Raw genomic sequence first — 57480 nt, 5'->3', positions numbered from 1 at the left:
CTCATGTGCTGGGCTGCCTGAACATAAATGTCCCTGACTCTCCGCGCCGTCATGCTCCCTGCCCTGCATGTGGGGGCAAAGATAGATTCCGGTTCGATGACAACGGGCGCGGTAGCTTCATCTGTAATCAGTGCGGCGCTGGTGATGGGCTGGATTTAATTAAACGCGTAAATAACTGCGACACAACAGAGGCGGCGCTTCTTGCCGCTGATGTTCTGGGTATTGATTACCGGACAACGGAAACACCAGAAGCCACCAGCCAGAAACGGGAACAACTGGAAACCGAGCGCCAGCGACGCGAACAGGAGCGCCTGAAAAGGGCAGAGAAGGACGAACAACAAAGACGGGATACGTTTTCCCGTCAGTTTGATGACATGCGCAGAAAGGCTGTAAACGGCAAATCTGATTATCTGGTTGCGAAAGGGGTAGGTGATTTTACATTCCCCGTGTTGCCAGATGGATCTCTGTTGCTGGCGCTGGTGGATAAATCCGGCGCAGTCACAGCAGCACAGACTATTACCTCACATGGTGAAAAAAGACTCCTGACAAGTTCAGCAAAGCGGGGGGCATATCACGCCATAAACGCACCAGAAACAACACAGAGCATCTTAATCGCAGAAGGGCTGGCAACGGCATTATCTGCCCATTTAATGCGTCCAGAGGCGCTGACAGTGGCGGCGATTGATGCCGGGAACCTGTTATATGTCGCCCAGGTACTGCGGGATAAATTTCCTTCAGCACAAATCATCATTGCTGCGGATAACGACCACAGCGAAGGAAGACAAAACACGGGGAGAATAGCAGCAGAAAAAGCAGCTTTATCTGTTTCTGGATGGGTGGCATTACCCCCGACAGATCACAAAGCAGACTGGAATGATTACCACCAAAAACACGGCATTAAATGCGCCACAGAAGCGTTCAATAAGTCAATGTACCAACCACAGGGTAATGGCGTGAAACAGGAGCCACAGACCATTGAGGGAAGCGATTTTAAGGTTATGGATACCGACCCACTGAAACCAAGAATAGAAAGCCGCGAGGATGGTATTTATTGGGTATCTCCGAGAGCTGACAGCCAGAGTGGAGAAATCATCAATAACGAAAGCTGGTTATGTTCTCCGTTAAGCGTTATCGGTACTGGCAGAGACGATAAAGACCAGTATCTCATTCTTCGCTGGCTGTCGTTTGGTTCTGAAACGCCGACAACCGCTGCCATTCCACTGGCTGATATTGGTGAACGTGAAGGATGGCGCACACTTAAAGCTGGTGGGGTAAATGTCACGACCAAAAGCAGCCTCAGAGCAATACTGGCAGACTGGCTACAACGCAGTGGCTCTCGTGAATTGTGGCGTGTTGCTCATGCCACTGGCTGGCAATGCGGAGCGTACATCATGCCTGATGGGGAAATCATCGGAACACCTGAAAATCCTGTGCTGTTCAGCGGGAGAAGCTCAGCCGCAGCCGGATATACCGTCTCAGGGAGCGCGAAAAGCTGGCGTGATAACGTGGCGCGTCTGGCCTTTGGTAACTATTCAATGATGACCGGGATCGGCGCAGCACTGGCAGCGCCATTGATTGGGCTGGTGGGCGCTGACGGGTTCGGCATTCATTTCTATGAGCAGTCGAGCGCGGGTAAGACCACCACGGCAAACGTGGCGAGCAGCTTATACGGCAACCCTGATTTACTGCGGCTGACGTGGTACGGAACCGCGCTGGGGCTGGCAAATGAGGCCGCCGCCCACAATGACGGATTAATGCCGCTTGATGAAGTTGGTCAGGGCGCTGATCCTGTCAGCGTTTCACAGTCTGCCTATGCGTTATTTAACGGTGTAGGGAAACTGCAAGGCGCTAAAGATGGTGGAAACCGGGATCTAAAACGCTGGCGTACAGTGGCAATCAGCACCGGAGAAATGGATTTAGAAACATTTATCGCTACTTCCGGGCGAAAAACCAAAGCCGGGCAACTGGTGCGACTGCTGAATATTCCGTTGAGTAAAGCAGTACGCTTTCACGATTATCAGAACGGAAAACAGCATGCAGACGCACTGAAAGACGCTTACCAGCATCACCATGGCGCAGCCGGGCGTGAGTGGATTAAATGGCTGGCAGACCACCAGCAACAGGCTATTAAAACTGTTCGTGATTGCGAAAGCAGATGGAGAAGCCTGATCCCATCCGATTATGGTGAGCAGGTTCACCGTGTAGCCGCGCGATTTGCCATTCTGGAGGCCGCATTGTTGTTAGGCGAGGTTGTAACAGGCTGGGATGCTCAGACATGCCGTGATGCGATACAGCACAGCTATAACGCATGGTTGCGCGAGTTCGGCACAGGTAACAAAGAGCATCAGCAGATTATTGAACAAACGGAGGCATTTCTTAATGCCTATGGGCTTAGCCGTTTTGCACCATTTCCATACAGCCCGGCAGATTTGCCCATCAAAGATTTAGCCGGATACCGTCAGCGTGGAGAACATGACGAAAGTCCAATGATTTTCTACACATTCCCGGCCACATTTGAAAAGGAGATCGCATGTGGTTTCAACGCAAAACAGTTTGCTGAAGTGTTGAAAAAAGCCGGGATGCTAACCCCACCAAACAGCGGTCGTGGATACCAAAGAAAATCACCACGTATTCAGGGACGACAAATAAACGTTTATGTACTCAATTACCAGCCAGGAGATTACAACTCATCTGAAGAATGAGCTTCTTCATGTGCGTAGAAAAGGCGTTGGTTCAGTTGGTTCAGTTGGTTCAATTTGTAAAGAGTATTGTTTTATAAGGATTTTATTCTTTTTATTGAACCAACACTGAACCAACAACACAGCATTTTGAACCAACACAATGTGACTGAATTGATGTGCACAATACCTGGCTGGCATTAGAGAGTGTTTTACGAAATCTGAACACCACATCAACTGGTTTCAGTGGGAGATTGATGATGAAGATAATCGCAAAGGCTTTTCATCATGTATTTGGCAAAGTATCCGATTTGCCATCTGTAATACCGATGAACAACAGAAGGGAGACGCTGCTTGATGTGGTTGTGTTCCCATACATAGACCTTTCTGAACCAATGAAAGCAACTCTTTTCAGAAAGTATCTTGGCGACTTTAAACGCCGTTTTACAGGCGTTAACGGGATGGTTGATATCTGCTCCATCAGAGATATTGTTGAACTTGCAGGGATTAATTTGTGGGGAGAAGCGGCAGCAGCATACAAATGGCTTGAACGCCTGCACTGTGTTTCATTCAGTGACATGAGTGCTGATATCGCTTTAATGGTTCCTCACAAAATCAATATGGTCTTTGCTGGTGGCAATTACACTTATCCATGGAACCAGGAACAAAGAGAGAACAGGAAAGCTCACGCCATGAAGAGTAATGCGACTCCATAAATATAGTTTTTAGAGTCCATAAAAAACTGTCAAAACCTGACATACAGAACGATGCCACCAGCTACTGAACGGTGGCATTTTTTTGTGCTATTTGTTTCATATTTTGCAATCACAATGATGAATATTGCGTTTTATGAAACTATAATGACTGTTGTTTTATACAGTTCTAAGGGGGGAGCGTTATGGCTATTTCAGTAAAGCCAGTATTGATAAGTGAGAAGCAAATGGAAGCGATAAAGAAAATTCAGGAGGAGCAGCGTAAAAAATCAGAGGTAGGAGTTGCGCCAACGATCCACGAAATTGCTCGGGGATTAATGGATAAGGCGCTGGCTTACACTTTAACTGGACGTGGGTAAATTTATGGCTACGTGGCAACAGGGTATTAATTCTGGTGGGTTTCTTGCTGGCATCGGTACGCAAAATGAGAATGCGCCAAAGGCAAGCGACATTAACGCAACGCTTGGTCTGATCCGCGAAAACAATGAACTGGCTCGATCAGGTGCAAATAACGTTGCTCTGACAGGTCTTCGTGGTCTGGCTGGAGTTGCTGATATTTATAAGCAGCAGCAACAGCAGGAACGTAAAGCGGCATTCCAGAAAGGTTATGCGGATGCTTATGCGTCCGGCGACAGGGAGCAGATGCGTAATCTTATTACAGCATTCCCCGAAGAGTTTGAGGAAGTCCGTAAAGGCATGGGGTATGTCGATGACGCCCAGCGTGATGATTATGGCAATCTGGCGCTTAAAGCACAGGTAGCCTCATCGCTTGGTCCGGGCGCATTTGGCAGGTTCATGATGGATAACGAAAAGGAGATGCGTCGTTTAGGTATACCTCCAGAAACTATTGCTGAAATGCAGGTTAATGACCCGCAGGGCTTCCAGCACTTCGCAGGTAATCTGGCGCTATTTTCTCTCGGTCATGAGAAGTATTTCGATATCAAAGGCCAAATGGAAGGTCGGGATATTGAGCGTGGCAAGTTGGCAGAGACAATCCGCAGCAATCAGGCTGGCGAAGCACTTCAGGCGAGAGGGCAGGATATTAGCCGAGCAAATGCGTTAACGTCAGCATATGCCCCAACAGCAGCAATGCAGAATTACAATCAGTACGCTCAAATGTTAAAGGCGGATCCAGAGGGGGCGGCGGCATTTGCGGCAGCGGCTGGAATTAATACAAACGCCAAAAAATTAATGAGTGTTAGAGAAAACGATGATGGCACTGTCACAAAATACTACACAGACGGAAGTGAAGAGCAGGGAAAACTAAACCAGCCAATATCTGGAGATGGGTTTCGTCCAATAGCTTTGCCAACAGCCCAAAAGATCATGGAAAAGTCGCCAGAAGGGGCTAAAAAAGCTGCTGGATTTGCATACAGAGTTAGGGATGCTCTTGATTCAATGGATACACTGAAAGGCCAGCTTAGCCCACAGCGAGTGGCGATCATTAATAATGCTTTGGGTAATGGGACGCTGGCTAACTTAACGCTCAGCCCAACAGAGCAGCAATACGTTGTTAATGCTAATGACGCAATAATGGCAATACTCCGTCAGGAAACAGGGGCAGCTATCGTACCTGCTGAAATGTCAAAATATTATCAAATGTATTTCCCTCAGCCTGGCGACTCCACAAAAACCATTGATACCAAGCGCCGGAAGATGGAAAACCAGTTCAATTCGCTGAAAGCTGCTTCTGGTCGAGCTTATGATGCTTTGCGGGTTATTTCAGCAGTTGACAGAGGAACTTCTTCTTCGTCGCAGACATTGCCGCAATCTGAGCAGGTATCACAGCCAGCAGCCAGCAGTAATTTTTCTTCACTATGGGGTGATTAATGGCTAAAGCATGGAAAGATGTTATCGCCTCTCCACAGTATCAGGCGTTAGCACCAGAACAAAAAGCGCAGGCTCAGGAGCAATACTTCAATGAAGTCGTGGCCCCGCAAGCCGGAGAAAGTGTAGAGCAGGCTAAGCAGGCTTTTTATGCTGCCTATCCACTACCATCAACGAATGAAATAGACCGATCCCAATCAGCAACTCAAAATATTCAACATACATCATCTGATAATTCTCTTGCGTCAGGGTATGCAAAGTTAGCTACTCAGCAAAGAGAGGGGCTTGAGCGTTCAGCAGAACAGGGAGCCAGTCTTGGGGCTGCTATGCGCGATGCTATAACAGGCGAAAGCCGAATGACTCCAGAGATGGAGAGACTGCAAAATGTCGACCTTGCCCCAGAGTTAACCTCACTCAGCATGGATGCTCTAAAAGCTCGATGGTCTCAACTTTTCGGCTCTGACGCATCTCAGGAAAAGATTCTTCAGAGCATGGGAGCGAAATTAAGGCAGGATGAGAAGGGTAACACTATCGTTTCCCTGCCATCCGGTGATTATGCTCTGAACAAGCCGGGTTTATCGCCGCAAGACGTGGCATCGTTTCTGGCTAATGCGCTGGCGTTTACACCAGCGGGCAGGGCTGGAACGGTGCTTGGTGCCATAGGAAAATCAGCAGCTACAGATTTAGCACTACAGGGAGCCACCAGCCTTGCTGGTGGAGAAGATATTGATCCGTTACAAACGGTAATTTCTGCTGGCATTGGTGGTATTGGTAAGGGGCTGGAAAATACAGCGAGTGCGGTTTCGAGGGCTGTTCGTGGTGATATGTCGCCTGAAGCAAAGGCTGCTGTCAACTTTGCATCGGAAAGAAATCTGCCGTTAATGACCAGTGACATGCTGAAAGATAAAACCTTTATGCAGAGTCAGGCTCAGACATTAGGCGAAAGAGTTCCTTTTTTTGGAACCGGTAAGAATCGGCTGAATCAACAACAAGCACGAGAAAATTTAGTCAGAACATTTAGCGATGGTCTGGGTGGCATTTCTGATAAACAGCTTTATGAATCTGCGACTAAAGGGCAACAAAAATTCATTGAGGCAGCAGGAAAGCGATATAACCGCATAATTGACGCTATGGGGGATACCCCTGTCGATCTCTCAAACACGGTAAAAGCTATCGACAATCAGATTGCCGTGTTAAGCCGCCCGGGCAAATCTCAGGATAGAGCCGCGGTAAAAGTCTTGCAGCAATTTAAAGACGATATCACCAGCGGACCAAATGACCTGCGTCTGGCGAGGGAAAACAGAACCGATCTTCGAAAGCGATTTATGGCGTCATCTGACACTGTTGATAAAGATACGCTCCAGAAAGCCAGCGATATTATTTACAAGGCATATACGGCGGATATGAAAAAAGCCGTAGCCAAAAATCTTGGAGCAGACGAAGCCATTAATATGGCAAGGGTTGATCGCTCATGGTCTAAATTCAATGACATGATGGGAAGAACGCGCGTTCAAAAGGCAATAGCCAGCGGCAAGGCCACGCCTGAGGATGTAACAAAACTCGTTTTTAGCCAAAGCCCATCAGAACGTTCTCAGCTTTACAGGCTTCTGGATGACAATGGTAGGCAAAACGCACGAGCAGCCATAGTTCAGAATGCTGTAGATAAGGCGACTGATCCGTCTGGAAATATCAGTGTTGAGAAGTTTATTAATGCGTTACACCGGAACAGGAAGCAATCAGCAACTTTCTTTAAAGGCGTACATGGAAAGGAATTGGACGGCGTTATTAAATACCTCAACGATACAAGACACGCGGCAAAAGCGAACGTTCAAAACTTAAATGGTCAGCAGCTTTATGGATTGTTAGTTGGTGGTGGCATCATAAACGCAGCAGTATTAGCGGGGATGCTAAAAACGGCTGCGTTTGTTGTTCCTGCTGCTGGTGCCGTAGGCGGAGCAGCGAAGGCATACGAAAGCCCTGTTATACGAAATGCCTTGTTACGTCTGGCAAATACGCCAAAAGGTAGCACAGCATATGACAGAGCGATCAGTACGGTCACACAATCACTGACCACAGCAGCACAAGCATCGCAAAAGGAAGCTCAATAACAGATGACCATGGATGGTTGGTTATAATAGTAATTAGTATTTTTTCAAATAGTTATGAACATTAACACTTGCCTTTAACATTGCCGACAAATGAGCCTGTAAATGAGCCTATATCAGATCGACTAATTGTTCGTGTATGGATCACTTTTCCGTCATTTGAGATTGCCCATGTGACAAGCGTCAGTTGACCATCTCGATAGCTTCTTCCCATCATGGCATTCGGAGATAGCGGGTAATAATCAATACCTCCACCTATACCATCTTTTGCCAAGATAAGATCCGCCTTCTCTTTACTTATTACCAAATGAAATGTATCTGGTATAGATGATAACTTATAGTTATACCCATCTGAACTTGAGGCTTCTTGTCCTTTCAGATCACCAATAATCCAGCATTCAGCGTTCGCTCCAAAAGAAGCAAATAATAAACCGGAGACAACCAATCGCTTCAATTGATTCACACCAACCCTCCCTTTAGCGTTGTTTAGAATGGCAATCATCATATATCCAAGACATGGCATTTGGTACATAGCTTGGGTCGGGATTTCAAATCCGATCCCCGTTGATGGGTCGTTACAGTACGCGCATATCCGCTTTATGTGAAACAGGAAGATTTTTCTGATATCACTGCCACAGCAAAACACCAATTTCGAGACAAGTACGCGCGCGAGGGGTATCAGTTGCAAAAAATTTTGCAACTACGTCCGACCAGTACGCACACGATGGCGGGGGATACCATGAAACTGTTCTCTACACGAGACAGAGTGGTGGTGATGTGTTGATTATCGGCGTATATGCGCACAGGACGCGCTATGACGATGTTTTATGCGGGTACACCAATCACATGTATCTGATGTGATAAATCGTGTTACATGACATCTCATGTTGTGCTGGTGGTTATCACGACGTTCTGAATCTGGCCTTTGCCTGATATTTTGCGACAAGTACGCGCGCGTAGCATCGAAATTATCGGATGACGTATGCTGCTGGCAATATGAAGACCGATAGTATTAACCGAAAAGCGATTAAGGAGTGCCAACTTTTCAGTAGAGAAACTAGCCAGCATAGGAAAATGTAGAAATTACCCAATTAATAGGTAAAAGTTATTGACACAGCCTGTAGTGGATAACGATATGAATAAAAACCACATATAGTGGTTTTTCGTGAGTGATGATAGTACCTATGTTAGTTTCCTAAGTAACTGTGCATTGACATGTGGATAACTTCGGATAGAGTTACACTCAACTGAGCCCGGCCCCCTGGCTTTATCTTGTCTTAGATGAGAAATTGTTATGGCCGGGCCTTCTTGTATCTGGAGGTAGGAAACCTTTTGTATGGCTGTTCCGGTTAAGGTTCATAAAGAATATGATGAACTTGTCGATTTATTGCTGTCTCGGGGTATGGATGTGCCAGATCGCGAACATGCTATCAAGAAAATCTCACAAGTAGGCTACTACCGATTATCAGGCTTTTGGTACCCCTGCCGAATCCCCCATATAACAACAGACAATATTAGAACCAGACTCGATCAGGTTCGTCCAGGTACTAATTTTCGCGCAGTATATGACCTCTATTTATTCGATAAAAATCTGCGTTTGCAGATGATGAATGCGTTAGAACGCATTGAGGTTTATGTTCGGTCAGTTATTGCTCATGAGCTTGGTAAGATATCTCCTTTAGCATATCTTGATGACTCGCTAATAAATCCAAAACACTTTAGACCACGTTCCCATGGTCGCCCAAGCGCCAGAGAAGAATGGATAAATAAACATAATGCCGAGATTGCTAAAAGTCGCGAAGACTTTATCAAATGGCATGAAAACAAGTACGAAGGTCTTCCTTTCTGGGTGGTTATTGAAGTGTGGGACTTCGGCTTAATGTCAAAGTATTATGCGATGCTAAAAGACAGCTATCGCAACAGGATACTATCTAGGCTAGGGATAGCGGCAGGCAATGGAGCTATCTTCCAAAACTGGCTTAGCGCAATGAATGTGCTAAGGAATCGGTGCGCTCACCATTCACGCATCTGGAACAAGGTCAACGAACCAAGATTAATGCCTTTGCCAAATGAGCCGTACTTTGAACAATTAAATATGAATGATGATGCGTACGAAAGAATGTACGGAATGATCGCTGTGTTATGGTTTTTAGTGAAAAAAATTGGACCGGGATCTGACTGGATAAAAAAAGTTGCCAACCTTGTAGATAACAAGCCTAACTTACCAGGATGTAACCTGACAGCCATGGGATTACCTGATAATAACGGTTTCCCAAGGCATTTATTTGATATTGAATAAATTATAGCGATGGCGCTGAATGTAGCGCCACTGATAACTTTTCAGCATTGCTTCCCTGACGCTTCCACGCGCTGTAAATATCTTTATCCCATGCCTTACCAGCTTTTGTTTGATAGCCTGCTTCATTGATCCGTTCAGCTATCACGCGCCCATTATCAAATCCCTGTCGGATGGTATCGGCAATGATCTTTATAACTGCCGTTTCGTTATATGGCTTTGGTGGGATGTTCGGCTTTCCGGCAATAAGCGACGCAGCGGCTTTTTCCATGCGCTCCACCAGCCCAAGCATTCGTGAATCAATAGACTTTTCCGGCTGTCCCAGCTTCATGCGAATCGCATCAACAAGCCAGGAGGTTTTATCCCCTCCAGAAGCGAGAACAGACCGATTAAACTCATCCTGCAATTCAGATGGGATGCGGAACGCGACCAGATTAGATTTGCTCATTGCAAAGACCATATCAGTGAGTAATATCCATACAGTATACCACTGTATAACACTGTTATACGCTCAAATATCAGCCAGAAAATAACGGACCAATCACAAAGCTATCGCTGTGTTGTTGGTTCAGAGCTGGGCTGTGTTGGTTCAAAATGAGTTGATGTTGGTTCAATATTTCAGAAAAAACACAATAAAAACAACGATCTTTACAAATTGAACCAACTGAACCAACTGAACCAACACCTTTTTGCTTATCTATATAATCTGAGAGGCAGAAATGATAAGGGACAGGAAAGCTGAAGAGCTGGAGTCAAAAGGGCTATACCGGAGAGCTGCCGCACGATGGGCAGAAGTCATGATGCTGGCAGATGGCGATAAAGAACGTGAACATGCAGCAAACAGACGCTCTGAATGTATCCGTAAGGCGGCACGCCCACCAGCAACTACAGACAGATTCGGAGATTTAAGACAGGCAGTTAAGCGGACTCATTCGGTTCTTGGTATGGATGAGGAAGCGAGAGGGTACTTCAGGCGTTATCGCGATAGAGATTGCCAGAGACAGTAATGCTCTCTCTGTTTTGGCAAATTACCCCTCACTTTGAAGGGATCGGAGCTATAAAAATGGTTTTAGGTACATTCCTCAAATTGAGGATTGTGGAAAAACCAATGGGTTAGGCTTTTCCCCCAATGGGGGTTTTCGAAAGAATCAATGGGTTAGGTCATCGTGCAAATTTGCACTCTGCCAGCCAACGCAATTTTTCGTTGGCGGAAATATCAGGTATTTACTGAACGAACGGTCTGCCCGTCTGTTCAGTTACCAGTTTCACATGGCTGTTTTATGTGAGGCCGGAAGGTTTTTCGGACATCACTATTGGGTACAGCAATTTCGCAAGCAATACGCACGCGTAACAAATATGCCTAGCATCTTAGCTATGTGCTGACAAATTTGCGATACTTCCCATCCTGTATTGTGTTTGTCACCAGTGCCTTAGAGTTTCATAATTCATAACTGCTATGGCGATCTCCAGCTTAGTCGTTTCAAGTATTTCTTCACATAAGACCAGATCATGAATGATGTTTTTGAGTAGCTCCTTATCGATTGCTCCATCAGCCACCCAAACTGCGATGTTTTCCATTTCTCGCACAAAAAGTTGTACACAATGGCCAAAGCCATTTATCTCAAGAAAGTATGTTGAAAGGGCGATGCTTGATCTTTTATTTCCGTCACTAAAAGCATGGAATTTATTGATTGCAAAGAACAAGTGACTTAGTTTGTCTACAAATCCTGGGTAATACCAATCGTTTTGGATATGCTCAAGGGCACTCGCCAGTACCCCTTGGTCTCTGATTCCGTGTAAGCCGCCCGTTTTCTCAATGATCCAATCATGAACTCTAATGGCGTGTTCAATATCAAAATAATTGAATTGTATATCGTCCATTTATACCCCTATCGGTCTTTTAGTCTTTTGAACACTTCTAGGGTTTCTGGGTCGTTCAGGCGCTCTTCAAGTGATTTACTTTTCTCACCCAAGAAACGTTCAAAGTCCCCTTCAGGTACAGCTCTTACGTAAGCTTCAAGTTTTTCATGCAGCGCATCTCTGAAACAGAGATCCCTACTTGCCATTTTGGTTCTGGCATCTAGCATCATAGGCTTAAACAATGGATGAGATTCAAATTGTTTAAAAATAGCTTCTGCTTCCTGTTGTGTCAGTTTTCTGCCTAAACGAGAGAATTCTTGTTTTAATTCATGTGCAATACCTGATTCGAAACCTGCAATAAGAGTTAGAACTTCGGAGTACATTGTGTCCCGGATTTTCTCTTTTTGAGCAAGATTCAATACCTTGCGGTACTCGGCCGCGTCTTCGTGGAAAATACTTTGATACACAAGGTTGGTAAACCTTGCATACTTCCAATTATTCCCTTCGACGCATTCATCTAAGGCATCAGTGAATTGCTTGCGATAGCTTTCTTCTTGAAAAGAAGCCAATAGGTAATTCTCATCACGTTGGTTGATGTACTTGGTATGTCCACCAGCCCTTTCGGCTAAAGTATCAATGACAATATCAAGCAGGCGCGTACGTATAATCTTGGCTTGCTCACTTTCGACCAGTAGCATGGCGAAGTTCAGGACAGCTCGGTAATTAAACACTCCAATAGTAGGAGCCTTGTTACCCTCATTGATGAAGGAGACATGCTCTAACCCTTTGAATTCTTTTAGCTCTCTCCCTTTTATAAGTCGATAACCATTGCTCTTGAGTTCATTGCTATGATTGGCGATATACCGTTCCACAGTGGCATCGCTTATACCAAAAATTTCCATAAGTTGACTTTTTGTAAAAAGTCGTTCTCCATTGAACTCAACTCCACCAAGAGCAAGATGTTTTTCAGCTTGTCGGAGTGCATAGGAGTTGTTCAGAATATTTTGTCTGTCATGAGCGGAGGTTGTTAAATCTTTAGCCATGTTAACACCTATAAAGACGCAATAATGCGTATACGATAACATTGTTAATGCCAGCATGGGTAAGTGAACTTTTAGTCTAATTAATGCTGGTTTGGGAGGCGGTCTAAAAACCGAATCCGGTACTATAACTATCTGCATACCGACAATTTCTTACTGAGCAAACAGTGCTCGATAAATGCTCAATGATTGATAGCACCAGAAAAAACCGTGTACATAAGGGTGTACATAATCAAAAATCGCATTAGGAAGAAACCAGCCATAATGCGGCATTGAAGCCAATACTCTACAAACAGATTCAACATCGAGTAAGCGACATATCTCCGTAGGCCGTTGTTAATTACAGCGGCGCTACGCATATAGTTTCGTCCTCATATTTATTTACTCCATACTTTTTCTAATGCATTTTACTTATCACAAAATCAGAAAAATGCATTCTCACTACAGAAAATAGCAATTTCACATAACTACAAATTATCAATCCATTCTCTCCTTAAAAAATCTCAATCGTGACAATGCACACAAATCGCTACCCTGCCAGGCAGATTTTTAGGGAGAAAACCATGCTGTTACACATTTTGTATTTGGTTGGCATTACTGCCGAAGCCATGACAGGGGCGCTGGCGGCCGGACGGCGGCGCATGGATACATTTGGCGTAATTATCATTGCGACCGCCACCGCAATTGGCGGAGGGTCAGTGCGCGATATTCTGCTGGGCCACTATCCGCTTGGCTGGGTCAAACACCCGGAGTATGTGATTATCGTCGCCACCGCCGCCGTGTTCACCACTATCGTTGCTCCCGTGATGCCTTACCTGCGTAAAGTCTTTCTAGTGCTCGATGCACTCGGACTGGTGGTTTTTTCTATCATTGGCGCACAGGTTGCACTGGATATGGGGCACGGCCCAATTATTGCCGTTGTCGCGGCAGTAACCACCGGCGTGTTTGGCGGCGTTTTACGCGATATGTTCTGTAAACGCATCCCACTGGTCTTTCAGAAAGAGCTGTACGCCGGGGTTTCCTTTGCTTCCGCCGTGCTGTATATCGCGCTGCAACACTATGTTTCCAACCATGATGTGGTGATTATTTCCACCCTGGTATTCGGCTTTTTCGCTCGCTTGCTGGCGCTGCGTCTTAAACTGGGATTACCGGTTTTTTATTACAGCCACGAAGGTCACTAAGGCACAAAACCTGTGATCTGCTGGGCAGCCAGCCAGTTGCCCAGCATCTTGATTTGCGCATTATCCTTCCATTCCATAACCTGACTTGCACGACGCAGCCCTGTCCCCGGTAGTTGCTGCCAATACTGTTCGCTTCTCTGCAAAAGTTGCGCCCAGGAGCTGAAGTCGTTGGCATTAAGCGCCGTTTGGGTTAACGGTATTCCCATTGCCATCACCCAGCGAGTAAAAGGCTGCTGACGTGCCAGGTTAAACTGATGCCATAACTGCTCACCTTTACTCTTCGCGATCCCCGGCGTGTGCTGCAATTGCTCTGGCGTTAATGAAAGCCAGGAAAAAATATGCTCAAAGCGATGCGTCTGATGTAGCGAGCGCCAGCCAGATACACCGATGCCCTCCAGCCCCAAAACCTGTTTTGATCCCAGCCAAACTAATCGCGATATGAATTGTTCCTGACAAACATCAGAAGCAAAGTAGCAGGTCAACGCGTTAAAACGGTTTTCTGGCGGCGTCGGTTTTGTGCGTTCAGCACCGCGCCAGACCACTTCATCAATGCGTGGAATACCCTGACCGGCAAGACTCACAAGGATTTGATCGCCAGGTGCAATGTCCCACTCCTGCCAACGTCTGACGGAACCAATGTTCACCCGCTGGACTTTTTTATCATCCAGCATGACAGGCGCGAGTGACGCCACCACCGAGATTTTTCCGCTCTTACCGACAGCAAACTGTATCGCGTTTACTTCAGTAACCTGGGCCACAGGCTGATATTTCCACGCTATCAGCCAGTCCGCCTGGCCCGGTAGCCAATGACGGGATTCGGCTTCCTTAGCCGCTCGCACCACCACGCCATCGGTGACGAAGGGCAATTTCGCTTTCCACCACTCATTACGTGCTCGCTCAACCTCGTCTGCGCTTTTCACCGCAAGGGTATACTTCTGCGTCAAAGTAAAGCCCGCAGTAGCAAGCTGCTGTAATCGCTCGGCCATCAACTGTGGTCCATCCGGCCACGCCCAGATAAACACGCCCAGTGAATGCAGCGTGTCGCTATTGTCCTGGCGCATCAAAATGCCAGCGACCTTTGAACGGGCATTCATTCCTCCCATTTGTTGTTGGATATGCCCCTCTCGCTGGAGAAATATCTCACCCTGCAGGGTGCTGTTGGCCAAAGCTCCGCTAACAGATTGCGGTACAGAAGGAATCAAGCGTATTTTCTGCGTCCAGTCCTCACCTTTAAGCCCATTGCCACGACTGATCGCTTTAATCAGTTTTCCATCACGGTAGACCAGTGTTACCGCAACGCCATCAACTTTTGGCTGTACCCAAAGATCGCTGTGCTCATGCATCCACAGACGTAGCGCATTTTTATCCGCTAACTTACGTACCCCCGTATGCGCAACCGGATGGATAACCGTGCCACTCAACGGCGGCGGCATAGCGTCACCCGTTGTCTCTTCGCCAAAACAGCGTTGCCACTGTGCAAGGCGGGCGCTTAACTGATCGTAAACCCCATCTTCCACGTCACTTTTCCCTTTTTTCCAGTAATCATCGTCCCACTGTTTTACTTGCTGTTGTAGGCGGGAGATTTCTTCATGCGCTCTGGCTGGCGACCAGGCCGGGCAGACCGCCTTCGCTGATGATTGCCAGCATAAAATACTCATTAACACTGCAATCCATACTTTCATCGTCACCTCCGCTGTAGTCAGGCGGCCAGATATACAACGAGATGAACGCAAAACCGAGGGACAAAAATAAAGTGTGAGATGACGCTTCCAGAGAATCGTCTTTGTTGCAGTAAATGACCGGGAATTGCGGAAACAGGTACGCAAAACGCAACAACTTTGCGCAAAAAGTGTGAGCAAGGGCTACGTCACATGGCCGCGCCGTGTATAATAAGCCCGTATGTAGGCTTTATTTCGCTTAATCACATACGAAAGATACTCATGGCTCAAGGCACGCTTTATATTGTTTCTGCCCCCAGTGGCGCGGGTAAATCCAGCCTGATTCAGGCTTTATTAAAAACCCAACCGTTGTACGACACTCAGGTTTCTGTTTCACACACCACGCGCGCACCGCGTCCGGGTGAAGTCCATGGTGAACACTACTTCTTTGTTAATCATGATGAATTTAAAGAGATGATTAGCAGAGATGCATTCCTTGAGCACGCGGAAGTGTTCGGTAATTACTATGGCACTTCACGCGAAGCCATTGAGCAAGTACTGGCGAGCGGCGTGGATGTTTTTCTGGATATTGACTGGCAGGGCGCACAGCAAATTCGCCAGAAAATGCCGCATGCGCGGAGTATCTTTATTCTACCGCCGTCAAAAATTGAGTTAGACCGCCGTTTACGGGGTCGAGGTCAGGACAGCGAAGAGGTCATTGCAAAGCGAATGGCGCAAGCAGTTGCAGAAATGAGCCATTACGCCGAATATGATTATTTAATAGTGAATGATGATTTCGACACCGCTCTGGGTGATCTAAAGACTATCATTCGCGCCGAACGCTTGCGCATGAGCCGCCAAAAGCAGCGTCATGACGCTTTAATCAGCAAATTGTTGGCAGACTGAACCTTCTTTCAGTATCATGCCCAGTCATTTCTTCACCTGTGGAGCTTTTTAAGTATGGCACGCGTAACTGTTCAGGACGCTGTAGAGAAAATTGGTAACCGTTTTGACTTGGTACTGGTCGCCGCGCGTCGCGCTCGTCAGATGCAGGTAGGCGGAAAGGATCCGCTGGTACCGGAAGAAAACGATAAAACCACAGTAATCGCGTTGCGCGAAATCGAAGAAGGTCTGATCAACAACCAGATCCTCGACGTGCGCGAACGCCAGGAACAGCAAGAGCAGGAAGCCGCTGAATTACAAGCCGTTACCGCTATTGCTGAAGGTCGTCGTTAATCACAAAGCGGGTCGCCCTTGTATCTGTTTGAAAGCCTGAATCAACTGATTCAAAACTACCTGCCGGAAGACCAAATCAAACGTCTGCGGCAGGCGTATCTCGTTGCACGTGATGCTCACGAGGGGCAAACACGTTCAAGCGGTGAACCCTATATCACGCACCCGGTAGCGGTTGCCTGCATTCTGGCCGAGATGAAACTCGACTATGAAACGCTAATGGCAGCGCTGCTGCATGACGTGATTGAAGATACTCCCGCCACCTACCAGGACATGGAACAGCTTTTTGGTAAAAGCGTCGCCGAACTGGTAGAGGGAGTATCAAAGCTTGATAAGCTCAAGTTCCGCGATAAGAAAGAGGCTCAAGCCGAAAACTTTCGCAAGATGATTATGGCGATGGTGCAGGATATCCGCGTCATTCTCATCAAACTCGCAGACCGTACCCACAACATGCGCACGCTGGGCTCACTACGCCCGGACAAACGTCGCCGCATCGCCCGTGAAACTCTCGAAATCTACAGCCCGCTAGCGCACCGTTTAGGTATCCACCACATTAAAACCGAACTCGAAGAGCTGGGTTTTGAGGCGCTGTATCCCAACCGTTATCGCGTAATCAAAGAAGTGGTGAAAGCCGCGCGCGGCAACCGTAAAGAGATGATCCAAAAAATCCTCTCGGAAATCGAAGGGCGTTTGCAGGAAGCGGGAATACCGTGCCGCGTCAGTGGTCGCGAAAAGCATCTTTATTCGATCTACTGCAAAATGGTGCTCAAAGAGCAGCGTTTTCACTCGATCATGGACATCTACGCCTTCCGCGTGATCGTCAATGATTCCGACACCTGTTATCGCGTGCTCGGCCAGATGCACAGCCTGTACAAGCCGCGTCCGGGTCGTGTGAAAGACTATATCGCCATTCCCAAAGCGAACGGCTATCAGTCTTTGCACACCTCGATGATTGGCCCGCACGGTGTGCCGGTTGAGGTCCAGATCCGCACCGAAGATATGGATCAGATGGCGGAAATGGGTGTTGCCGCGCACTGGGCTTATAAAGAGCACGGCGAAACCAGCACGACTGCACAAATCCGCGCCCAGCGCTGGATGCAAAGCCTGCTGGAGCTGCAACAGAGCGCCGGTAGCTCGTTTGAATTTATCGAGAGCGTTAAATCCGATCTCTTCCCGGATGAGATTTACGTTTTCACACCGGAAGGGCGCATTGTCGAACTGCCTGCCGGTGCAACGCCCGTCGACTTCGCTTATGCGGTGCATACCGATATCGGTCATGCCTGCGTGGGCGCGCGCGTCGACCGTCAGCCTTACCCGCTGTCGCAGCCGCTCTCCAGCGGCCAGACCGTTGAAATCATTACCGCACCTGGCGCTCGCCCGAATGCCGCATGGCTGAATTTTGTCGTCAGCTCGAAAGCGCGCGCCAAAATTCGTCAGTTGCTGAAAAACCTCAAGCGTGATGATTCTGTAAGCCTGGGCCGCCGCCTGCTCAACCATGCGTTGGGTGGTAGCCGTAAGCTCAATGAAATCCCGCAGGAAAATATTCAGCGTGAACTGGACCGCATGAAGCTGGCTACGCTTGACGATCTGCTGGCGGAAATTGGTCTTGGCAACGCGATGAGCGTGGTGGTCGCGAAGAATCTGCAACATGGGGACGCTTCCATTCCACCGGCGACCCAAAGTCACGGACATCTGCCAATTAAAGGTGCCGATGGTGTGCTGATCACCTTTGCGAAATGCTGCCGCCCAATTCCTGGCGACCCGATTATCGCTCACGTCAGCCCCGGTAAAGGTCTGGTGATCCACCATGAATCCTGTCGTAACATCCGTGGCTACCAGAAAGAGCCAGAGAAATTTATGGCTGTGGAATGGGATAAAGAGACGGCGCAAGAGTTCATCACCGAAATCAAGGTGGAGATGTTCAATCATCAGGGCGCATTAGCTAACCTGACGGCAGCGATCAATACGACCAACTCCAATATTCAAAGTTTGAATACAGAAGAAAAGGATGGTCGCGTCTACAGCGCCTTTATTCGTCTGACCGCCCGTGACCGTGTGCATCTGGCGAATATCATGCGCAAAATCCGCGTGATGCCAGACGTGATTAAAGTCACCCGAAACCGAAATTAATGTTTTATGAACCCAACACGTTATGCACGTATCTGCGAAGTGCTCGCCAGGCGGCAGCCTGATCTGACCGTCTGCATGGAGCAGGTCCACAAACCCCATAACGTTTCTGCGATTATTCGTACTGCAGATGCCGTTGGCGTACATGAAGTTCACGCCGTCTGGCCTGGCAGCCGGATGCGCACTATGGCTTCGGCTGCGGCTGGCAGCAACAGTTGGGTACAGGTGAAAACGCACCGTACCATTGGCGATGCTGTCGCCCATCTGAAAGGCCAGGGCATGCAGATTCTGGCAACCCATCTTTCTGATAACGCTGTCGATTTCCGCGAAATTGATTACACCCGCCCGACCTGTATTTTGATGGGTCAGGAGAAAACGGGCATCACTCAGGAAGCACTAGCCCTGGCGGATCAGGACATCATCATTCCGATGATCGGCATGGTGCAGTCGCTGAATGTTTCCGTTGCCTCAGCCCTCATTCTTTACGAAGCCCAGCGCCAGCGGCAAAACGCAGGCATGTATCTGCGTGAAAACAGTATGTTGCCGGAAGCAGAGCAACAACGCCTGTTGTTTGAAGGCGGCTATCCGGTGCTGGCGAAAGTCGCGAAACGCAAAGGTCTGCCCTACCCTCATGTCAATCAGCAAGGCGAGATTGAAGCTGATGCCGACTGGTGGGCCACTATGCAGGCCGCAGGGTAAGCACCATGAAAGGTCGCCTGTTAGATGCTGTCCCACTCAGTTCCCTAACGGGCGTTGGTGCAGCGCAAAGTAACAAGCTGGCGAAAATCAATCTGCATACCGTGCAGGATTTACTCTTACACCTTCCCCTGCGCTACGAAGATCGCACCCATCTCTACCCCATCGGTGAGCTACTGCCGGGCGTTTATGCCACGGTGGAAGGCGAAGTGCTGAACTGCAATATCTCCTTCGGCGGTCGGCGAATGATGACCTGCCAGATTAGCGACGGTTCCGGCATTCTCACCATGCGCTTTTTCAACTTCAACGCAGCAATGAAAAATAGCCTGGCGACGGGCCGCCGCGTGCTGGCCTATGGCGAAGCAAAGCGCGGCAAATATGGTGCGGAGATGATCCACCCGGAATACCGCGTGCAGGGCGATCTCAGTACGCCAGAGTTGCAGGAAACGCTCACGCCGGTTTACCCAACCACCGAAGGCGTAAAGCAGGCGACGCTTCGAAAACTGACCGATCAGGCGTTGGATCTGCTCGACACCTGCGCCATTGAAGAACTCCTGCCGCCGGAACTGTCACAAGGAATGATGACGTTACCGGAAGCGTTGCGCACTCTGCATCGCCCACCGCCAACGCTGCAACTTAGCGATCTGGAAACCGGGCAGCATCCGGCGAAACGTCGTCTGATTCTGGAAGAACTGCTGGCGCACAACCTTAGCATGCTGGCGTTACGCGCCGGAGCGCAACGTTTCCATGCCCAGCCGCTTAGCGCCAGTGACGCGCTGAAAAATAAACTCCTCGCCGCCTTACCGTTCAAGCCAACGGGCGCACAGGCACGCGTAGTGGCGGAGATTGAGCGCGATATGGCGCTCGATGTACCGATGATGCGCCTGGTACAGGGCGATGTAGGCTCCGGTAAAACGCTGGTTGCCGCCCTCGCCGCGCTGCGTGCGATTGCTCACGGTAAACAGGTGGCATTGATGGCGCCAACCGAGTTACTTGCCGAGCAGCACGCCAATAACTTCCGCAACTGGTTTGAACCGCTCGGTATCGAAGTGGGCTGGCTCGCCGGTAAGCAGAAAGGTAAAGCGCGACTGGCTCAGCAAGAAGCCATCGCCAGCGGTCAGGTGCAGATGATTGTTGGCACTCATGCCATTTTCCAGGAACAGGTGCAGTTTAACGGCCTGGCGCTGGTGATTATCGACGAACAACATCGCTTTGGCGTGCATCAGCGTCTGGCATTGTGGGAGAAAGGCCAGCAACAGGGCTTCCATCCACATCAGTTGATCATGACCGCCACGCCGATCCCCCGCACGCTGGCAATGACCGCGTATGCCGATCTCGACACCTCGGTCATTGATGAACTGCCGCCAGGACGTACCCCAGTGACGACAGTGGCAATTCCTGATACGCGCCGTAACGATATTATCGACCGCGTGCGCCACGCCTGCATAACGGAAGGCCGTCAGGCGTACTGGGTTTGTACGTTGATTGAAGAATCGGAATTACTGGAAGCGCAGGCGGCGGAAGCCACGTGGGAAGAGTTGAAACTGGCGCTACCAGAGTTGAATGTCGGTCTGGTGCACGGGCGGATGAAACCTGCCGAGAAACAGGCGGTGATGGCATCGTTTAAACAAGGTGAGCTACACCTGCTGGTTGCCACCACTGTTATTGAAGTCGGCGTTGATGTGCCTAACGCCAGTCTGATGATTATCGAAAACCCGGAGCGTCTGGGTCTGGCGCAGTTACACCAGCTTCGCGGGCGTGTAGGTCGTGGCGCGGTGGCTTCTCACTGTGTCCTGCTCTACAAAACACCGCTCTCCAAAACGGCGCAAATCCGCCTGCAAGTGCTGCGTGACAGTAACGACGGTTTTGTGATTGCGCAGAAAGATTTGGAGATACGCGGACCGGGTGAACTGTTAGGCACACGTCAGACGGGTAATGCCGAATTTAAAGTGGCAGATTTACTGCGCGACCAGGCGATGATCCCGGAAGTTCAGCGCCTGGCGCGACATATTCACGAACGTTACCCACAGCAGGCAAGAGCCCTGATAGAACGCTGGATGCCAGAGACTGAACGTTACTCGAATGCGTAAAAGGCGGCGGTGAGAAGACCGCCGTTTCAGGTTGATCTATCTTCCTGCCGGATGCGGCGTGAACGCCTTATCTGCCCTACAAAAACCTACAAATTCAATAAATTGCGAATCAATACGCAGGCTTGATAAGCGAAGCGTATCAGGCATTTGTCTTTGTTGCGGCGGCACTTCTACCGCCGCTTCATCGATTAACCCGCAAAAATCGGCAACATTAAATACAGCTTAATCACCAGGGCGTTAACGATATCGATAAAGAACGCACCGACCATCGGCACCACCAGGAAGGCCATATGTGAAGGGCCAAAGCGTTCAGTAATCGCCTGCATGTTGGCGATTGCCGTTGGTGTCGCGCCAAGACCAAAGCCACAGTGACCCGCAGCCAGCACCGCCGCATCGTAGTTTTTGCCCATCATGCGCCAGGTGACGAAGATGGCATACAACGCCATGAAGATGGTCTGTACCACCAGAATCGCCAGCATCGGCAGCGCCAGCGAAGCCAGTTCCCACAGCTTCAGGCCCATCAGAGCCATCGCCAGGAACAACGACAGGCTAACGTTACCCAGCACCGATACCGCACGTTCAAAGACGCGATAAAAGCCCATCATTGACAGACCGTTGCTCAGAATCACGCCTACAAACAGCACACAAACGAAGGTTGGTAATTCAAAAGCAGTGCCAGCCAAAAGTTGCGCAACGATTTTCCCTACCGTCAGACAGATAGCAATCAGCGCAATAGTTTCAATCAGCACCAGCGAGGTGATCATGCGCCCCACATCAGGCTTTTCGAACGCGGTCGGTACTTCCTGGTCATCCGGAATACCGTCCGGCGTGGTGGAGTGTTTCACCAGATAACGCGCCACTGGGCCACCAATCAGACCGCCCAACACCAGACCGAACGTCGCACAGGCCATCGCTACTTCCGTCGCGTTGGTGAAGCCATAACGTTCAATAAACAATTTACTCCACGCCGCGCCAGTCCCATGACCGCCAGAAAGCGTAATAGACCCTGCTAACAGCCCCATCAGCGGATCAAGACCTAACAGACTGGCCATACCAATACCGATGGCGTTTTGCATCACCAACAGACCAACAACCACAATCAGGAAAATCCCCACCACACGGCCACCGGCACGTAAGCTGGCAATGTTGGCGTTCAAGCCGATGGTGGCAAAGAAAGCCAGCATCAACGGATCGCGCAGGGACATATCAAAGTTGACTTCCCAGCCCATACTTTTTTTCAGCACCAACAGCGCCAGCGCCACCAGCAGCCCTCCAGCAACCGGTTCAGGTATGGTGTATTTCTTCAAAAAGGAGACGGAATGGACCAACTTTCGCCCGAGCAGCAACGTTAGCGTTGCGGCAACAAGCGTTGCTAAAGTATCGAGATGAAACATAGTTACTCCTTTGTGTCCGCACCACTCTTTCATACTCGTCATACATCATCGCGCATTTGCAGTAAGGCGAAATATGACGAGTATCGAGTCATGCTTTCCTGGTTCGAATTCTCAGCTGAAAATAGAAAAATGGCATGGATTTTAAGCAGAAAACAACCAAAAGTTATATAAAAAAGTGCATTTATCGCATTTAAATATTTAGAAGAATGGCTGGCAAACGTTTGCTTTTGCCTTTCGGTCAGCTAAAATGCCCGCTTTGCTACCACGGGATTGTTTTCGATGTCTGTTTCCACCCTCGAGTCAGAAAATGCGCAACCGGTTGCGCAGACTCAAAACAGCGAACTGATTTATCGTCTTGAAGATCGTCCACCGCTTGCTCAAACTCTGTTTGCCGCCTGTCAGCACCTGCTGGCGATGTTTGTCGCGGTGATCACCCCTGCGCTTCTCATCTGCCAGGCACTAGGTTTACCGGCACAGGACACACAACACATTATTAGTATGTCGCTGTTTGCCTCCGGTGTGGCATCGATTATTCAGATTAAAGCCTGGGGGCCGGTAGGTTCCGGGTTGTTGTCGATTCAGGGGACCAGTTTCAACTTCGTTGCCCCGCTGATTATGGGCGGCACGGCGCTGAAGACCGGTGGTGCTGATGTTCCCACCATGATGGCGGCACTGTTTGGTACCCTGATGTTGGCAAGTTGCACGGAGATGGTGATCTCCCGCGTACTGCATCTGGCGCGCCGCATTATTACGCCGCTGGTTTCTGGCGTCGTGGTGATGATTATCGGCCTGTCGCTAATTCAGGTTGGGTTAACGTCCATTGGTGGCGGCTATGCGGCGATGAGCGATAACACCTTTGGCGCACCGAAAAACCTGCTGCTGGCGGGCGTGGTCTTAGCCTTAATCATCCTGCTTAACCGCCAACGTAACCCTTACTTACGCGTGGCCTCGCTGGTGATTGCGATGGCGGCCGGATATGCGCTGGCGTGGTTTATGGGTATGTTGCCAGAAAGCAACGAACCGATGACGCAAGAACTGATTATGGTACCAACGCCGCTCTATTACGGTCTTGGTATTGAATGGAGCCTACTGCTGCCGCTGATGCTGGTCTTTATGATCACATCGCTGGAAACCATTGGCGATATCACCGCGACCTCTGACGTTTCCGAACAGCCGGTTTCCGGCCCGCTGTACATGAAACGTCTGAAAGGCGGCGTGCTGGCAAACGGCCTGAACTCGTTTGTCTCGGCAGTATTTAACACCTTCCCGAACTCCTGCTTCGGACAGAACAACGGTGTAATTCAGTTAACGGGTGTTGCCAGCCGTTATGTCGGTTTTGTGGTGGCGCTGATGTTGATCGTGCTGGGCCTGTTCCCGGCAGTGAGTGGTTTCGTGCAACACATCCCAGAGCCAGTTCTGGGCGGCGCTACGCTTGTGATGTTTGGCACCATCGCCGCATCCGGTGTACGCATCGTTTCCCGCGAGCCATTGAACCGTCGGGCAATTCTGATTATTGCACTGTCGCTGGCCGTCGGTCTGGGCGTTTCTCAGCAGCCGCTGATTTTGCAATTTGCCCCTGACTGGCTGAAAAACCTGCTCTCTTCAGGTATTGCCGCTGGCGGTATTACTGCCATTGTGCTGAACCTGATTTTCCCGCCGGAAAAACCGTAATTCACTTAGCGGCGGTAAGTTTCTTTACCGCCGCAGCGACTCTCTTTCACCATTCCCGCCTTGAGGAATGCGCGTAAATCGTGCATAACTCCCTTATGTGTATTTCGCGGGATGGAAGACTATGAAATTTATTGGGAAGCTGCTTCTCTACATTTTCGTCGCGCTACTCGTAGTGATAACTGGCCTCTATTTTCTTCTGCAAACCCGTTGGGGTGCGGAGCATATCAGCGCATGGATTTCCGAAAATAGCGACTACCATTTGGTCTTCGGGGCAATGGATCACCGCTTTTCCGCGCCGTCTCATATCATACTGGAGAACGTCACGTTTGGTCGTGATGGACAGCCCGCGACCCTGGTGGCAAAAAGTGTTGATATCGCATTGAGTAGTCGGCAACTGACCGAACCGCGCCATGTCGATACCATTCTGCTGGAAAACGGGACACTGAATCTCACCGACCAGACCGCCCCGCTACCGTTCAAAGCCGATCGCCTGCAACTGCGCGATATGGCATTTAATAGCCCAAATAGCGAGTGGAAATTAAGTGCTCAGCGGGTAAATGGCGGCGTCATTCCGTGGTCGCCAGAAGCCGGTAAAGTGTTGGGAACGAAAGCGCAGATTCAATTCAGTGCTGGCTCCCTGTCGCTCAATGATGTTCCTGCCACCAATGTGTTGGTTGAAGGCAGTATTGATAACGATCGCGTTACGCTGACCAATCTGGGTGCCGATATCGCGCGCGGTACATTAACCGGAAACGCGCAGCGTAACGCCGACGGTAGCTGGCAGGTGGAAAACCTGCGCATGGCGGATATCCGTCTGCAAAGCGAAAAATCGCTGACTGATTTCTTTGCGCCATTGCGCTCTGTGCCTTCGTTACAGATTGGTCGCCTGGAAGTGATAGATGCTCGCCTGCAAGGCCCGGACTGGGCGGTGACCGATCTCGATCTCAGCTTACGCAACATGACCTTCAGTAAAGATGACTGGCAGACACAGGAAGGAAAGCTGTCGATGAATGCCAGCGAGTTTATTTATGGTTCGCTGCATTTGTTTGACCCGATTATTAACGCAGAATTTTCCCCGCAGGGCGTGGCGCTGCGCCAGTTTACCAGCCGTTGGGAAGGTGGCATGGTGAGAACGTCAGGAAACTGGCAACGCGACGGGAAAACGCTGATCCTCGATGATGCGGCAATTGTCGGGCTGGAATATACCCTGCCAAAAAACTGGCAACAGTTATGGATGGAAACAACACCCGGCTGGTTAAACAGTCTGCAACTGAAGAGATTTAGCGCCAGCCGCAACCTGATCATTGATATCGACCCGGCCTTCCCGTGGCAACTCACCGCGCTCGATGGCTATGGCGCGAATCTGACACTGGTTGCCAATCACCAATGGGGCGTCTGGAGTGGCACAGCGAATCTGAATGCCGCCGCCGCGACGTTCAATCGTGTTGATGTTCGCCGTCCGTCGCTGGCACTGGCCGCCAACAGCAGCACGGTGAATATCAGCGAACTTAGCGCGTTTACCGAGAAAGGCATTCTGGAAGCCACTGCCAGTGTTTCACAAACGCCGCAGCGCCAGACTCATATCAGCCTGAACGGACGCGGTGTGCCGGTGAATATTTTGCAACCGTGGGGATGGCCTGAATTACCATTGACTGGCGACGGCAATATTCAGCTTACCGCCAGCGGCGATATTCAGGCCGATGCACCGCTAAAACCCACGGTTAACGGGCAACTCCATGCCGTGAACGTTGAAAAACAGCAAGTGACCCAAACCATGAATGCTGGCGTCGTTTCCAGTGGCGAAGTTACGTCAACGGAGCCAGTGCAGTAAAAATCAATCTCACCGGGTACGACACAGCCGTACCCGGCATTTTTTCAATAAATAACAAACAGTAGAGTATCCAATTGCCATGTTCGTTCCCGCTCATTGCACGGCGTAAACCATCCTTAAGAATACGGATATTGCTATTTTTTGTTATCAACTTACGTTTCTTTTTTCTGGGAGCGCGGTTGTGCCAAAGCGTAACTTATGGATTTGCTGAGAGTTTCTGTGAAGAGGATCATGGCAAGGCGAAACGAAGCGGAAAAAAGTGTGATGGGGGATGTGATAAGGCGAGGAAGTAGCTATAATGCGCCCCGCCTCCATGTAGCAATCGAGGCGCGGAAGATCGTCGTCTCCGGTGAGGCGGCTGGACTTCAAATCCAGTTGGGGCCGCCAGCGGTCCCGGGCAGGTTCGACTCCTGTGATCTTCCGCCAAAATGCCTCTTCTGACGTTCACCAATCCCTTGTAATACCGTTTAAAGCAGATAATTTCTTCTGTTCATGATTCAACCTGCTTTACCGAAGTTGTTCTTAATATTTATTACAGCGGAAGCGACATGTCTGATAAACGCTTAACCCACTTCCCGACAGGCGAATTTAACGAATCAACAGCAGGCAGGAGAGATCGTCCCCGGCATTGATCATGTCGATCGCTTCATTCATTCGCTGGTTTATCGTTGACGAATGCAAGGTTGACTCGGCAAGGCTCGCCACAATTTTCAGTACCGTTGCCTCATCCAGAGTTGCTTCCAGCGATGTCAGACTCAACAAATGCTTAATATAGAAATAGTCGAGAATTAAACGGTAAACCTGGCGCATGACCGTTGAGAAATCAGCATCCGGAAAATGGCAGTGGTAAATTTTGTAGGTCAGTAAATTGCGCAATACATGCGGGGCGCTAAGGATAGAATCCTGGCAAAGCTGCTGCCACTGTTTATTCAGGACAGCAAACTTATCAGCCAGAGCCTGCTTATCCGGGCTGTTTGCCACGTCTAAATACACCGCCATCTTACGATGCAAGTCAGTAATAATACGATCCCTGCTGCTCTTATTCGCGACAAGCGACCCCAATACCGTCAGCGCACGCACCTTCAATCCCACCGACTCCGTAGGCGTTGATTGACTCATCAGGCTAATACCTGCCGCCAGCTCGCTTAATAGCTCCTGATGGTACTGTTCAGCCTGCGCAAAATGGTTGTGCAGATCGAACTCAATGCGCTGCAGATAAACCATAAACTGTGCCAGCGCCATCAGGTTTTCTTCAACGTTCAACGATGGCGCCTGTAGAAGGTGCCAGGCAAAGAGATGCACAATCTGGTGGATCTGATTAACCGGCTGGCTGGCGGTGCAGGTGTTTTTCGCCTTCGCCAACAGATCATCCTGTTCGTGCACTAACATGCTGTCGGCATCAAACAATACCAGTCGGGCTACTTCTGGACATGAGAGCAGCATCGAATGGCGAGTTGTATCCGCGTAGTGTTTTTTGCTACGTGGATAAGTAGAACAGGTTTCTGAAAGTGCTTTTTCTCCCAGATCGCGATGGACCAGGCAGAGTTTATTTTCATCGAGAAACGGACACTGACCCTGCGCGTCCAGTTTGATTATCGAATAGCGGCTTTTACCATTTCGCACCCGTAATAAATTCTCTTTCGCCAACTGGGCAATTTTCGGGTGTTGTTCGTTGAGGTAAGTATGATGGGTTTTCTTGTCGATGTGTATCTGCCATCCCTGACAGCAGGAAATCAGGCAGCTGGGGCCGACGCAAGCAAACTTCTTCACAAACTCGGGGGTTACTACTTTATGGATTTGCATAACATTCTTCGCGTTTAAAAAGCGAACAGTAGCACGCTGTCAGAACAAAATGATAACGTCATAACCTGACGGTTTAACAAGTATTTCACTCGTTTCATAAATGCTCGCCCCCATCAAATGACGGGTTTACCGGAAGGGGTCATTCTCACCATTTTTGCTATCATGCCTGCATACATAAACGACAAAACAGTATGCAGAGGGAAAAATGGGTTCCACCAGAAAGGGGATGATGAACGTTCTGATTGCCGCCGTATTATGGGGAAGTTCAGGCGTTTGCGCGCAATACATCATGGAACAAAGTCAGATGTCATCGCAGTTTCTGACCATGACGCGGCTGATATTTGCCGGATTTATTCTGCTGACGCTCTCTTTTGTCCACGGCGATAAAGTCTTCTCAATCATTAAGAATCATAAAGATGCCATCAGCCTGCTTATTTTTTCCATTGTTGGCGCTCTGACCGTCCAGCTAACTTTCTTACTGACGATTGAAAAATCCAATGCAGCTACAGCAACGGTGCTGCAATTTTTATCACCAACGATTATTGTGGCCTGGTTCTCACTGGTACGAAAATCGCGCCCCGGTATTCTGGTATTTACCGCGATTTTGACCTCCCTGATAGGCACATTTTTGCTGGTCACCCACGGTAATCCAACATCGTTGTCGATCTCTCCTGCTGCGCTGTTCTGGGGAGTTGCTTCAGCCTTTGCTGCCGCATTCTATACGACATACCCCTCAACGCTCATTGCCCGTTACGGCACGCTGCCCGTCGTCGGCTGGAGTATGCTCATTGGTGGGATGGTCCTGCTGCCCTTTTATGCCGGGCAAGGAACAAATTTCGTGGTTAATGGCAGCCTGATCCTGGCTTTTTTCTATCTGGTGGTAATTGGAACTTCGCTGACCTTTAGTCTGTATCTGAAAGGTGCACAGTTAATTGGCGGGCCGAAAGCCAGTATTTTGAGTTGCGCAGAACCATTAAGTAGCGCGCTGCTCTCTTTGCTGTTGCTGGGGATCACCTTCACATTACCAGATTGGCTGGGAACGCTACTGATTCTGTCATCGGTGATTTTGATTTCAATGGATTCCCGCCGCCGCGCCAGAAAAATGTAATCGTCCGGCGCGGTACGGTTGATCATTACCAGCCAGGCACCGCGCCACCGTTAAAGAGGGTTTCTGCCGCTTTAGCAACTTCTGGTGACTGATAAGATTGCAGAAACTCCTTCACGTTTTCTGCATCCTTATTATCTTCCCGCGCCACCAGAATGTTCACATATGGTGAATTTTTATCTTCAATAAATACGCTGTCGTTAACCGGAGAAAGTCCTGTTTGCTGGATGTAAGTGGTGCTGATAATCGCTACATCCACTTTCGGGTCGTCCAGTACACGTGGCAACTGTGCCCCTTCCAGCTCCATTATCTGCAAATGGCGTGGATTCTCAGTAATATCCAACGCCGTTGGCAGTAAACCTTTCCCCTCTTTTAAGGTAATAAGTTTCTCTTTTTGCAACAGTAACAGCGCACGCCCCAGATTGGTCGGATCATTCGGAATCGCTACAGTCGCTCCTTCTTTTAGCTGATCGACTGTTTTAATTTTTTTCGAATAGCCAGCCATGGGGAAGACAAAGGTATTTCCTACCGCCACCAGTTTGTAACCATGCGCCTGATTATCCTGTTCAAGGAAAGGACGATGCTGGAAGACATTGGCATCCAGTTCACCCTGATTAGTTGCATCGTTCGGCAACAACGAACCACTAAATCCAACCAATTCAACTTCAAGACCATACTTCTCTTTGGCCACTTTTTTAGCGACTTCTGCCACATCCTGTTCGGCACCGTTAATGACGCCAACTTTAATGTGTTTTGCATCGCTGTTTTGCTGGTCGCAGCCTGCCAGCAGGATCCCCGCCAGAAATAATGCTGCCCCTGTCCGTAGATGATGTGTTGTCAGTTTCATTTTTTTATCCTTTTATTAATGATTACCTGACTATAGCGGTAAGGTCGCTGCGGTTTAAAAAACGAAACGCTATCGATAAGAATAAAAAGGAATAAAAGTGGAATATAAGGTCTGGCACTTCTTACTGACCGCGTAAGCGCGTTTCGTACAGCATGATGAGAGCGATAAAAGCAAACTACACTTATGCTTCATTCGATACACATTTGTAAAAGGTTGAATCCATGAAACCAACGACGCTACTGCTTATTTTCACTTTTTTCGCTATGCCAGGCATCGTATACGCCGAGTCGCCTTTTAGCTCACTGCAGTCCGCAAAAGAGAAAAATACGGTATTAGAGGATTTGCGGAAAATTTGCACCCCAAAGGCATCGTTGTCAGATGAAGCGTGGGAAAAGTTAATGTTGTCAGATGAAAACAATAAACAACACATACGCGAGGCCATCGTGGCGATGGAACGTAATAATCAGAGCAATTATTGGGAAGCGTTGGGTAAGGTAGAATGCCCGGATATGTAAGTACGGCAACAACCACTGACCAACGCTTCTTTACCTGATATCAGGATTTCTTCATTTTCACCTTTGCCGTAACCAACAATGCAGTCAGCAACATCAATGTGCCGGACAACATCAGCGGCGAAGTCAGACCAATGTTATCCAACGCATAACCGCCGATTGCCGCACCGCAGGTATTGGCAAGCTGAATAACGGCCACCTGAATAGACCCAGCCTTTTCTGCCTGATCGGCCAATGAGCGAGTGATCCACGTTGACCAGCCAACGGGAATTAAAGCAAAGGTCAGCCCCCAGATAATCGCCACACCGGTAGCAACAATTTTATCGCTTCCCCACAGCGTCAGTACCAGCGCGCTCAGGGCGAGCACAAACGGTGCGCCCGCTAAGGCCAGTTTCACCGAACGTTTGAGAATGAACGACGAAAGCGATGTCCCAACAAAACTGGCGATACCAAAACTCAACAGCACCAGCGTTAAGCCATCAACGCCGAATCCCGCCAGATTCATATACACTGGGCGAATATAAGTGAAAAAAGCAAACTGCCCGGCAAAGGACATAAAGATGGCGATCATCCCGGCCATCACCCCCGGACGCTGCAACAGGCGAAAGGTATTTTGTTTCTGATGTGACGGTTCGCCAGGCAGCGAAGGCAATGATTTGATAATCCAGATAATACACAGCACGCCCATCACCGCCGCCGCATTAAAGACATTGCGCCAACCGATAAGCTCGCCTAAAAAACTGCCCAATGGCGCGGCAATTACCAGCGCAATGGACACCGCGCCGAAGATCACCGACAACGCCTTCGGCACTGTACGAGGCGGTACCAGGCGCATGGTCAACGACGCCGACATCGCCCAGAATCCACCCAGTGCCAACCCCAGACAGGCGCGACCGATTAACAGCAGACTGAATGAGTTGGCAAAGGAAACCAGTAAGCAGGAAAGCGTCAGCAAAACAGCGAACAGAATGACAACGTAGCGGCGGTCAGTGGCCTGAATAGTCTGGGTAATAAACAAACTGGCAAACATCGCCACAAAAGCGGTTACGGTCACCGATTGCCCGGCAACCCCTTCCGAAATGCCTAAATCGTGCGCCATCGGCGTCAACAAACTGACGGGCAAAAACTCAACGATAATCAGACAGGCGACGCAAAACGCCACCGAGAAAACGGCTGACCAGTTCGGTCGGGTAATGGCGTCCGCGCCGCGGTTTTCTGCAATAAATTCACTCATGGTGTTACCCGTGGCATGTTTCAGGGGAAAAGCCGATCAGTTTAACATTGAAATGTGTGACACATTTAACGTTTTTGCAACTTTTACAGTGTTGTGGGAAAAATTCGAGGCTGCTCGAGGAAATAAAAATCATAGGGCAAGGTGATATGCATTGACGCGATTTCGTTGGAAACAAGGGATAAAGTATCGCACTTAGTGATATGCTTTAATAACAGGACATCAACGATATGCGTGTGTTTAAAACCAAATGGTTTGCAAGGGAAGCCAAGTCTCATACAATAACAGATGAAGAGTTATGTCGGGCCATTTTAGAAACAGATCAGGGTAAAGCTGATGCGCTTGGTGGTGGCGTTTTTAAAAAGCGCCTTCACCAAAATCGTGAGCGTGCGATTATTCTGGCGAAAGGGGGTAGCAATTGGTTTTACACGTTTTTATATGCAAAACAGGATATGTCGAACATCAGTAGTCAGGAACTGTCTGGATTTCGTGAACTCGCAAAGCATTATGCCTTCCTGACGAAAGCCCAACTGACAGCAATGATTAACAGTAAAGAACTGACAGAGATCTGCTATGACTGCAAAAACTAAATTCAAAAGCCCTGCATTTGAGGCCATTCACAGCGCGGCTGCTGGATTGTCCAGCGTTGATGCCATTTCTGCCGAAACAATGCGTACTTTTGACAAAGCCTGCCTGACCAGCGTACCAGACTTACAACCTGTTGAGATAAAAGCACTACGGGAAAAATTAAAAGTGAGTCAACCCGTCTTCGCTCACTATCTCAATACCAGCGTTTCAACTGTACAAAAATGGGAAAGTGGCGCTAAACGCCCCAGCGGCATGTCATTAAAACTACTTAGTATTGTGCAAAAACACGGGCTAGAGGTGCTGCTGTAAATAGAACGTAGAGAATGCGTCCGTCTACTGTCAGATCCGATAGCGGATGCGGCGTGAACGCCTTATCCGTACTCGGTCTGTAGGCCTGATAAGACGCGCCAGCGCCGCATCAGGCAAGCGGTTTTAATGCAGCCAGTAAACGCCCTCAGCAGGCTGAAAAAATGCGTTGTAGCGCATCTGGAATGCATGAATCTCCTGCATTTCAGGCTCTATTTCGCGCAGAAAACCCAGCGCCAGCCTGACCTGAGCATCGGTAATCGGCGCGGCAAGGCGGGCTTTTTGTAAAATCCGATGCCATTGCAGCAGGTTCTGCTCGCTACCATCGACAATGACAACCTGCCAGATAAGCAACACCTGCGCGGCATTTTGCAGGTGCGACTCATCCGGGCGATGCAGATAACGTAAAAATTCGTCACCGGCTGACTTTCCCATTTGATCGACCATTGACTCAACGGGTACAACATCAATATTCAGCCGATCGCTGAGGCGGCGAATCGCTTTTCTGGCCCCGGATGTCAGCACCCGAAAACCAACCACAAACACCACCGCCAGCGTAGCGAGCATTATCCAGATCATGAGTTCTCCTGCGTAACCGGCACTCATGATATCTGGAAACGCTTATCAGATACTAATCCACCAGGATGATTTTCAGCGCAAACAATGCCGCTACAACCACCACACACAGATTCAGATCGCGCCAGCGCCCGGTGCACACTTTCATGATGCAGTAAGACATAAAGCCGAGCGCAATCCCTTCAGTGATCGAGAACGTAAAGGGCATCATCACTGTGGTGATAAATGCGGGTACCGATTCGGTAAAATCATCCCAGTTAACGCGTGCCAGGCTCGATGTCATCAATACGCCAACGAAGATTAAGGCCCCGGCGGTGGCGTAAGGTGGAACCATCGCCACCAGCGGTGAGAAGAACATAACCAGCAGGAACATAACGCCAACAACAACCGCAGTCAGCCCCGTGCGACCGCCGACCGCCACGCCAGAAGTACTTTCAATATAGGCGGTAACAGAGGAAGTTCCGATAAACGCGCCAGCCACCGAACTCACGCTATCAACATATAGCGCCTTATTCATGTTAGGGAATTTACCGTTACTATCTATTAAGCCAGCTTTATCAGTTACACCAATTAATGTTCCTGATGAATCAAATAGGTTGATCAACATAAAGGAGAAAATGATACCGGCAAGCTCAAGCGATAATGCCCCGCTCAAATCAACCTCGCCAATAACACCGCTAATATCAGGTGGAATAGAATAGATTCCGCTGAAATGAACATCTCCGAAAAATAATCCACAGCAGGAAGTGACGACGATAGAAACCAACACCGCCGCATGAAAATTACGCGATGACAACACGGTTATAATAAAAAACCCTAAAATACCTAACAACACGCCGTGGGAACTTAAATCACCAATCATCACCAGCGTGTCTTTATTGGCGACAATAACACCGGTATTTTTTAATCCCATTAAGGCAATAAATAGCCCGATACCACTGGTGATACCAATACGTAAACTTAACGGAATGTTAGAGATCATCCAGTAACGGATACGAAAAAGAGTCAGCAAAAATAGCCCTATTGCCCCCCAGAATATCGCCCCCATTCCGGTCTGCCAGGAGATGCCCATCGCCCCTACAACCACGAACGCAAAGAAGGCGTTCAGCCCCATTGCCGGAGCCAGCGCCACGGGCAAGTTAGCAAATATCCCCATCGCAATACTACCGATGCCGGCAATCAAACAGGTGGTGACAAACACCACTTTCGGGTCCATTTGTGCCGCACCGAGTATTTGTGGGTTAACAAAAACGATGTACACCATAGTTAAAAAAGTGGTCATCCCCGCAATCAATTCTGTGCGGACGGTAGTCCCATGTTGTGGCAGTTTAAATAATCGAGAAAGCGTCCCTGATTCATTACTCACGTAATCGGTATTATCATTATTCATTTTCTTGTCCATTGGAGGAGATTTAATCCTTTGCTTTTGTAAAACAAATGACAACAACGGTTCAGTGATAATTATCACATTTCAATTGCACATTAATGGATATTCTTTAATAATCACGCGATGTTTCTTTATGATAAATAATAATCAAATTGATAAAATCAAAATGAGAAAAATATGAATAATCCTATTAACCATAAATTTCATCACATTAGTCGAGCTGAATACCAGGATTTGCTGGCTGTTTCCCGTGGCGACGCTGTTGCCGATTATATTATTGATAATGTCGTTATTCTGGATCTGATCAATGGCGGAGAAATTCCCGGCCCGATTGTGATTAAAGGACGTTACATTGCCGGTGTTGGCGAAGAATATGCCGACGCTCAGGCTTTGCGGCGGATTGATGCCCGCGGCGCAACGGCGGTTCCGGGGTTTATTGATGCTCACCTGCATATTGAATCCAGCATGATGACGCCGGTCACTTTTGAAACAGCTACCCTGCCACGCGGCCTCACAACTGTAATTTGCGACCCTCATGAAATCGTCAACGTGATGGGCGAAGCCGGATTCGCCTGGTTTGCCCGCTGTGCCGAACAGGCAAAGCAAAACCAGTATTTGCAGGTCAGCTCTTGCGTACCCGCTCTGGAAGGCTGCGATGTTAATGGTGCCAGTTTTACGCTCGAACAGATGCTCGCCTGGCGCGACCATCCGCAGGTTACTGGTCTGGCCGAAATGATGGACTATCCTGGCGTAATTAGCGGACAAAATGCGCCGCTCGATAAACTGGACGCCTTTCGCCATCTGACTCTGGATGGTCACTGCCCCGGTCTAAGCGGTAAAGAACTTAACGCCTATATTGCCGCGGGTATTGAAAACTGCCACGAAAGTTATCAGCTGGAAGAAGGACGCCGAAAATTACAACTCGGCATGTCGTTGATGATCCGCGAAGGGTCCGCTGCCCGCAATCTCAACGCGCTGGCTCCGTTGATCAACGAATTTAACAGCCCACAATGCATGCTTTGTACTGATGACCGTAACCCGTGGGAAATCGCTCACGAAGGGCATATCGACGCCTTAATTCGCCGCCTGATTGAACAACACAATGTGCCGTTGCATGTGGCATATCGCGTAGCCAGCTGGTCGACGGCGCGCCATTTTGGTCTGAATCATCTCGGTTTACTGGCTCCCGGCAAGCAGGCCGACATTGTCCTGTTAAGTGACGCCCGTAAAGTCACTGTGCAACAGGTACTGGTGAAAGGCGAACCGATTGACGCACAAACCTTGCAGGCAGAAGAGTCGGCGAGACTGGCACAATCCGCCCCGCCATATGGCAATACCATTGCCCGCCAGCCAGTTTCCGCCAGCGACTTTGCCCTGCAATTTACCCCCGGAAAACGCTATCGCGTCATTGATGTCATCCATAACGAACTGATCACGCACTCCCGCTCCAGCGTCTACAGCGAAAATGGTTTTGATCGCGATGATGTGTGCTTTATTGCCGTACTTGAGCGTTACGGGCAACGTCTGGCTCCGGCCTGTGGTTTGCTTGGCGGCTTTGGCCTGAATGAAGGCGCGCTGGCGGCGACAGTCAGCCATGACAGCCATAATATTGTGGTGATCGGTCGTAGCGCAGAAGAGATGGCGCTGGCGGTCAATCAGGTGATTCAGGATGGCGGCGGGCTGTGCGTGGTACGTAACGGCCAGGTACAAAGTCATCTACCGTTGCCCATTGCCGGGCTAATGAGCACCGACACGGCGCAGTCGCTGGCAGAGCAAATTGACGCGTTAAAAGTCGCCGCCCGTGAATGTGGCCCGTTACCGGATGAACCGTTTATTCAGATGGCGTTTCTTTCCCTGCCGGTGATCCCCGCATTGAAACTGACCAGTCAGGGGCTGTTTGATGGCGAGAAGTTTGCCTTCACCACCCTGGAAGTCACGGAATAATAAAAAAAAGCCCGGCGTCATGCCGGGCAAAAGTCACCAGTTACGTTTATGCCACTGTCAACTGCTGAATTTTTTTCTCGCGGCGGATTTTTCGTTCTTCCATCACCGCGACTATCGCCATCAGGCAGATACAGCCAATAGCGGCGATATCCAGTGCGGCGAAGGTGCCTGCCCAGCCGGTGAGGCCGAACACTGGCGTACCATCGGCAATCATTCCCAGACCTAATTTGGCAAAGCTGTCATCAATCAGGTAGGCGAAAGTGCCTTTAATCCCATCGGCAGCGCCGATCGCTTTTTTCGGTACGAAGCCAACAGCCGCTACGCCAATCAACAGTTGCGGACCAAATACCAGGAAACCTAATGCAAAGAGAGAAGCCAGATAGATATATTGGTTGCTGGCGTGTTGATACACACCCAGCGTGGCGATAATCAGCGCCAGTGCAACACACGCCACCAGGCCACGGCGCCCGTTCGCCAGGTCAGAGAGCCAGCCCCACAGCAGCGTGCCAACCAGAGCACCGGCTTCAAACAGCGTAAAGCCCTGAATCGCCACCGATTTAGAAAGTTTCAGTTCCTGAAAAGCGTACACGGTTGACCACTGGTCGATACCAATGCGTACCACGTACAGGAAGATGTTGGCGAAGCACAGCAGCCAGATCACTTTGTTTTTCAAAACATATTCGACAAAGATCTGCCACTTGGTCATGTCGGTGGATTCCGTCTCTTTGTCCTCTTCGCTGATCTCTTCACCGAATAGTTCTTCAGCTTTGCCAAGACCATACGCTTCAGGGGAGTCGCTGCCGTAACGCAGACCGATAAAACCGACAATCAACGCGATAATCGACGGGAAGATAAACATGCCGATCACGTGACCGTCGAACAGGTAATTTGCGCCGAATAGCGCCACACCCGCCGCCCCCGCGCCGCCGAGGTTGTGGGAAATGTTCCAGAAACCGAGGAAGGTCCCGCGCTTACGACGCGGCGTCCATTTGGTAATCGTGGAGTAACTGCATGAACCGCCAGTGCTCTGGAAAAAACCGCTTAAGGCGTAGAAGGCAATCATCAGGAACAGGCTAACCGAGCCGCTGCCCATGCTGGCGCTGAAGCCCAGCATACAAATAGCAGACAGGATCAGCATGAACGGCAGGAATTGTTTGGTATTTTTGCCGTCGGCGTAGTAGGAAACCAGCGTTTTACCCACGCCGTAAGTGATGGAGAAGCCCAGGCCAATCATCCCCAGCTGCGTCATGCTCAACCCGTAGGTCGAGATCATGTCGTTCTGTGCGATGTTAAAGTTCTTGCGAATCAGGTACATCGTCAGGTAGCCAATAAAGACCACCAGATAGGATTGCATGAACGGTTTGAACCACATTTTGCGCCGCACTTCGAGCGGAAGATCCAGGGTCGGCTTGCGAACCTGGTTTAAGAAAGCCAGCATGGGTTACTCCTGATTTCCCTTCATACTTCAGGCCACAGGTGCCTTAGCTGCTCGCGTTCCTGCAACTTGAATTATTTTGGGAAAGAATTAACGAATGATGGCATTGTAAAAACCTGCAGCAAATCAGGCTTGAGATAGCGTCCAGGCAAAACCAGGAAAATTTCTTAGTTTTGCCGGATATGAGGTAGAAAAGTGAGATGCATCACGCTTCGCGTGGTGCCTGGGCGTTCAAAAAGGGCAGTAACAACAGTGCCGAAACCCCGGCAGCAATGGCGATAACCACGAAAAAACCACTCCAGTGCCAGGTATCCAGCACTTTCGCCAGCGGCCAACCGGCAAGCGACGCCCCCAGATAAGCAAACAAGCCGACAAACCCCGTCGCCGCACCTGCCGCCTCTTTGTGAGAACACTCTGCCGCCGCCATACCAATTAACATCTGCGGGCCAAAGACAAAAAAACCAATGGTGAAGAAGCAGGTTGCCTGCATCACGTAGCTGGCAAATGGCATCAACCACAGCGAGCCAACGGAGAGCAAAATCCCCGCAGCAAAAATCAAATTCATCGGCCCACGGTTGCCGTTAAACAGTTTGTCCGAGCCCCAACCGGCTACCAGCGCACCGATAAACCCGCCCAGTTCAAACATCGTTACTGCCGTATTCGCCGTGACCAGATTGACGCCCAGCGTCTCGGACATATACAGGTTGCCCCAGTCGTTGATCGCCGCACGAACCACATAGACCAGCACATAACAGAACGAAAGCAGCCAGATATACGGATTCAACAACACATATTTGGTGAGGATCTCTTTACGCGTCAGCCCCGCCCCTTCTTGTTGTTGGGCCATTTCCAGCGCATCGTGCCGCCATTCTCCGACCGCCGGTAAACCTAACGCCTGCGGGCGATCGCGCAGCCGCCAACAAAGAAAAATCCCCACGACTATCGCCATACAACCGGCAATCATCATCCCGGCACGCCAGCCGTAATGCAGCGCGCTCGCTGCCATCACAATGGGAATGAGCGCACCGCCGACGTTATGCGCCGTGTTCCATAATGCCCACCAACCGCCGCGCTCGGTACGAGAATACCAGGCGGTTAGCAGACGCGCGCACACCGGCGAACCCCAGCCCTGGAAAAAGGCGTTCAGCACCCACAGCACGGCAAACGCCCACAACGAGGTGGAGAAGCCAAACAGAATGTTGATGATGCCCGTGGCGATAAGCCCAATCCCCATAAAATAACGGGCATTAGAGCGGTCACTGACAATGCCGGAGACAAATTTCGATACGCCGTAGGTAATGTAAAACAGCGTTGCTAACAGGCCGATATCGCTACGGCTGAGCACGCCGTTGGCAAGGATTTCTGGTACGGCGGCGTTAAAACTTTTACGCGTGAAGTAAAACAGCGCATAGCCCAGCCAGATGGTCAGCAAAATATGCCGACGCCAGTAGCGGTAGCGAGCATCAATTTCACTTTTATCGCTGATCAGCGGTGCGTCGGCAGGTGCTTTCAGAAACGGCAACATCATCAAGCCTTAAACATAACGTTGAGGTAGAGAAACGCTGACACGCGTGCCGTGCAGGCAGGAAATGGTCAATGTGCCGCCCAGCGCCGTTACGCGCTCGCGCATTCCGGTCAAGCCAAAACCTTGCTGCCCGGAACCTGGCGGCAGACCACTACCATCGTCTTCAATCACCAGCATTAAACGCTCATCCTGCTGCCAGCCTTGCAGGATAACCGCACTGGCATCTGCATGTTTCACAATGTTGTTCAGCCCCTCCTGGCAGATACGAAATAGGGTTACGCGCTGGTTTTCACTTAGCGCTGATTCATCTATCCGCCATTCGAGATGACTGACAATGCCGCGCCCTTCCAGCTCCATTTCCCGCATCAATGAACGGATGGCCTGCTCCAGGGTCAGATCATCCAACTGGCGCGGACGTAACCGCCCTAACAAGCGGCGAACCGCGTCGTAAACGCCCAGCGACAGTTGTTCGATGAGCTGTCCGCTCTGTTTCACACTGGCGTTATCCGCCGCCAGTCGCTGGACAATGCCAGCCTGAGTACGAATGGCGGTGATGGTCTGGCCGATATCATCGTGCAGTTCACGCGCTACGTCGCGACGCACACTCTCTTCGGTTTCAAGCAACCGCTCGGCAAGATGTTGATTACGCGCCAGTTCCTTTTGCAGCGACTGGTTAAGTTCACGCAACCGCTGGATGCCTGCGCCCAGTAACAGGCCAGTGAGGCTTTGCACCAGCAGCGAAAGCAATAAATCGACCGGATGATCGCGCCAGGTCTGACTGGCGATCAGCGCGATGGCGTTCATCAGCGTCGCAATCAGCGCCCCTTGCCAGCCATAGTGCCAGGCCAGGGCGATAATCGGCAGCGCCAGACAAAACGGGGTAAAGCGCGAAAGTTCGTTCGGCAGCCCCAGTTGCAACCACAGGCTGATAACAAACAACAGCAAATACCAGACCAGATGCCGCCCACGCCAGTTGATCGGCTGGGAAACCAGCGATGGCCCCAGCGGCAGCCAGGTGTTATTCGCCAGATAGTGCCAGAACACCAGGCAAATGGGGGCCAGCGTCAGGCCGCCGGTTAAGGTCATCAGTAGGGCGTTCCAGGGCTCGTTTCCGTACCCATGCCAAAGCCAGGGTGATGACTGTAATAACGCCGCCGCCGTCAGTGCCGCGCCCTGTAACAGCAACGTGCGCCAGTCGCGCTGGTGGCGATAACGGGAAATCAACGCCACAGGAAGTAACGTCAGCAAACTACCGATCATCAATAACGGATCATGCGTTAACCCAACCGCCTGCGTCAGCCAGTAAATCAGCAGCCATTCTGCGCCCATCAGCACCAGCCAGTATCTGCGCGGGCATTGCAACATCAGCCCCAGTCGCAGACCGAACGGAAACAGCAATACCGCCAGATCCGGTCGTACAACCAGGTGCAGGCTGATACTCCACAGGCAAAACCATGCGGCAGAGAAGATAAAAAAGCAGGAAACTACAGTATTTAAGCGGGAGAAAAATGTCTTCATCACCAGCCATCAAACATGCGCCGCGCCAGTTCAACGTCGTTGCTGACGCCCAGTTTTTCCATCAGATTGGCACGATGTACATGCACAGTTTTTGGCGACAACCCCAGTTCGGCGGCAATCTCTTTCACCGCCATCCCTTGCGCCAGTTTTTCTGCCACCTGGCGTTCGCGTTTGGTTAGCGGGTCCTGACGGCCCGATGCCAGTTTAATCGCGATATCCGGCGTCAGATAACAGCCGCCAGTTGCAACCGTATGCACGGCAGCGATCAGCTCGTCCGGGCTACAGCGTTTAGAGAGAAAGCCGCGCGCCCCCGCGTTAAGCGCCTGTTCAACCAGCGCCGGACTGTCGTGAACGGAGAGCATAATTGTCGCCATACCTTTCGGTAACTGGCTTAGCAGCTCCAGACCGGAGATATCGGGCATGGAGATATCGCAAATACACACCTGCACACCGCGCCCCGGCAGCCCCGCCAGCGCCTCGCGACCGGAACCAAACTCGGCAACTACCTGCAAATCAGGTTCCAGCCCCAGCAGCTGCGCAAAGCCGGAGCGGACGATAAGGTGATCGTCTATAAGAGCAACGGTTATCATGGTCTTGTCCTGGCGGGTAAAAAAACGCGCTTACCTTAACGATAAGCGCGCCACTGTTCAAGCCTTGAGCGGTTACTGAAAAAATACGGCTATCTTGTTAAACATTGTCGGGTCGGACTGATTACGCTGCACTTTCACCACATCCTCCAGTTTGTCTATCTGGCTTATCATTTGTTCCAGTCGCTGATCGTCATTGACCAGTAGCCAGATGTGGCTTTTGTCGCTGTTCTGAATCGGCAGACAAAGAATGCCTTCGACGTTAAAAGCACGACGGGCAAAAAGCCCACAAACGTGGGTCATTACTCCGGGATGGTTGCGAACGGTGAGTTCCAGAATCACGTTGTCATGAGTTGTGTTTTGCATGGCTTATTCCCCCACCATTTCAGTATTTGCCGCGCCTGGCGGCACCATTGGGTACACTTTTTCTTCAGCATCAATGCGTACGTGGATCAGCGCCGGACCAGGGCGATTGATAATTTCCTGTAATGCCGCCAGCGGATCGGTTTCATTATTCAAATCACAGGTTTCGAGGCCGAACCCGGCAGCGATTTGCATAAAATTGATTTTTCCCGGATAGGTGGCCGCAAAAACGCCCTGCGTGTAGAACAGACTCTGTTGCTGATGCACCAGTCCCAGTGCTTCGTTATTCATCAGGATGATTTTGACATCCAGCTGGTTTTCACTGGCGGTCGCCATCTCCTGAATATTCATCATCAGGCTACCGTCGCCGGAGAAACACAACACTTTGCGATCTGGGTTAGCCAGCGCCGCACCTATCGCTGCGGGTAAACCGAAGCCCATCGTTCCCAGCCCACCAGAAGTCAGCCACTGACGTGGTCGATTGAGCGGATAAGCCTGCGCCGTCCACATCTGATGCTGACCCACGTCGGTGGTGATAATCGCGTTGTCATCGACACAGGCGGCAACGGCATTAATCAGCCCGTAATGTGTTAATGGATCGCACGCTTTCGGGATAGGACACGGGAACTCGCGCTGTAAATCCGCCACCAGTTGGTGCCACTCTGCACGCGGCTGGGCTTCCACCTGCGGGATCAGCTGCGCCAGCACATCATCAACATCCGCCTGAATCGCCACGTGCGGTTGCTTAACTTTACCCAGCTCCGCGCGGTCGATATCCACATGAATAATTTTGGCGTTCGGGCAGAACTCTTCCGTTTTGCCAATTGCCCGGTCATCAAAACGCGCACCGAGAACAATCAGCAGGTCCGCCTCCTGCAAGATATAGTTGGTGCTGCGCACGCCGTGCATCCCCAGCATGCCCAGCGACAGCGGATGTGCTTTTGGCAACATGCCCAGCGCCATTAAGGTCATGGTGGTGGGCAGCTGCGCTTTCTCAGCCAGTTCACGCACCCGCGCGGGCGCGTTAATGACACCGCCCCCCAGATAAAGCACCGGGCGTTTGGCGGCGTTAATCATTGCCGCAGCGTCACGAATACTTTCTTCGCTAAAGGCGGGCGCGGCGGCTTTTTCTGCCGCCGCGGGCTGTTCTTCAATTTCAAAAACCGCCGTTTGCACATCCTTAGGAATGTCTATCCACACCGGGCCAGGACGGCCTGATTGCGCAATGCGGAAGGCATCGCTCATGACCTGCGGGAGTTCTTCGATATGCCTGACCAGATAGTTGTGTTTGGTGATGGGGATAGATATGCCGTAGGTGTCCACTTCCTGGAAGGCGTCGGTGCCGATCATCGAGGCGGGAACCTGGCCGGTGATGCAAATCAGCGGAATGGAGTCCAGCCGCGCATCGGCAATGGCGGTCACCAGGTTAGTCGCACCCGGCCCGCTACAGGCCATACAAACCGCCGGTTTACCGTCGGTGCGCGCCATTCCCTGGGCGATAAAGCCAGCGCCCTGTTCATGACGGGCCAGAATATGGCGGATTTGCGTGCTTTGGCTTAAGGCGTCGTAAACAGGGAGAATCGAACCGCCCGGAATCCCCGTCACAATCTTAATACCCTGCTGTTCCAGGAAATGAACGATAAATTCTGCGCCGGTAAAGCGCTTACGTGTCGATGATGTGCCCGAACTTGCCATGCTCCAGTCCTTTTCTTCTGGGCCGACTTTCCGGGAGGTGTTTAAACGAAAAACCCCGCCCGGTTTGCGCCGGCGGGGTTTTGGAATCGTGTGTTGTTCCAGTCCCTACGGCGCATTGCCGACGACCACCACCACACGCACGACGACCACTGCGGCGGATGGCGCAGTTGGTAGTAGTTTTGCGTTGAGCATGGAAGTAGTCATTGGGGACCTTGTTGGTTTTGTGTTTAACAATATTTATACAAGCACAGCTTTACAGGGGAGACAATGGAAAATTTTTCATCAAGGAATAATTGGGGGGTTGATCACGTTTTGTACTGAAATGCAGGTAACAAAAAACCCCGCCGGAGCGAGGTTTTGTCAGCCGCCCGCGGCTGGTAACCGCAAAGCACACTGTGTTATGTCAACACTGAAAGTATACGTGTTCCGCGTAGAACGCGCAATTTCGGCACGAATTTTGACTTATTTAGCGCATAATTGAGTATCGATCCCAGTTTGGATTTTGTCTAATTTTTACTGTTTATTTGTACAGCATAATTCTATAATATCACTGTACGCAATGTGTTATGCGGGGCCGCATCGTTACCCGGCGCAATAAGTCCTGGCTGAAACGGGTGGTGCCGTCAGCGCCTTAACCCCGCGTGAGCACACTGTGTTATGTCAACAAGCACAACGTTTCTTCTGAAGAAGCTGCGTGCGCAACAGCTGGCAACAGGCAGCGGAAAGGTACGTCAGCTGGCAGTGCTCCTGAACCACAGGAGACGCGTATGAGCCTGGTGGATATTGCCATTCTTATCCTCAAACTCATTGTTGCTGCACTGCAACTGCTTGATGCTGTTCTGAAATACTTGAAGTAATTCAGATTCAAGTCGCACCAAAGGGGAGCGGGAAACCGCTCCCCTTTCATATTCTGCTGGCAGATTGGTGTCGTATGCGATGCTGACACATCTTTCCGACCTACAGTATTTATTTAAGCTAAAGTCCCTTCCGGCAACATTTATTGCCGCTGTTGTTTATATTTTCTGCCGTTTTGTTATTCATCATTCCGTATATATATCTGGCTAACATTTATCAATGTGATAGATTCCTCTCCTGCATTTATTCGAATGCGTAGTAACTTATTCTAAATATATTTTTAAAAGCGTCCGTGATAATGAAAAGGCATAGAAACGTCAATTTATTATTGATGTTGGTATTACTCGTGGCCGTCGGTCAGATGGCACAAACTATTTATATTCCTGCTATTGCCGATATGGCACAAGATCTCAACGTCCGTGAAGGGGCGGTGCAGAGCGTAATGGGCGCTTATCTGCTGACCTACGGTATCTCACAACTATTTTATGGCCCAATTTCCGACAGAGTGGGACGCCGCCCGGTGATCCTCGTCGGAATGTCCATTTTTATGTTGGCGACACTGGTGGCAGTCACCACTTCCAGCCTGACGGTGTTAATTGCCGCCAGTGCGATTCAGGGGATGGGGACCGGGGTCGGCGGCGTAATGGCGCGTACATTGCCGCGTGATTTATATGAACGGACACAGCTTCGTCACGCTAATAGCATGTTAAATATGGGGATTCTCGTAAGTCCGTTGCTCGCACCACTCATTGGCGGCCTGCTGAATACCCTGTGGAGCTGGCGGGCCTGTTATCTGTTTTTACTGGTGCTTTGTGCCAGTGTGACGTTCAGCATGGCGCGCTGGATGCCGGAAACACGCCCTGCCGATGCGCCGCGTACGCGCCTGCTCACCAGTTATAAAACACTCTTTGGCAATGGTAGCTTTAACTGCTATTTGCTGATGTTAATTGGTGGTCTGGCAGGGATTGCCGCTTTCGAAGCCTGTTCCGGTGTGTTGATGGGGGCAGTGTTAGGGTTGAGCAGCATGACAGTCAGTATTTTGTTTATTCTGCCAATTCCAGCGGCATTCTTCGGCGCATGGTTTGCTGGTCGACCGAATAAACGTTTCTCTACGTTAATGTGGCAGTCGGTTATCTGTTGCCTGTTGGCAGGAATGATGATGTGGATCCCCGGCTGGTTTAGCGTGATGAATGTCTGGACGTTGCTCGTTCCCGCCGCGCTGTTCTTTTTCGGTGCCGGGATGCTGTTTCCGCTGGCAACCAGCGGCGCAATGGAGCCATTCCCCTTCCTTGCTGGCACGGCTGGTGCGCTGGTCGGCGGCCTGCAAAACATTGGTTCCGGCGTGCTGGCGTCGCTCTCCGCGATGCTGCCGCAAACCGGTCAGGGCAGCCTGGGGTTGTTGATGACCTTAATGGGATTGTTGATCGTGCTGTGCTGGCTACCGCTGGCGACGCGGATGTCGCATCAGGGGCAGCCTGTTTAAGCTCACGTCACCGCAGCATCGTCATCAACTCCATAGGAGAACGATGCTGCTTTATCAGGTCACGCATCACCCGCATGTGCGGCGCAGAGTGGGAATAAAAAGCTTGATAGCCAACACAAAGCACGTTGCCAGGAGAATCCTCCTGGGAATGTCGGCACAAGCGACGCCAGTCGCACACCTGACACTCCCGCCGAAGTTGTACGTTTTCGCTCCCGCACCATTTTTGCAGCGTGGCGTCAAAAAGTTCGACTGATATACGACCAATATCTGCACGCACCCAACGCTCGAACAGAGCGATTAAAAATTGCCCCCACAGTTCAGCCGTCACCGAAGAAGCTGTCAGCTCGCCCCGGTCATCAAATTCTATATGGGGAATAAGTTGCACGGAGCGAAGACCCCGCTGTTTGAAATTCTGATAAAAATCGGCAGGTTGTAGCGCATCTTTATACTCTACAACCAGTTTATGCCTGTCCTCTTCAGCATTTACAACCTGACTTCCTGTCATGCGACTCTCTCAATCAATACGATTAGTTGATGTATATGCGTTACAGCAAACAGTATTGCAAGAGATAACACCGCGAGGGAGATCATAAATTTGTCACGGATGACGTTAAATTGAGAAAAATCACTATTAGTCACATCCATTAAATTACGATTACGGGTATAGCGCCAAAGTATTAATGCCACAATGGCGAGGATGCCAATAGAAATCCAGAACAACGCGCCGGCCTGATGCCAGTTGTGTTTAATTGCCAGCGCCATCAGCGCGCCATAACCCAGCATGGTGCGAAACCACGCCAACGATGTCCGTTCTGGCTGAAGTCCGGGATCAGCAATGCGTCTGGCTTTGCGACTATCCGGCATACAGCACCAGCCCCATGACTATTACCGCTACGATCATCAATATTAAGCTGATGATTAATAAGCTGTTGGTATAGGGTAAGTCCTCTTTCAGACGCATCGCTTTTTCATTGCGTAACCAGCGCAGATAGCCATACATCGCTAATCCGCCGGAAAACAGGCATAACAATAACGCCAGCAGCTCACGAATGACGGGCGTGGCGAAGTCTGGCGCAAGTTGATCCAACCCGACGCCCGCCGCCAGAAATCCCAACGCGGTACGGATCCATGCCAGAAATGTACGTTCATTAGCCAACGAAAAGCGGTAATCAGGCGCTTCTCCAAGGCGGGAAATTTTCATTGTTGCTCCTTTGCACTTTCACTAACGCTCTGCCTTTAGCGGTTATTTTTAAGAATTTCGTCCACCCGTTTCCTGATATGCTTTTGCCATCCACTACAAGGAGGTCTGATGGGTATCATAGCGCAAAATAAAAGCAGTTCACTGGGCATGCTGTTCGGTGCTATCGCTTTATTGATGGGTATTATCCACTTTTCATTCGGCCCTTTTGCCGCGCCACCACCAACGCTGGAAAGCATCGTGGCGGACAAAACGGCTGAAATTAAAAGAGGTCTTCTCGCCGGAATAAAAGGTGAAAAAATTACCACCGTGGAGAAAAAAGAGGACGTGGATGTCGATAAAATCCTCGATCAAGGCGGTATCGCACTGGCCATTGCCGCGCTACTCTGCGCATTTGTTGGCGGTATGCGTAAGGAAAATCGCTGGGGCATTCGAGGCGCACTGGTATTTGGCGGCGGGACGCTGGCTTTCCATACCTTACTTTTTGGTATCGGCATCGTGTGCAGCATTTTGCTGATATTCCTTATCTTTTCCTTCCTGACCGGCGGTTCACTGGTTTAAGCAACGCGGTAATGTTCAGAAATGCATTGTGAATGCCAGGTGGAGAACCATTTATGGCGACTCCACCCGGAAAAGCGTTAGCCGATACTCCAGAAAAGCACCGCCAGTAACTGTGGTGTGATAATGCGCAGGAACATAACTAACGGATACACCGTGGCGTAAGAGAGCGCTGCCGCGCCACTGGTAGGATGAAGATTATTGGCAAACGCCAGTGCCGGAGGATCGGTCATTGAACCCGCGAGCATCCCGCACATCGTGAGATAATTCATTTTGACTAACATCCGCGCCAGAATGCCAGCCGTGATCAGCGGAATTGCAGTAATCAATGCGCCATAGCCTATCCAGCTTAACCCTTCGCCATCCACCAGTGTATGGATAAAATCGCCGCCGGATTTCAGGCCAACTACCGAGAGAAACAGTACGATACCCAGTTCGCGCAGCGCCAGGTTGGCACTTGGCGGCATAAACCAGTAAAGCTTACCAATGCTGCCGATACGCCCGAGGATCAGCGCCATAATCAGCGGACCGCCCGCCAGCCCCAACTTCAACGCAGCCGGGAATCCAGGCACAAACACCGGAATGGAACCCAACAATACGCCAAGCCCAATACCAATAAACACCGGTAACATTTGTACCTGTTGCAATTTTTGCTGCGCATTACCTAATACATTAGCAACGGCATCAATCGCGGACGGGCGTCCAACCAGGTTGAGAATATCGCCAAATTGCAGGCTAATATCGCTACTTGCAACTAATTCAACGCCAGCACGGTTCAGGCGCGAAATAACGACGTCATAGCGCTCCTTAAAGTGCAGGTCGCGAATACGTTTACCAAGCACATTCTCATTGGTGACCACCACGCGTTCGACGCGCAGATCGGTGCCTTTCGTCGACAGCGAGGTATCCACTTCCTGACCAATCACCAATTGCGCATTATGTAAATCCGCAGGCTGCCCCACCAGATGAAGCAAATCGCCCAACTGAATAATGGTTTCCGGAGAAGGTACTTTGAGGGTTTCCTCTCGTTTCAATCGCGAGCAGATAACTTTATCGCCATTGAGAATCGGTACATCTTTAATCGCTAAATTATGTAAGTTAGGGTTATCAACACGGATGTTAATGGTCCTGATCAGCACGCTACCGTTAGTCCGCGTGGACTCGTGTTGCAACGCCTCAGTCTCAACATTGACGCGGAAAATAACCCGCAGCATCCACATAGTGAACAAAATGCCGCAAATCCCAAATGGATACGCCATCGCATAGCTCATCCCCATCTGATCGACCATCTCCATCGGTGTCCCCAGGTCGCGTAAGATCTGCTGACCTGCACCCAGCGCTGGTGTATTGGTGACCGCGCCGGAGAAAATCCCCAGTACCACGGGAAGTGGAATATCGAAAAGTTTATGCAGGATGGCGGTGACCAGACCACCGAGGATGACAACCAAAACAGCAAACAAATTGAGGCGTAATCCGGAGACACGCAACGAGGCAAAGAAGCCCGGCCCCACCTGAATACCGATAGTATAAACGAACAGGATCAGACCAAATTCCTGGATAACATGCAGCATGTCGCTGCTTAATGTCATCCCCGCCTGTGAAACAAAATGGCCGACGATGATCCCACCGAACAGCACGCCGCCAATGCCCAATCCAACACCGCGAAACTTGACGTTGCCGATAAACAACCCGACGACCGCCACCAAAGCCAGAATACTGACCGTTAATGCTATATCACTCATCGTCCATTTCTCTTGAAATAACATTTTAATTGCTACGGATTATGGCTGAATCGGTGAAGCAGATTTGCCTTATGGCGCACATTATCACGGTAAAGAAAGTGCCGGAACATCTTAAATTGGCGAAAATTAAAACATTGTTGAAGATTGCAGGCAAAAAAAGCCCCACCAAACTGGCGGGGCAAAGAGAATAGCTAATTAGCTATTTAACGCGGGACGTTCGCTGATAGCGATACGCTGCGCTGCGATGGGTTCAGGCTCATTACGAATTAAATCAATATGCAGTAAACCATTAACGAAGGTTGCGCCAGAGACTTCCATATTTTCAGCCAGCGTAAAGCTCAGGCTAAACGGCTGATTCATAAGCCCTTGATGCAGCCATTTCTTCTCTTCTTTTGGCTGCTCCGGCGTGCCTTTTACGCTCAGGCGCGTTCCTTCCAGTTGAATATCTAAATCTTCCTGACGAAAACCTGCCAGCGCAAGGGTAATGCGGTAGTGGTTATCGTCGCTTTTCTCAATGTTGTACGGCGGGAAGCTCTGGCTTTCACCGGCGTTTTGCAGTGCGTTGGCCAGTTTGTCAAAACCGATCCATTGACGCATCAGTGGGGATAAATCGAAGTTACGCATAGTCATTTCTCCTTCTAAGAAGCGAGTAAGTACCTGCAAATCCGAAGATTCGCATATGCTCCCTGACGGCGAGCATCAAATGTCAGGCCGCGCACTGCGGCCTTAGAGAATTAGTTGATTTCGATACGGCGCGGTTTTTTCGCTTCAGGAATCACGCGTTCGAGATCGATATACAGCAGACCGTTCACCAGGTTAGCGCCACGAACATGAATGTTCTCAGCTAACTGGAATTTACGTTCAAAGTTGCGTTCAGCGATGCCCTGGTACAGATAGGTGCGCTCTTTTTGTTCGTCGGCGTGAGCACCTTTCACTACCAGCAGATTGTCCTGGGTGGTAATTTCCAGTTCACTTTCGGCAAAGCCAGCCACCGCGATAGCAATGCGGTAATGGTTTTCGTCTACCAGTTCAACATTGTACGGAGGGTAGCCGCCATTACTCTGGCTCTGGTTGTTTTCTAAGTGGTTAAACAAACGATCAAATCCAATAGCAGAACGGTAAAGCGGGGATAAATCAAAGTTACGCATAATTAATAGCTCCTGAAATCAGCGAGAATGTAAGACCTTCCACAATGGACAGGTCGGATAGCCAGAACACCCATCAGGCGTGTTCTCATTGGCTACGGTATAAAAATGGGTCTGGATATGCACTTTTCAAGTCTTTTCGACGGACTTTTTTTTGCAGTTTGTGGTCTATTGCATAGACTGGGGGGCAGCACGAAACGTTAAAGTGCGATAGCCGCCACAGTGCGACATGATGATGATGTTATTTTCAGCAAGGGATCGCTATAACACATCATGCCAACACCAACGATCAACAGATGAATTTATTATGATAAGAAATGTGTTGTTAGCGCTCATGATATGCAGCGGAATGACGTTACTCGGAGGATGCTCCAGCGTAATGTCCCATACCGGGGGGAAGGAGGGAACGTATCCCGGCACCCGCGCCAGTGCCACCATGATTGGTGATGACACAACAAACTGGGGAACCAAATCGCTGGCAATTCTCGATATGCCATTTACCGCAGTCATGGATACGCTACTTCTGCCATGGGATGCGTTCCGCAAAGACAGTTCAGTGCGCTCGCGCGTGGAAAAAAGCGAAGCCGACGCGCAAGCCATCAATGCCGTAATTCCACCAGCCAGAATGCCCGTGAACTGATTTAGCGGCCAGTTTTGGTTATCCACAACTGGCCGGCTTCCATCCACGCCAGCCATTGACCATCCGGCGAGAAGACCACCGCGTCCGCCGAAGGTGAGTTGGCGTGATTTTCGGTTAAATACTCAACTTCGCCGCTTTGCGCGTGTACGCAGACAATACGGTTATCCAGCACAACGCCCAGCCATTCTCCCGATGGATGCCAGTTGAATGCTGACTGAATACCCGTTTTGTTATGTGTTAACTGGCGCGGTTCGCCGCCCTGTGGCGAGATAAGCCACAGTTGCACAATGCCGTTATCATCACGCATTAAAAACGCGATTTGCGTTCCTTGTGGGTTACACCGCACCCAGTGGCGCGGGACGTTGACTAACCCCGGGGAATTACGATGGTGCGTAAAGGTTAAACGTCGCTGCACGACGCCACGCGGTGGCGCGGGCAGAGTTGATTCCGTTCCGCTTAACGGCACATCACCTGCCGCTTTCCAGCCAATTTCATCTTGCGGCAATTCAACAATAAACAGCTCCGGCACTTTCTCGCCCTTTTGCGAAAGCGTATCGCCAATAAACGCCAGAGCGTGGTTTCCTACCCATCCTTCTTCATAAGCACGATTGATTTCATCACTGCCAGGCTGCGGCGTGGGCGTTGTTTTACTCACCAGCACGCACCAGTGGCTACCGCTGTATTCACGCGGATGCTGTTTTTGCACATTGACCGGACCAAACGGCGCTGCCACCCCGACGTTTCGCAAATCCAGCGCTGGATCGCGTTCATGCAGCACGTGGTCGTTATAGGTAAAACTCACCATTTCACCGTTTGGGCTAAAGACATGTACATGACTGCCGCCGCGTAACGCCCCTGGGGTGTACGGAGCAGTAATATCCATTGCATCGAGATTGCTCACCTTGCCGTCTTCAACAACCACGCCGCGACGGTGATGGAAATCGTAATGCCATGTTTCATCAGGATTTTCAGGGCCGTGGATGAAGATATACTTCTCTGACTTCGGATGAACGGTCACCACGCCGACATGCGCGCCCTGTGACGCGCGGTAGATAACCTCGACCTCGCCGGTATGGATATTCACACGCTCAATGGTTTCACCGGTAAACGACGCGCCAGAAGGACGCACGTCAAATATCAGCCACTGGCTGTCGGGCGTCCAGGTATTGGTATTGGTGAGCAGGTGATTACGGGGAGCAAAGGTTATCTGTTTCATGGCGCGGTCCTGATACAAAACGGTTCCCGCCATCATACTTCACAAGGACTTCACTTTCAGACATTAGTCTTTTGCCATCGTGATGAATGTGAGTGAAAAGATGGAACATTTTGACGTGGCGATTATTGGCCTCGGCCCGGCAGGGTCGGCGTTGGCGCGAAAGTTAGCAGGCAAAATGCAGGTGATCGCGCTGGATAAAAAGCACCAGCATGGTACTGAAGGTTTCAGCAAACCTTGTGGCGGTCTGCTGGCACCGGACGCGCAGCGATCTTTTATTCGCGATGGACTGACGCTTCCTGTCGATGTGATCGCTAATCCGCAGATTTTCAGCGTCAAAACCGTCGACGTCGCCGCATCTCTCACGCGTAACTACCAGCGAAGCTATATCAATATTAATCGCCACGCTTTCGACTTGTGGATGAAATCGCTGATCCCCGCCAGCGTTGAGGTTTATCACGATAGCCTGTGCCGGAAAATCTGGCGTGAGGATGACAAATGGCATGTCATTTTTCGTGCAGACGGCTGGGAGCAGCATATTACTGCCCGCTATCTGGTCGGTGCCGATGGTGCCAACTCGATGGTGCGGCGACATCTCTACCCGGACCATCAAATTCGTAAATATGTCGCTATCCAGCAATGGTTCGCAGAGAAACATCCGGTGCCGTTCTACTCCTGCATCTTTGATAATGCGATAACTGACTGTTACTCATGGAGTATCAGCAAAGACGGTTATTTTATCTTTGGCGGTGCCTATCCGATGAAAGACGGTCAGACACGTTTCACGGCGCTGAAAGAGAAAATGAGCGCCTTTCAGTTCCAGTTTGGTAAGGCGGTGAAAAGCGAAAAATGCACGGTGCTGTTTCCCTCACGCTGGCAGGATTTTGTCTGCGGTAAGGACAACGCCTTTCTGATTGGTGAAGCGGCGGGATTTATCAGCGCCAGCTCGCTGGAGGGGATTAGCTATGCGCTGGATAGTGCAGAGATTCTGTGTTCGGTGTTGCTGAAGCAGCCAGAGAAGATCAACGCCGCCTACTGGCGCACCACCCGCAAACTTCGTTTAAAGCTCTACGGCAAGATAGTAAAAAGCCGATGCCTGACCACACCGGCCTTAAGACAGTGGATTATGCGCAGTGGTGTGGCGCATATTCCACAGTTGAAAGGTTATCCAACGCGCTTCACATCGCCCACCAGCAGGATGTAAGAGAGCGCGCCAATCAACGCGACGGTGGAAATATAAACCAGTGCAGGTGCGAAACCGTAACCCTGCGCCAGGTACCCCACCACCAGCGGAACGGTGATGCCGCCCAGACCACCGGCGAAGTTAAACACGCCGCCGGTTAAACCAATCAGGCGCATCGGTGCCAGAGAAGAGACCAGCGACCAGGTAATCGAAGCAAAACCGTTGCCAAAGAATGCCAGCGCCATCAGGCACATAATCATCATCGGATCGTTGGTGTAGTTAGCGCCCATAATGCAGGTGGAGATCAGCAAGCCGCAGATAATCGGCGTTTTACGCGCAAAGCCCAGTGAAAAGCCCTTACGTACCAGCAGATCCGCGACCCAGCCAGAGAGCAGGACGCCGACAAACGCAGCGAGGAATGGCACCGTGGTCATAAAGCCTGCTTTCAGCGCGGTGATTCCTTTTTCCTGGGTTAAATAGTTCGGGAACCAGGTTAAGAAAAACCACAGTGTAGAAGCCACCGCAAATTGCCCAAGATAGACGCCGATCAGTTTACGATGGAACACCAGTTTCCAGTCTTTGGCTGTTAACGGCTGACGCGCCTCTTTTTTCACCGGCGCATCGCCATCCACCAGACCGCCGCCATCACGAATGTAATCCAGTTCAGCTTTGCTGATACCTTTGGTCAGGCGCGGCGGCTGATAAACCTTAAACCAAATCAGCGACCAGATAATGCCGATACCACCGGTGACAATGAACACCCAGTGCCAGCTCAACATCTCCTGGATCCAGATCAGCAGCGGAGTCAGAAACGCCAGACCGACAAACTGACCAGAAGTATAAAAACCAACGGCGGAAGCACGTTCATGCTCCGGGAACCAGCTGGTCACCATCCGGTTATTGGTCGGGAAAGCGGGCGCTTCGAAAATACCGGTTATCGCGGTCAACATAACAAATGACCACCGTAATAAAGATCATCACCAGCGTCAGATAACGCCGACGCCCCAGCTTTACTGCATTAACGGGAATATCCATAGCGAGCTGTCTCCAGATTTTGGGCATAGCGAAGCCGCTCACCATGCCCTGTAATTTACAGAGGGTTATATTTTTGTATTGCTGTTTTAGTGCCCGATGAGGGGCTTACGTGGCAGGAATTACCACTCTGCTACGCTGTTATCTTCATGACGCCAGAGCGGATTACGCCAGTCCGGGGCATTTTTACTGAACTCAATAACTTTAGCTTCGTCGATTTCCACGCCTAAGCCCGGTTTCGTTAGCGGTTTAAAGAAGCCGCCGACCATGCTGAAGTCCTCTTTGTTTTTCACAAAGTCGAGTAACTCCGCGCCTTTGTTGTAATGAATGCCCATACTTTGTTCCTGAAGTACGGCGTTATAGGAAACAAAGTCGATATGCAGGCAAGCCGCCAGTGCAATCGGTCCGAGCGGACAGTGCGGCGCAAGGGTCACATCATAGGCTTCTGCCATTGCGGCAATTTTGTAGCATTCGGTAATACCGCCTGCGTGGGAGAGATCCGGTTGCAGAATCGAAATACCGCCCGCCTCCAGCACGCGTTTAAAATCGAAGCGTGAGAACATGCGCTCACCCGCCGCCAGTGGAATATGCGTCTGTGCCGCCAGTTTCGGGTAGTATTCGGCTTGTTCCGCCAGCACCGGCTCTTCAATAAACAGTGGGCGATACGGCTCCAGTTCTTTAATCAGCACTTTCGCCATAGGCGCGCTGACGCGACCGTGGAAATCAAGGCCAAACTCAATCTGATTGCCAAAGGCTTCACGAATTTGTGCCACGGTGTTGACCGCCGCATCCACCGCGCGGGAGTTATCAATCAGCCCAAGTTCTTCGCAACCATTCAACTTGAAGGTATCGAAGCCAATTTCACGCAGAGTTTTAATGCCGTCGATAACATCCGCCGGACGATCGCCACCGACCCAACTGTAGGCTTTGATTTTGTCGCGAACCAAGCCGCCCATCAGTTGCCAGACTGGCGCATTCAGCACTTTGCCTTTGATATCCCATAACGCCTGGTCAATCCCGGCAATGGCGCTCATCAGGATCGGACCACCACGATAAAATCCGGCACGATACATCACTTGCCATAAGTCGTTGATGCGCGAAGGATCCTGACCAATCAAATAGTCACCCAGCTCGTGAACTGCCGCTTCAACCGTGCGCGCGCGGCCTTCAATCACTGGCTCGCCCCAACCGACCACGCCTTCATCGGTTTCAATTTTCAGGAACATCCAACGGGGAGGTAAACGATACGTGGTAATTTTGGTGATTTTCATTGCACTGCCTCTCGATACGCCTTAACAAATGCTGCAGCCTGCTACGTGGTACGTTCTACGGATTGCCCGGTGCCTGCGCGCCGTGCAATTGGGTTTCTTCACCACGCATATCATTGTGGTTATCGTCATGAGAGAGGCACACGCTGGGGATTATGGAGATATTCCCCAGTCAATTGCGATGTAGCACACTGTCATGTGATTTCCTTTAACCTTCGTGTCGAACTGGCAATCATGCTGAGTGCTGCCTGCTCTGCCGCATCGCCGTCCTGATGCCGTATCGCATCGAATAACACTTTATGTTCCAGGAGAGTTTGTGGCATGTTGGCCTCATCCCCTCGCCAGGTTCGTTCAAAAACCGCTCGCTGCAACGAACTGATCGCGATGCTAAGTTGCTGTAACACCGGGTTATGCACCGATTGCAGTACCGCCTCGTGATAGCGAATATCCGCTTCGTTAAACGCCTCGCGATCCTGATTGTTGGCAATCATCTCGTTCAGCGCGGACTCAATCTGCGCCAGATCGCTGGAGGTCGCGCGCTCCGCCGCCCAGCGGGCAATCGCCGGTTCCACCAGATTTCGCACTTCGCTCATTGCACTGATAAGCCGTGGGTCGTAGTCGTTTTCCAGCACCCATTGCAGTACGTCAGTGTCGAGGTAATTCCACTGGTTACGCGCTGTCACAAACGCCCCGCGATAACGTTTCATTTCAATCAGCCGCTTCGCCATCAGCGAACGGAACACTTCACGGATGATGTTGCGCGAGGTTGCAAACTCCTCACAGAGTTCCGCCTCGGCCGGAAGCGGTGAGCCAGGCACGTATTTGCCGTGAACGATCTGTTTACCCAGTGTAATGACGATGCGATCGGTTTTATTGAGAGTCATGGAGAGTCCTTGTGCTCTGTATGTTCTTCTCTACTTTACCCCGATCGATGCATAACGCGGCAACTTTGTAGTACCAGCGTGATGACATTCGCGTTTGCCGTGTGTGTAATGTAGTACAGGTTAATATTATTGTACTACAATTTAGATCACAAAAAGAACAACGGGTAAGAAAATGTCCTGCCTCAGGCAGAAATCTGAAAAGGGATGTCGGGCGCTAAACAGGGGGAAATAAGAGTATGCTTTCAACGGCTTAGCCACTCGTTTAAAGGATTAATTATGAAGTTGAATTTTAAGGGATTTTTTAAGGCTGCCGGTTTGTGTTCTTTGGCATTCGCGTTGACCGGATGTCTAACAGCAGGACTGCTTTTCAATACCGCAAGCCCTCCACATGCCGAACAATGGCGGTCAGACTCAATTAAGGGTTTATCGCTGGCAGAGGATAGTAATGGTACGAAAG

General features: G+C 50.2%; 52 protein-coding genes, 1 tRNA gene, 4 pseudogenes and 1 other annotated feature (2 of these 58 running past the window's edge). Of the genes and pseudogenes, 27 read left to right on the top strand and 30 right to left on the bottom strand.

All coding sequences use genetic code 11. From position 1 onward, the window contains the following. The 5 genes from FEK50_RS00555 to FEK50_RS00545 form a co-directional block, all read left to right on the top strand. Positions 1-2702, top strand: partial view of a TOPRIM and DUF927 domain-containing protein gene (locus tag FEK50_RS00555; RefSeq protein WP_131161534.1) — the 3' portion only. Its footprint begins 55 nt before the window's first position; the window shows 2702 of its 2757 coding nt (coding positions 56-2757); its start codon lies beyond the left edge, outside the window; the stop codon is at positions 2700-2702. A 233-nt stretch (positions 2703-2935) separates the two neighbouring features. After that, positions 2936-3394, top strand: coding sequence for a hypothetical protein (locus tag FEK50_RS24135; RefSeq protein ID WP_165488986.1), 459 nt, complete (start codon positions 2936-2938; stop codon positions 3392-3394). 182 nt (positions 3395-3576) lie between these two features. Beyond that, positions 3577-3750, top strand: a complete 174-nt coding sequence (locus FEK50_RS24130; RefSeq protein WP_001018522.1) for a hypothetical protein — start codon at positions 3577-3579, stop codon at positions 3748-3750. A gap of 4 nt (positions 3751-3754) precedes the next feature. Further along, positions 3755-5221: a phage DNA ejection protein gene (locus FEK50_RS00550; protein WP_131161533.1), complete on the top strand. Its 1467-nt coding sequence runs from the start codon at positions 3755-3757 to the stop codon at positions 5219-5221. After that, positions 5221-7326 (top strand): hypothetical protein, encoded by a 2106-nt coding sequence (locus tag FEK50_RS00545; RefSeq protein ID WP_025693498.1) that lies wholly within the window; start codon positions 5221-5223, stop codon positions 7324-7326. Before FEK50_RS00550 ends, FEK50_RS00545 begins: the two co-directional genes overlap by 1 nt. A gap of 61 nt (positions 7327-7387) precedes the next feature. Here FEK50_RS00545 and FEK50_RS00540 read toward each other — a convergent pair whose 3' ends face one another. Then, a complete protein-coding gene (locus FEK50_RS00540; RefSeq protein ID WP_223201782.1) occupies positions 7388-7828 on the bottom strand; it encodes a hypothetical protein in 441 nt (146 codons plus the stop codon). Positions 7829-8659: 831 nt separating this feature from the next. Between FEK50_RS00540 and FEK50_RS00530 the strand changes: the two genes are divergently transcribed. Next, positions 8660-9622: an Abi family protein gene (locus tag FEK50_RS00530; protein WP_000290520.1), complete on the top strand. Its 963-nt coding sequence runs from the start codon at positions 8660-8662 to the stop codon at positions 9620-9622. A 1-nt stretch (position 9623) separates the two neighbouring features. Here FEK50_RS00530 and FEK50_RS00525 read toward each other — a convergent pair whose 3' ends face one another. Continuing rightward, positions 9624-10079: a hypothetical protein gene (locus FEK50_RS00525; protein ID WP_000230717.1), complete on the bottom strand. Its 456-nt coding sequence runs from the start codon at positions 10077-10079 to the stop codon at positions 9624-9626. Between the two features lie 259 nt (positions 10080-10338). Here FEK50_RS00525 and FEK50_RS00520 point away from each other — a divergent pair, with 259 nt between their 5' ends. Then, the gene (locus FEK50_RS00520) at positions 10339-10626 is read left to right on the top strand and encodes a PerC family transcriptional regulator (RefSeq protein WP_131161532.1); all 288 of its coding nucleotides are present in this window, start codon (positions 10339-10341) and stop codon (positions 10624-10626) included. A 412-nt stretch (positions 10627-11038) separates the two neighbouring features. Here the strand turns inward: FEK50_RS00520 and FEK50_RS00515 are convergent, their stop codons facing one another. Both FEK50_RS00515 and FEK50_RS00510 read right to left on the bottom strand, forming a co-directional pair. Beyond that, on the bottom strand, positions 11039-11500 hold the full coding sequence (locus tag FEK50_RS00515; RefSeq protein WP_001582532.1) for a type II toxin-antitoxin system death-on-curing family toxin: 462 nt from the start codon (positions 11498-11500) through the stop codon (positions 11039-11041). Between the two features lie 8 nt (positions 11501-11508). Further along, complete coding sequence (locus FEK50_RS00510; RefSeq protein ID WP_001582533.1) at positions 11509-12522, bottom strand: hypothetical protein; 1014 nt, start codon at positions 12520-12522, stop codon at positions 11509-11511. A gap of 560 nt (positions 12523-13082) precedes the next feature. Between FEK50_RS00510 and FEK50_RS00505 the strand changes: the two genes are divergently transcribed. After that, positions 13083-13700: a trimeric intracellular cation channel family protein gene (locus FEK50_RS00505; protein WP_064526048.1), complete on the top strand. Its 618-nt coding sequence runs from the start codon at positions 13083-13085 to the stop codon at positions 13698-13700. Here FEK50_RS00505 and ligB read toward each other — a convergent pair. After that, on the bottom strand, positions 13697-15382 hold the full coding sequence (ligB, locus tag FEK50_RS00500) for an NAD-dependent DNA ligase LigB (RefSeq protein WP_131161531.1): 1686 nt from the start codon (positions 15380-15382) through the stop codon (positions 13697-13699). The genes FEK50_RS00505 and ligB overlap by 4 nt on opposite strands. 258 nt (positions 15383-15640) lie before the next feature. On the opposite strand from ligB, the gene gmk reads away from it, so the two are divergent. Genes gmk through recG form a run of 5 tightly spaced genes read left to right on the top strand, consistent with a single transcriptional unit; the run spans position 15641 to position 21504 of the window. Further along, positions 15641-16264, top strand: a complete 624-nt coding sequence (gene gmk / locus FEK50_RS00495; protein ID WP_010344504.1) for a guanylate kinase — start codon at positions 15641-15643, stop codon at positions 16262-16264. Positions 16265-16318: 54 nt separating this feature from the next. Beyond that, positions 16319-16594 carry a DNA-directed RNA polymerase subunit omega gene (gene rpoZ, locus FEK50_RS00490; RefSeq protein ID WP_000135058.1) on the top strand — a complete coding sequence of 92 codons (276 nt, stop codon included), beginning with the start codon at positions 16319-16321 and terminating at the stop codon, positions 16592-16594. Between the two features lie 18 nt (positions 16595-16612). Continuing rightward, entirely contained in the window at positions 16613-18721 is a 2109-nt protein-coding gene (gene spoT, locus FEK50_RS00485) for a bifunctional GTP diphosphokinase/guanosine-3',5'-bis pyrophosphate 3'-pyrophosphohydrolase (protein WP_130206741.1), read from the top strand. A gap of 6 nt (positions 18722-18727) precedes the next feature. Further along, complete coding sequence (trmH, locus tag FEK50_RS00480) at positions 18728-19417, top strand: tRNA (guanosine(18)-2'-O)-methyltransferase TrmH (protein ID WP_131161530.1); 690 nt, start codon at positions 18728-18730, stop codon at positions 19415-19417. Positions 19418-19422: 5 nt separating this feature from the next. Further along, positions 19423-21504, top strand: a complete 2082-nt coding sequence (gene recG, locus FEK50_RS00475) for an ATP-dependent DNA helicase RecG (protein WP_131161529.1) — start codon at positions 19423-19425, stop codon at positions 21502-21504. Positions 21505-21692: 188 nt separating this feature from the next. Here the strand turns inward: recG and gltS are convergent, their stop codons facing one another. Further along, complete coding sequence (gene gltS / locus FEK50_RS00470) at positions 21693-22898, bottom strand: sodium/glutamate symporter (RefSeq protein ID WP_130206745.1); 1206 nt, start codon at positions 22896-22898, stop codon at positions 21693-21695. Between the two features lie 279 nt (positions 22899-23177). Between gltS and xanP the strand changes: the two genes are divergently transcribed. The 3 genes from xanP to FEK50_RS00455 all read left to right on the top strand — a co-directional run bounded on the left by xanP (position 23178) and on the right by FEK50_RS00455 (position 26826). Further along, a complete protein-coding gene (gene xanP, locus FEK50_RS00465) occupies positions 23178-24569 on the top strand; it encodes a xanthine/proton symporter XanP (RefSeq protein WP_130222452.1) in 1392 nt (463 codons plus the stop codon). Positions 24570-24690: 121 nt separating this feature from the next. Continuing rightward, a complete protein-coding gene (locus FEK50_RS00460) occupies positions 24691-26400 on the top strand; it encodes an AsmA family protein (RefSeq protein ID WP_131161528.1) in 1710 nt (569 codons plus the stop codon). A gap of 331 nt (positions 26401-26731) precedes the next feature. Next, a tRNA-Sec gene (locus FEK50_RS00455) sits at positions 26732-26826 on the top strand. Between the two features lie 162 nt (positions 26827-26988). On the opposite strand, the gene fliB is transcribed toward FEK50_RS00455, so the two are convergent. Then, positions 26989-28203: a flagellin lysine-N-methylase gene (gene fliB / locus FEK50_RS00450; RefSeq protein WP_131161527.1), complete on the bottom strand. Its 1215-nt coding sequence runs from the start codon at positions 28201-28203 to the stop codon at positions 26989-26991. 205 nt (positions 28204-28408) lie between these two features. On the opposite strand from fliB, the pseudogene FEK50_RS00445 reads away from it, so the two are divergent. Continuing rightward, positions 28409-29333: pseudogene (locus FEK50_RS00445) on the top strand (carboxylate/amino acid/amine transporter). A 3-nt stretch (positions 29334-29336) separates the two neighbouring features. Here the strand turns inward: FEK50_RS00445 and nlpA are convergent. Continuing rightward, positions 29337-30155 (bottom strand): lipoprotein NlpA, encoded by an 819-nt coding sequence (gene nlpA / locus FEK50_RS00440; protein ID WP_130261096.1) that lies wholly within the window; start codon positions 30153-30155, stop codon positions 29337-29339. Between the two features lie 221 nt (positions 30156-30376). On the opposite strand from nlpA, the gene yicS reads away from it, so the two are divergent. Next, positions 30377-30670: a protein YicS gene (gene yicS / locus FEK50_RS00435; RefSeq protein WP_064526021.1), complete on the top strand. Its 294-nt coding sequence runs from the start codon at positions 30377-30379 to the stop codon at positions 30668-30670. Between the two features lie 40 nt (positions 30671-30710). Here yicS and nepI read toward each other — a convergent pair whose 3' ends face one another. Next, positions 30711-31901: a purine ribonucleoside efflux pump NepI gene (gene nepI, locus FEK50_RS00430; protein WP_130206755.1), complete on the bottom strand. Its 1191-nt coding sequence runs from the start codon at positions 31899-31901 to the stop codon at positions 30711-30713. A 233-nt stretch (positions 31902-32134) separates the two neighbouring features. Here nepI and FEK50_RS00420 point away from each other — a divergent pair, with 233 nt between their 5' ends. Further along, the gene (locus FEK50_RS00420) at positions 32135-32488 is read left to right on the top strand and encodes a type II toxin-antitoxin system RelE/ParE family toxin (protein WP_131161526.1); all 354 of its coding nucleotides are present in this window, start codon (positions 32135-32137) and stop codon (positions 32486-32488) included. Continuing rightward, positions 32472-32795, top strand: coding sequence for a DNA-binding transcriptional regulator (locus FEK50_RS00415; RefSeq protein WP_130206761.1), 324 nt, complete (start codon positions 32472-32474; stop codon positions 32793-32795). Before FEK50_RS00420 ends, FEK50_RS00415 begins: the two co-directional genes overlap by 17 nt. Positions 32796-32918: 123 nt before the next feature. Here the strand turns inward: FEK50_RS00415 and FEK50_RS00410 are convergent, their stop codons facing one another. Both FEK50_RS00410 and adeQ read right to left on the bottom strand, forming a co-directional pair. After that, the gene (locus tag FEK50_RS00410; protein ID WP_131161525.1) at positions 32919-33371 is read right to left on the bottom strand and encodes a DUF1198 domain-containing protein; all 453 of its coding nucleotides are present in this window, start codon (positions 33369-33371) and stop codon (positions 32919-32921) included. A 52-nt stretch (positions 33372-33423) separates the two neighbouring features. Next, a complete protein-coding gene (adeQ, locus tag FEK50_RS00405) occupies positions 33424-34758 on the bottom strand; it encodes an adenine permease AdeQ (RefSeq protein ID WP_016159934.1) in 1335 nt (444 codons plus the stop codon). Positions 34759-34932: 174 nt separating this feature from the next. On the opposite strand from adeQ, the gene adeD reads away from it, so the two are divergent. Further along, complete coding sequence (gene adeD / locus FEK50_RS00400) at positions 34933-36699, top strand: adenine deaminase (RefSeq protein WP_131161524.1); 1767 nt, start codon at positions 34933-34935, stop codon at positions 36697-36699. A 46-nt stretch (positions 36700-36745) separates the two neighbouring features. On the opposite strand, the gene uhpT is transcribed toward adeD, so the two are convergent. The 7 genes from uhpT to ivbL all read right to left on the bottom strand — a co-directional run bounded on the left by uhpT (position 36746) and on the right by ivbL (position 44026). Beyond that, positions 36746-38137: a hexose-6-phosphate:phosphate antiporter gene (gene uhpT, locus FEK50_RS00395; RefSeq protein WP_135524423.1), complete on the bottom strand. Its 1392-nt coding sequence runs from the start codon at positions 38135-38137 to the stop codon at positions 36746-36748. A gap of 202 nt (positions 38138-38339) precedes the next feature. Beyond that, positions 38340-39659: an MFS transporter family glucose-6-phosphate receptor UhpC gene (gene uhpC, locus FEK50_RS00390; protein ID WP_131161590.1), complete on the bottom strand. Its 1320-nt coding sequence runs from the start codon at positions 39657-39659 to the stop codon at positions 38340-38342. A 9-nt stretch (positions 39660-39668) separates the two neighbouring features. Beyond that, positions 39669-41177 (bottom strand): signal transduction histidine-protein kinase/phosphatase UhpB, encoded by a 1509-nt coding sequence (gene uhpB, locus FEK50_RS00385; protein WP_131161589.1) that lies wholly within the window; start codon positions 41175-41177, stop codon positions 39669-39671. Next, positions 41177-41767, bottom strand: a complete 591-nt coding sequence (gene uhpA / locus FEK50_RS00380; protein WP_000633668.1) for a transcriptional regulator UhpA — start codon at positions 41765-41767, stop codon at positions 41177-41179. Before uhpA ends, uhpB begins: the two co-directional genes overlap by 1 nt. Before the next feature lie 72 nt (positions 41768-41839). Further along, entirely contained in the window at positions 41840-42130 is a 291-nt protein-coding gene (gene ilvN, locus FEK50_RS00375) for an acetolactate synthase small subunit (RefSeq protein WP_104920000.1), read from the bottom strand. 3 nt (positions 42131-42133) lie between these two features. Further along, the gene (gene ilvB / locus FEK50_RS00370; protein WP_131161523.1) at positions 42134-43822 is read right to left on the bottom strand and encodes an acetolactate synthase large subunit; all 1689 of its coding nucleotides are present in this window, start codon (positions 43820-43822) and stop codon (positions 42134-42136) included. A gap of 105 nt (positions 43823-43927) precedes the next feature. After that, positions 43928-44026, bottom strand: a complete 99-nt coding sequence (gene ivbL / locus FEK50_RS00365; RefSeq protein WP_001300753.1) for an ilvB operon leader peptide IvbL — start codon at positions 44024-44026, stop codon at positions 43928-43930. A gap of 563 nt (positions 44027-44589) precedes the next feature. On the opposite strand from ivbL, the gene tisB reads away from it, so the two are divergent. Continuing rightward, positions 44590-44679 (top strand): type I toxin-antitoxin system toxin TisB, encoded by a 90-nt coding sequence (gene tisB / locus FEK50_RS00360; RefSeq protein WP_000060506.1) that lies wholly within the window; start codon positions 44590-44592, stop codon positions 44677-44679. A gap of 296 nt (positions 44680-44975) precedes the next feature. Then, entirely contained in the window at positions 44976-46160 is a 1185-nt protein-coding gene (gene emrD, locus FEK50_RS00355) for a multidrug efflux MFS transporter EmrD (protein WP_130261104.1), read from the top strand. Positions 46161-46167: 7 nt separating this feature from the next. Here the strand turns inward: emrD and FEK50_RS00350 are convergent, their stop codons facing one another. Genes FEK50_RS00350 through FEK50_RS00340 form a run of 3 tightly spaced genes read right to left on the bottom strand, consistent with a single transcriptional unit; the run spans position 46168 to position 47361 of the window. Continuing rightward, entirely contained in the window at positions 46168-46665 is a 498-nt protein-coding gene (locus FEK50_RS00350; protein ID WP_130261105.1) for a radical SAM protein, read from the bottom strand. Further along, a complete protein-coding gene (locus FEK50_RS00345; protein WP_130206779.1) occupies positions 46662-47024 on the bottom strand; it encodes a DUF202 domain-containing protein in 363 nt (120 codons plus the stop codon). Before FEK50_RS00345 ends, FEK50_RS00350 begins: the two co-directional genes overlap by 4 nt. Beyond that, positions 47014-47361: a YidH family protein gene (locus tag FEK50_RS00340; protein WP_000703955.1), complete on the bottom strand. Its 348-nt coding sequence runs from the start codon at positions 47359-47361 to the stop codon at positions 47014-47016. Before FEK50_RS00340 ends, FEK50_RS00345 begins: the two co-directional genes overlap by 11 nt. A gap of 108 nt (positions 47362-47469) precedes the next feature. On the opposite strand from FEK50_RS00340, the gene yidI reads away from it, so the two are divergent. After that, a complete protein-coding gene (yidI, locus tag FEK50_RS00335) occupies positions 47470-47919 on the top strand; it encodes a protein YidI (protein WP_130261106.1) in 450 nt (149 codons plus the stop codon). 77 nt (positions 47920-47996) lie between these two features. Here the strand turns inward: yidI and FEK50_RS00330 are convergent, their stop codons facing one another. From FEK50_RS00330 to ibpA, 3 genes are all read right to left on the bottom strand, one after another. Beyond that, positions 47997-49658 carry a putative transporter gene (locus FEK50_RS00330; protein WP_130206782.1) on the bottom strand — a complete coding sequence of 554 codons (1662 nt, stop codon included), beginning with the start codon at positions 49656-49658 and terminating at the stop codon, positions 47997-47999. Between the two features lie 195 nt (positions 49659-49853). After that, the gene (ibpB, locus tag FEK50_RS00325) at positions 49854-50282 is read right to left on the bottom strand and encodes a small heat shock chaperone IbpB (RefSeq protein ID WP_001243426.1); all 429 of its coding nucleotides are present in this window, start codon (positions 50280-50282) and stop codon (positions 49854-49856) included. A gap of 110 nt (positions 50283-50392) precedes the next feature. Continuing rightward, entirely contained in the window at positions 50393-50806 is a 414-nt protein-coding gene (ibpA, locus tag FEK50_RS00320; protein WP_032329610.1) for a small heat shock chaperone IbpA, read from the bottom strand. Then, positions 50800-50872 (bottom strand) — a sequence feature (ROSE (Repression Of Heat Shock gene Expression) occurs in the 5'-region of heat shock genes and acts as an RNA thermometer to modulate expression.). It overlaps the preceding gene by 7 nt. 238 nt (positions 50873-51110) lie before the next feature. On the opposite strand from ibpA, the gene FEK50_RS00315 reads away from it, so the two are divergent. Continuing rightward, on the top strand, positions 51111-51443 hold the full coding sequence (locus tag FEK50_RS00315; protein ID WP_130206784.1) for a YceK/YidQ family lipoprotein: 333 nt from the start codon (positions 51111-51113) through the stop codon (positions 51441-51443). A 1-nt stretch (position 51444) separates the two neighbouring features. Here FEK50_RS00315 and FEK50_RS00310 read toward each other — a convergent pair whose 3' ends face one another. Next, entirely contained in the window at positions 51445-52659 is a 1215-nt protein-coding gene (locus FEK50_RS00310; RefSeq protein WP_205712939.1) for a DUF3748 domain-containing protein, read from the bottom strand. 100 nt (positions 52660-52759) lie between these two features. Between FEK50_RS00310 and cbrA the strand changes: the two genes are divergently transcribed. Continuing rightward, entirely contained in the window at positions 52760-53860 is a 1101-nt protein-coding gene (gene cbrA, locus FEK50_RS00305; RefSeq protein WP_130206786.1) for a colicin M resistance lipid reductase CbrA, read from the top strand. Here the strand turns inward: cbrA and FEK50_RS00300 are convergent. The 5 genes and pseudogenes from FEK50_RS00300 to dgoR form a co-directional block, all read right to left on the bottom strand. Next, positions 53821-54919 (bottom strand): annotated as a pseudogene (locus FEK50_RS00300) (MFS transporter). The gene cbrA and the pseudogene FEK50_RS00300 sit on opposite strands and share 40 nt — an antisense overlap. A gap of 74 nt (positions 54920-54993) precedes the next feature. Then, positions 54994-56142 (bottom strand): galactonate dehydratase, encoded by a 1149-nt coding sequence (gene dgoD, locus FEK50_RS00295; RefSeq protein ID WP_131161522.1) that lies wholly within the window; start codon positions 56140-56142, stop codon positions 54994-54996. Next, a pseudogene (locus tag FEK50_RS00290) lies at positions 56139-56210 on the bottom strand (2-dehydro-3-deoxy-6-phosphogalactonate aldolase); the annotation flags it as partial. The pseudogene FEK50_RS00290 and the gene dgoD, both read right to left, overlap by 4 nt. Then, positions 56204-56305 (bottom strand): annotated as a pseudogene (locus FEK50_RS00285) (2-oxo-3-deoxygalactonate kinase); the annotation flags it as partial. The pseudogenes FEK50_RS00285 and FEK50_RS00290, both read right to left, overlap by 7 nt. 28 nt (positions 56306-56333) lie before the next feature. Continuing rightward, positions 56334-57023, bottom strand: a complete 690-nt coding sequence (gene dgoR, locus FEK50_RS00280; protein WP_130261114.1) for a D-galactonate utilization transcriptional regulator DgoR — start codon at positions 57021-57023, stop codon at positions 56334-56336. Between the two features lie 276 nt (positions 57024-57299). Here dgoR and FEK50_RS00275 point away from each other — a divergent pair, with 276 nt between their 5' ends. Next, positions 57300-57480, top strand: partial view of a hypothetical protein gene (locus FEK50_RS00275; RefSeq protein WP_131161521.1) — the start only. The gene runs 476 nt beyond the window's last position; only the first 181 of its 657 coding nucleotides appear in the window; its start codon is at positions 57300-57302; its stop codon lies off the right edge, out of view.

The sequence above is a fragment of the Escherichia sp. E2586 genome, assembly GCF_005781105.1.
Lineage (GTDB): Bacteria > Pseudomonadota > Gammaproteobacteria > Enterobacterales > Enterobacteriaceae > Escherichia.
Note: the sequence above shows the minus strand (reverse complement) of the source record. Positions and strands in the feature narration are given on the sequence as shown.

What these genes read in the sequence shown, in the direction of transcription:
- FEK50_RS00315 (WP_130206784.1), top strand. Translation starts at nt 51,111, where the DNA reads ATGATAAGAAATGTGTTGTTAGCGCTCATGATATGCAGCGGAATGACG.
- uhpA (WP_000633668.1), bottom strand. Translation starts at nt 41,767, where the DNA reads ATGATAACCGTTGCTCTTATAGACGATCACCTTATCGTCCGCTCCGGC.
- FEK50_RS00505 (WP_064526048.1), top strand. Translation starts at nt 13,083, where the DNA reads ATGCTGTTACACATTTTGTATTTGGTTGGCATTACTGCCGAAGCCATG.
- FEK50_RS00510 (WP_001582533.1), bottom strand. Translation starts at nt 12,522, where the DNA reads ATGGCTAAAGATTTAACAACCTCCGCTCATGACAGACAAAATATTCTG.
- FEK50_RS00530 (WP_000290520.1), top strand. Translation starts at nt 8,660, where the DNA reads ATGGCTGTTCCGGTTAAGGTTCATAAAGAATATGATGAACTTGTCGAT.
- ilvB (WP_131161523.1), bottom strand. Translation starts at nt 43,822, where the DNA reads ATGGCAAGTTCGGGCACATCATCGACACGTAAGCGCTTTACCGGCGCA.
- dgoD (WP_131161522.1), bottom strand. Translation starts at nt 56,142, where the DNA reads ATGAAAATCACCAAAATTACCACGTATCGTTTACCTCCCCGTTGGATG.
- yicS (WP_064526021.1), top strand. Translation starts at nt 30,377, where the DNA reads ATGAAACCAACGACGCTACTGCTTATTTTCACTTTTTTCGCTATGCCA.
- fliB (WP_131161527.1), bottom strand. Translation starts at nt 28,203, where the DNA reads ATGCAAATCCATAAAGTAGTAACCCCCGAGTTTGTGAAGAAGTTTGCT.
- FEK50_RS00415 (WP_130206761.1), top strand. Translation starts at nt 32,472, where the DNA reads ATGACTGCAAAAACTAAATTCAAAAGCCCTGCATTTGAGGCCATTCAC.
- FEK50_RS24130 (WP_001018522.1), top strand. Translation starts at nt 3,577, where the DNA reads ATGGCTATTTCAGTAAAGCCAGTATTGATAAGTGAGAAGCAAATGGAA.
- FEK50_RS00545 (WP_025693498.1), top strand. Translation starts at nt 5,221, where the DNA reads ATGGCTAAAGCATGGAAAGATGTTATCGCCTCTCCACAGTATCAGGCG.
- ivbL (WP_001300753.1), bottom strand. Translation starts at nt 44,026, where the DNA reads ATGACTACTTCCATGCTCAACGCAAAACTACTACCAACTGCGCCATCC.
- uhpB (WP_131161589.1), bottom strand. Translation starts at nt 41,177, where the DNA reads ATGAAGACATTTTTCTCCCGCTTAAATACTGTAGTTTCCTGCTTTTTT.
- ligB (WP_131161531.1), bottom strand. Translation starts at nt 15,382, where the DNA reads ATGAAAGTATGGATTGCAGTGTTAATGAGTATTTTATGCTGGCAATCA.
- nlpA (WP_130261096.1), bottom strand. Translation starts at nt 30,155, where the DNA reads ATGAAACTGACAACACATCATCTACGGACAGGGGCAGCATTATTTCTG.
- FEK50_RS00550 (WP_131161533.1), top strand. Translation starts at nt 3,755, where the DNA reads ATGGCTACGTGGCAACAGGGTATTAATTCTGGTGGGTTTCTTGCTGGC.
- FEK50_RS00540 (WP_223201782.1), bottom strand. Translation starts at nt 7,828, where the DNA reads ATGATGATTGCCATTCTAAACAACGCTAAAGGGAGGGTTGGTGTGAAT.
- yidI (WP_130261106.1), top strand. Translation starts at nt 47,470, where the DNA reads ATGGGTATCATAGCGCAAAATAAAAGCAGTTCACTGGGCATGCTGTTC.
- FEK50_RS24135 (WP_165488986.1), top strand. Translation starts at nt 2,936, where the DNA reads ATGATGAAGATAATCGCAAAGGCTTTTCATCATGTATTTGGCAAAGTA.
- gltS (WP_130206745.1), bottom strand. Translation starts at nt 22,898, where the DNA reads ATGTTTCATCTCGATACTTTAGCAACGCTTGTTGCCGCAACGCTAACG.
- nepI (WP_130206755.1), bottom strand. Translation starts at nt 31,901, where the DNA reads ATGAGTGAATTTATTGCAGAAAACCGCGGCGCGGACGCCATTACCCGA.
- FEK50_RS00350 (WP_130261105.1), bottom strand. Translation starts at nt 46,665, where the DNA reads ATGACAGGAAGTCAGGTTGTAAATGCTGAAGAGGACAGGCATAAACTG.
- rpoZ (WP_000135058.1), top strand. Translation starts at nt 16,319, where the DNA reads ATGGCACGCGTAACTGTTCAGGACGCTGTAGAGAAAATTGGTAACCGT.
- FEK50_RS00345 (WP_130206779.1), bottom strand. Translation starts at nt 47,024, where the DNA reads ATGCCGGATAGTCGCAAAGCCAGACGCATTGCTGATCCCGGACTTCAG.
- dgoR (WP_130261114.1), bottom strand. Translation starts at nt 57,023, where the DNA reads ATGACTCTCAATAAAACCGATCGCATCGTCATTACACTGGGTAAACAG.
- FEK50_RS00340 (WP_000703955.1), bottom strand. Translation starts at nt 47,361, where the DNA reads ATGAAAATTTCCCGCCTTGGAGAAGCGCCTGATTACCGCTTTTCGTTG.
- tisB (WP_000060506.1), top strand. Translation starts at nt 44,590, where the DNA reads ATGAGCCTGGTGGATATTGCCATTCTTATCCTCAAACTCATTGTTGCT.
- FEK50_RS00525 (WP_000230717.1), bottom strand. Translation starts at nt 10,079, where the DNA reads ATGGTCTTTGCAATGAGCAAATCTAATCTGGTCGCGTTCCGCATCCCA.
- FEK50_RS00330 (WP_130206782.1), bottom strand. Translation starts at nt 49,658, where the DNA reads ATGAGTGATATAGCATTAACGGTCAGTATTCTGGCTTTGGTGGCGGTC.
- xanP (WP_130222452.1), top strand. Translation starts at nt 23,178, where the DNA reads ATGTCTGTTTCCACCCTCGAGTCAGAAAATGCGCAACCGGTTGCGCAG.
- FEK50_RS00460 (WP_131161528.1), top strand. Translation starts at nt 24,691, where the DNA reads ATGAAATTTATTGGGAAGCTGCTTCTCTACATTTTCGTCGCGCTACTC.
- FEK50_RS00310 (WP_205712939.1), bottom strand. Translation starts at nt 52,659, where the DNA reads ATGAAACAGATAACCTTTGCTCCCCGTAATCACCTGCTCACCAATACC.
- ibpB (WP_001243426.1), bottom strand. Translation starts at nt 50,282, where the DNA reads ATGCGTAACTTCGATTTATCCCCACTGATGCGTCAATGGATCGGTTTT.
- FEK50_RS00410 (WP_131161525.1), bottom strand. Translation starts at nt 33,371, where the DNA reads ATGATCTGGATAATGCTCGCTACGCTGGCGGTGGTGTTTGTGGTTGGT.
- adeQ (WP_016159934.1), bottom strand. Translation starts at nt 34,758, where the DNA reads ATGAATAATGATAATACCGATTACGTGAGTAATGAATCAGGGACGCTT.
- FEK50_RS00520 (WP_131161532.1), top strand. Translation starts at nt 10,339, where the DNA reads ATGATAAGGGACAGGAAAGCTGAAGAGCTGGAGTCAAAAGGGCTATAC.
- cbrA (WP_130206786.1), top strand. Translation starts at nt 52,760, where the DNA reads ATGGAACATTTTGACGTGGCGATTATTGGCCTCGGCCCGGCAGGGTCG.
- emrD (WP_130261104.1), top strand. Translation starts at nt 44,976, where the DNA reads ATGAAAAGGCATAGAAACGTCAATTTATTATTGATGTTGGTATTACTC.
- trmH (WP_131161530.1), top strand. Translation starts at nt 18,728, where the DNA reads ATGAACCCAACACGTTATGCACGTATCTGCGAAGTGCTCGCCAGGCGG.
- ilvN (WP_104920000.1), bottom strand. Translation starts at nt 42,130, where the DNA reads ATGCAAAACACAACTCATGACAACGTGATTCTGGAACTCACCGTTCGC.
- uhpT (WP_135524423.1), bottom strand. Translation starts at nt 38,137, where the DNA reads ATGCTGGCTTTCTTAAACCAGGTTCGCAAGCCGACCCTGGATCTTCCG.
- uhpC (WP_131161590.1), bottom strand. Translation starts at nt 39,659, where the DNA reads ATGTTGCCGTTTCTGAAAGCACCTGCCGACGCACCGCTGATCAGCGAT.
- ibpA (WP_032329610.1), bottom strand. Translation starts at nt 50,806, where the DNA reads ATGCGTAACTTTGATTTATCCCCGCTTTACCGTTCTGCTATTGGATTT.
- adeD (WP_131161524.1), top strand. Translation starts at nt 34,933, where the DNA reads ATGAATAATCCTATTAACCATAAATTTCATCACATTAGTCGAGCTGAA.
- FEK50_RS00515 (WP_001582532.1), bottom strand. Translation starts at nt 11,500, where the DNA reads ATGGACGATATACAATTCAATTATTTTGATATTGAACACGCCATTAGA.
- recG (WP_131161529.1), top strand. Translation starts at nt 19,423, where the DNA reads ATGAAAGGTCGCCTGTTAGATGCTGTCCCACTCAGTTCCCTAACGGGC.
- gmk (WP_010344504.1), top strand. Translation starts at nt 15,641, where the DNA reads ATGGCTCAAGGCACGCTTTATATTGTTTCTGCCCCCAGTGGCGCGGGT.